At 72.9% G+C, this 57,671-nt stretch carries 25 protein-coding genes and 1 pseudogene (2 of these 26 running past the window's edge); 9 read left to right on the top strand and 17 right to left on the bottom strand.

Going from position 1 to position 57,671, the window contains the following annotated elements:
- Nucleotides 1-1,108 carry the 3' portion of an FAD-dependent oxidoreductase gene (locus OEIGOIKO_RS35975; RefSeq protein ID WP_125057548.1) on the top strand. The gene continues 71 nt to the left of window position 1, outside the view, so the window shows 1,108 of its 1,179 coding nt (coding positions 72-1,179); the start codon falls outside the window, past its left edge; its stop codon occupies nt 1,106-1,108.
- A gap of 13 nt (nt 1,109-1,121) precedes the next feature.
- Here OEIGOIKO_RS35975 and OEIGOIKO_RS35970 read toward each other — a convergent pair whose 3' ends face one another.
- Nucleotides 1,122-2,681, bottom strand: coding sequence for a phytoene desaturase family protein (locus OEIGOIKO_RS35970; protein WP_125057547.1), 1,560 nt, complete (start codon nt 2,679-2,681; stop codon nt 1,122-1,124).
- Between the two features lie 164 nt (nt 2,682-2,845).
- On the opposite strand from OEIGOIKO_RS35970, the gene OEIGOIKO_RS35965 reads away from it, so the two are divergent.
- On the top strand, nt 2,846-4,177 hold the full coding sequence (locus OEIGOIKO_RS35965) for a glycoside hydrolase family 27 protein (protein ID WP_125057546.1): 1,332 nt from the start codon (nt 2,846-2,848) through the stop codon (nt 4,175-4,177).
- A gap of 121 nt (nt 4,178-4,298) precedes the next feature.
- Here OEIGOIKO_RS35965 and OEIGOIKO_RS35960 read toward each other — a convergent pair whose 3' ends face one another.
- From OEIGOIKO_RS35960 to OEIGOIKO_RS35885, 16 genes and pseudogenes are all read right to left on the bottom strand, one after another.
- Nucleotides 4,299-6,542, bottom strand: coding sequence for a serine/threonine-protein kinase (locus OEIGOIKO_RS35960; RefSeq protein ID WP_125057545.1), 2,244 nt, complete (start codon nt 6,540-6,542; stop codon nt 4,299-4,301).
- Between the two features lie 220 nt (nt 6,543-6,762).
- Nucleotides 6,763-12,819 (bottom strand): hypothetical protein, encoded by a 6,057-nt coding sequence (locus OEIGOIKO_RS35955; protein ID WP_125057544.1) that lies wholly within the window; start codon nt 12,817-12,819, stop codon nt 6,763-6,765.
- A gap of 56 nt (nt 12,820-12,875) precedes the next feature.
- On the bottom strand, nt 12,876-15,239 hold the full coding sequence (locus OEIGOIKO_RS35950; RefSeq protein ID WP_246177759.1) for a hypothetical protein: 2,364 nt from the start codon (nt 15,237-15,239) through the stop codon (nt 12,876-12,878).
- Complete coding sequence (locus OEIGOIKO_RS35945) at nt 15,236-21,118, bottom strand: DEAD/DEAH box helicase (RefSeq protein ID WP_125057543.1); 5,883 nt, start codon at nt 21,116-21,118, stop codon at nt 15,236-15,238. The genes OEIGOIKO_RS35950 and OEIGOIKO_RS35945 overlap by 4 nt, the downstream gene beginning before the upstream one ends.
- 500 nt (nt 21,119-21,618) lie before the next feature.
- On the bottom strand, nt 21,619-22,836 hold the full coding sequence (locus OEIGOIKO_RS35940) for an acyl-CoA dehydrogenase family protein (protein WP_125057542.1): 1,218 nt from the start codon (nt 22,834-22,836) through the stop codon (nt 21,619-21,621).
- A 280-nt stretch (nt 22,837-23,116) separates the two neighbouring features.
- On the bottom strand, nt 23,117-23,461 hold the full coding sequence (locus OEIGOIKO_RS41940; RefSeq protein WP_170251957.1) for a hypothetical protein: 345 nt from the start codon (nt 23,459-23,461) through the stop codon (nt 23,117-23,119).
- Between the two features lie 143 nt (nt 23,462-23,604).
- Nucleotides 23,605-24,033 carry a MarR family winged helix-turn-helix transcriptional regulator gene (locus OEIGOIKO_RS35930; RefSeq protein WP_125057540.1) on the bottom strand — a complete coding sequence of 143 codons (429 nt, stop codon included), beginning with the start codon at nt 24,031-24,033 and terminating at the stop codon, nt 23,605-23,607.
- 29 nt (nt 24,034-24,062) lie between these two features.
- Nucleotides 24,063-25,907: an asparagine synthase (glutamine-hydrolyzing) gene (gene asnB / locus OEIGOIKO_RS35925; protein ID WP_125057539.1), complete on the bottom strand. Its 1,845-nt coding sequence runs from the start codon at nt 25,905-25,907 to the stop codon at nt 24,063-24,065.
- Between the two features lie 336 nt (nt 25,908-26,243).
- Nucleotides 26,244-26,573: pseudogene (locus tag OEIGOIKO_RS35920) on the bottom strand (lasso peptide biosynthesis B2 protein); the annotation flags it as partial.
- Entirely contained in the window at nt 26,545-27,300 is a 756-nt protein-coding gene (locus tag OEIGOIKO_RS35915) for a hypothetical protein (protein ID WP_125057537.1), read from the bottom strand. The pseudogene OEIGOIKO_RS35920 and the gene OEIGOIKO_RS35915, both read right to left, overlap by 29 nt.
- 303 nt (nt 27,301-27,603) lie before the next feature.
- Nucleotides 27,604-28,116, bottom strand: coding sequence for a DinB family protein (locus tag OEIGOIKO_RS35910; protein ID WP_170251956.1), 513 nt, complete (start codon nt 28,114-28,116; stop codon nt 27,604-27,606).
- Complete coding sequence (locus OEIGOIKO_RS35905) at nt 28,103-28,582, bottom strand: winged helix-turn-helix domain-containing protein (protein ID WP_125057536.1); 480 nt, start codon at nt 28,580-28,582, stop codon at nt 28,103-28,105. The genes OEIGOIKO_RS35910 and OEIGOIKO_RS35905 overlap by 14 nt, the downstream gene beginning before the upstream one ends.
- The gene (locus tag OEIGOIKO_RS35900) at nt 28,579-28,998 is read right to left on the bottom strand and encodes a hypothetical protein (RefSeq protein ID WP_125057535.1); all 420 of its coding nucleotides are present in this window, start codon (nt 28,996-28,998) and stop codon (nt 28,579-28,581) included. The genes OEIGOIKO_RS35905 and OEIGOIKO_RS35900 overlap by 4 nt, the downstream gene beginning before the upstream one ends.
- Nucleotides 28,999-29,127: 129 nt before the next feature.
- Nucleotides 29,128-31,569: a SpoIIE family protein phosphatase gene (locus OEIGOIKO_RS35895; protein WP_125057534.1), complete on the bottom strand. Its 2,442-nt coding sequence runs from the start codon at nt 31,567-31,569 to the stop codon at nt 29,128-29,130.
- 290 nt (nt 31,570-31,859) lie between these two features.
- A complete protein-coding gene (locus OEIGOIKO_RS35890; RefSeq protein WP_125057533.1) occupies nt 31,860-32,162 on the bottom strand; it encodes a DUF5133 domain-containing protein in 303 nt (100 codons plus the stop codon).
- 152 nt (nt 32,163-32,314) lie between these two features.
- The gene (locus OEIGOIKO_RS35885; RefSeq protein WP_125057532.1) at nt 32,315-33,172 is read right to left on the bottom strand and encodes an SMP-30/gluconolactonase/LRE family protein; all 858 of its coding nucleotides are present in this window, start codon (nt 33,170-33,172) and stop codon (nt 32,315-32,317) included.
- Between the two features lie 281 nt (nt 33,173-33,453).
- Here OEIGOIKO_RS35885 and OEIGOIKO_RS35880 point away from each other — a divergent pair, with 281 nt between their 5' ends.
- From OEIGOIKO_RS35880 to OEIGOIKO_RS35850, 7 genes are all read left to right on the top strand, one after another.
- Nucleotides 33,454-34,731, top strand: coding sequence for an NAD(P)/FAD-dependent oxidoreductase (locus OEIGOIKO_RS35880; protein ID WP_125057531.1), 1,278 nt, complete (start codon nt 33,454-33,456; stop codon nt 34,729-34,731).
- A gap of 39 nt (nt 34,732-34,770) precedes the next feature.
- Nucleotides 34,771-36,030, top strand: a complete 1,260-nt coding sequence (locus tag OEIGOIKO_RS35875; RefSeq protein ID WP_125057530.1) for a cation:proton antiporter domain-containing protein — start codon at nt 34,771-34,773, stop codon at nt 36,028-36,030.
- A gap of 123 nt (nt 36,031-36,153) precedes the next feature.
- Entirely contained in the window at nt 36,154-38,970 is a 2,817-nt protein-coding gene (locus OEIGOIKO_RS35870) for an AAA family ATPase (RefSeq protein WP_125057529.1), read from the top strand.
- Nucleotides 38,971-39,051: 81 nt separating this feature from the next.
- Nucleotides 39,052-40,713: an NAD(P)/FAD-dependent oxidoreductase gene (locus OEIGOIKO_RS35865; RefSeq protein ID WP_125057528.1), complete on the top strand. Its 1,662-nt coding sequence runs from the start codon at nt 39,052-39,054 to the stop codon at nt 40,711-40,713.
- A gap of 363 nt (nt 40,714-41,076) precedes the next feature.
- On the top strand, nt 41,077-47,451 hold the full coding sequence (locus tag OEIGOIKO_RS35860; RefSeq protein WP_125057527.1) for a type I polyketide synthase: 6,375 nt from the start codon (nt 41,077-41,079) through the stop codon (nt 47,449-47,451).
- Nucleotides 47,452-47,510: 59 nt separating this feature from the next.
- On the top strand, nt 47,511-56,912 hold the full coding sequence (locus OEIGOIKO_RS35855; RefSeq protein WP_125057526.1) for a type I polyketide synthase: 9,402 nt from the start codon (nt 47,511-47,513) through the stop codon (nt 56,910-56,912).
- An 11-nt stretch (nt 56,913-56,923) separates the two neighbouring features.
- Nucleotides 56,924-57,671: the beginning of a type I polyketide synthase gene (locus tag OEIGOIKO_RS35850; protein WP_125057525.1), read on the top strand. 1,718 nt of this gene lie beyond the right edge of the window; only the first 748 of its 2,466 coding nucleotides appear in the window; its start codon is at nt 56,924-56,926; its stop codon lies beyond the right edge, outside the window.

Here is a 57,671-nt window from a genome sequence, read left to right as displayed (position 1 = left end):
CGGAGCGGCCGTGACGCTCCACGAGGCGCACGGCTCACTGGGCGGGCGCGGGCGTGCCACGGCCGCGCCCTACGTCGCCCACGAGGGGCCGCACGTCTTCTACTGCGACGGCCCGCACTGGACCTGGCTCGCGGAGCGCGGGCTGACCGGTCGGCCGGTCCGCCCGTCCGCCCGCGATCTGCTGCGGGTCTCCTTCGTACGGGACGGGCGGCGCACCCTCCGGCCGCCGGCCGGGTTCCTGCGGATGATCACGGTGGGCCGGTCCCGTACCGCCCCCGTGGACGAGGACTTCCACGGCTGGGCGGCGCGGCACTTCGGTGAGGAGGCGGCGCGCGCGGCGGCCCACGCGATCGCCGTCGTGACGTACGACGCGGACACCGGGCGGCTCTCGGCGGCGTTCGTGTGGGAGCTGGTCCGCCGGGTGTTCGCGCCCGGTGTACCGACCGTGCGGTGGGTGGCCGGAGGCTGGCAGGCCGTCGTGGACCGGCTGGCGGCCCGCGCCCGGCAGCTCGGGGTGCGCATCGAGCTGAGCTCCCGGATCGCCGCGCTGCCGGACAGTCCCACCATCGTCGCCACGGAACTCCCCGCCGCCCGCGCTCTGTTGGGCGACGCCTCGCTGCGCTGGGAGAGCGGCCACTGCGTCCTGCTGGACCTCGCGGTGCCCCGCGGTGCGCGGGATCGTTTCCTCGCCTTCGACCTCGACGCGGGCGGCTTCCACGAGAGTTACTCGATGCAGGACCCGGCCATCGCGCCACCTGGCATGTCGCTGTTCCAGCTGGACATGCCGGTACGCGGCGGGGAGCGGCCGGCCGATGCGCGACAGCGGCTGGAACGTTTCGCCGAGCTGACCGTACCCGGGTGGCACGACCGCGCGGTGTGGCGCCGTAAGGGCACCGCGCGCGGCCGCACCGGCGCGCTTGACCTGCCGGGACTGACCTGGCGGGACCGTCCGGCGATCGGCCGCGGGGACGGGGTCTTCCTGGCCGGGGACATGGTCGCGGCGCCCGGGATGCGTGGCGAGATCGCGATCAACAGCGCCGTACGGGCCGCCGCGGGGGCGGTACGGGCGGCCGGGGTCACCGGCCGCGGGACGGTGGGCGCCGCCTGAGAACCCCCGGCCGTCACTCCCGCCCCAGAACGGCCATGGCGGCGTTGTGCCCCGGGATGCCGCTCACCCCGCCGCCCCGGACCGCGCCCGCGCCGCACAGCAGCACGTTGGCGTGCGCGGTCCGCACCCCCCATCGGGCGGCCGCGCTGCCCCCGGTTCCGTCCTCCGTGCCGTACGGAAAGGCCAGCTCGCGGTGGAAGATGTTGCCGCCCGGCAGGCACAGGTCGCGTTCCAGGTCGAGCGGGGTGCGGGCCTCGATGCACGGGCGGCCGTCCGCGTCGGTGGCCAGGCAGTCGGTGAGCGGTTCGGCCAGCACGGCGTCGAGCTGGGCGAGGGTCGCCGCGAGCAGGCGCTCCCGGGTGGCGTCGTGGTCGTCGGTGAAGAGGCGGGCGGGGGTGTGCAGGCCGAAGAGGGTCAGCGTCTGGTAGCCCTGGCGCACCAGGTCGGAGCCGAGGATGGAGGGGTCCGTCAGGGAGTGGCAGTACAGCTCCGAGGGCGGCGCGGCGGGGAGTTCGCCGGCGGCCGCCTGCCGGTAGGCGGTCTCCAGCTGCCGGTAGCCCTCGGCGACGTGGAAGGTCCCGGAGAAGGCCAGCCGCGGGTCGACGCCGGTGTCCCGCAGCCGGGGCAGCCGGGTGAGCAGCATGTTGACCTTGAGCTGGGCGCCCTCGGCGGGCTCCGGGGACGGTTCGCCGAGGAGCCCGGCGAGGACCTGCGGGGCGGCGTTGACCAGGACGTGCCGCGCGCCGGCCGTACCGTGCTCGCCGGTCACCTCGGCCGTGCCGCCGTCGGTGGCGATGCCGGTCACCGGGCAGTCGGTGACGATCTCCGCGCCGGCCTTGCGGGCGGCGTCGGCGAGCGCGTCGGTAAGGGCGCCCATACCGCCGATCGGCACGTCCCAGTCGCCGGTGCCGCCGCCGATGACGTGGTAGAGGAAGCAGCGGTTCGGCGCCAGCGCCGGGTCGTGGGCGTGCGCGAACGTACCGATCAGCCCGTCCGTGAGCACCACGCCCCGTACCAGGTCGTCGTCGAACACCGACTCGACCGTCTCGCCGAGCGGCCGCTCGAACAGCGCCTCCCAGGCCGCGTCGTCGCCGATCCGGGCGCGCAGCGCGGCGCGGTCCGGCAGCGGTTCGGTGAGGGTGGGGAAGACCCGTTCCGCGACCCGCCGGGTCATGCCGTAGAACCGCCGCCAGGCCGCGTACTCCCGGTCCGAGCCGGTGATCCGGGCGAACGAGTCGCGGGTCGCGGCCTCGTCGGTGCTCACGTACAGGCCGGTGGGGCGGCCGCCGCGGACCGCGGGGGTGTAGGAGGAGACCGAGCGCCGGCGGACCGCGAAGCGCAGGCCGAGGTCGTGCACGATCTTCGGCGGCAGCAGGCTGACGAGGTAGGAGTAGCGGGACAGCCGTGCGTCCACACCGCGGAAGGCACGCTCGGAGACCGCGGCGCCGCCGGTGTGGCCGAGCCGCTCCAGGACCAGCACCCGGCGCCCGGCGCGGGCGAGGTAGGCGGCGGCGACCAGGCCGTTGTGCCCGCCGCCGACGATGACCACGTCGTACGAAGTCCGTTCCGGCATGTCTCTTGGTAGCACGCGGTGATCGGTGCCGCCAGGTGCCGCCGGGTACGGAAGGCTGAATTCCGCGGCCCTCGCAGCGCGGCGCCTTGCCCGCCCTCCTCCTACGTTCCTAACGTCCGACGATGCGTTGTATCGGCCTGCTCCGTCCCCCTGTGAGGCGACCCGTGCACATTTCGTCGGCAACGCGTCCCCCGAGGCGCACCCTGACCCGCCTGAGCGCCGCCGCCCTGAGCGCGGCGGGTGTCCTGTCCGCGGCCGCCGCCCTCCCGGCGGCGGCCACCCCCACCGCTCCCGGCCCGGCCGGGCCCCCGGCCGGCGCGCGGGCCGCGGCGGCCTACCCGAACCTCACTCCCAGACCCCCGATGGGCTGGAACAACTGGTCGTACTACATGTGCGACATCGACGAGAAGGTGATCCTCGGCAACGCGCGGGCCCTGGTGAAGTCCGGACTCGCGGCCAAGGGCTACGACACGGTCACCGTCGACGACTGCTGGATGCTCAAGCAGCGCGACGCCAGAGGCAATCTCGTCCCGGACCCGGCCCGGTTCCCGCGCGGCATGGCGTACGTGGGGCGCGAACTGCACCGGATGGGCCTGAAGTTCGGCATCTACGAGGACGTCGGCAAGCTGACCTGCGAGAAGTACCCGGGCAGCTTCGGCCACTACCAGCAGGACGCCGACCTCTTCGCGAAGTGGAAGGTCGACTACCTGAAGATGGACGGGTGCAACCTGCCCACCGCCCCCGGCAGGACGAAGGAGCAGACCTACCAGGACGCCTACCGGGCGGTCAGCCGGGCCCTGCGGAAGACCGGCCGCGACATCGTCTTCTCGGTGTCGGCGCCCGCCTACTTCCAGTACGACGGCGACCGGGTCTGGCACCAGGTCATCCGCTGGTCGTCGCAGGTCGGCAATCTGTGGCGGGAGGGCCGCGACATCGCGGTGGAGAAGCACAGCGGTGCCCGGAAATGGTCGTCGATCAAGTACAACTACGCGTACAACGCCAAGCTGGCGTCCTTCCAGCGGCCGGGCCGCTGGAACGACCCCGACTTCCTGCTCGCCGGCGACTCCGGCCTGTCCACCCGGCAGATCCAGAGCCAGATGGCACTGTGGGCCATGATGGCCGCACCGCTGATCTCCAGCACGGACCTGACGAAGATCTCCCCGGCCGCGCTGCGGGTCCTCGGCAACCGGGACGTCATCGCCGTGGACCAGGACCCGAAGGGCGTGCAGGGGCGCGTGGTCCAACAGGGGCCCGGGTACGACGTGCTGTCCAAGCCGCTGCAGAACGGTGACCGGGCCGTCGCGCTCTTCAACTCGGGCGACACGCCGCGGACCCTGTCCACCACGGCGAGGACGGCCGGTCTGCCGAGGGCCGGGTCGGGCCGGTACGAGCTGCGCGACCTGGTCACCCGGCGCACCTCCCGCACCGACGGGAAGATCTCCGTACGGGTACCGGCGCACGCGACGGTGCTCTACCGGGTGCGTCCGGTGCGCTGAACGGCCGCCGGGCCGGTGCCTCAGGGCGCCGAGCGAGCCGGTGCCTCCGGGGCGCTGAGCCGATCGGTACCTCAGGGCATCGAGCCGGCCGCCGGGCCGGGACCGAAGGCGCAGCCCTCCTTCACCCCCGGCCCGGCGCGCGCCGCTGCCGCAGCGCGGCGACGCGGCGGTACAGCGCCACCGCCTCGGCGGAGCGCCCCAGCTGCTCCAGGCACTGCGCCTCGTCGCCGCGGCTCGCGAGGGCGTCGGGGTGGTCGGCGCCCAGCACCCGTTCGCGGGCCGCCGCGACCTGCCGGTAGACGGCCAGCGCGTCGGGCCAGCGGCCCAGCCACCCCAGGGCGACGGCGATCTCCCGGCGGCTGACGAGGGTGTCGGGATGGTCGGCGCCCAGCACCTGTTCGCGGAGCGCGGCCACCGAACGGGCCTCGGTCAGCGCCTCCTCCCAGCGTCCGAGGCGGCCGAGGTTGACGCCGAGGCCGTGCCGGGCGCGCAGCGTCTCGGGGTCGGCGGGCCCCTGCGCGCTCGTCCGGGCGTCGACGAGGTCGCGGTAGAGCTCCAGTGCCTCGGCGCTGCGCCCGAGACGTCCGAGGCTTATGCCGACCTCGTACCGGGCGGCGAGGGTGTCCGGGTGACCGGGCCCCAGCGCCTGCGCCCGGTCGGCGGCCACCTCCCGGTACGTCTGCAACGCCTCCGCCCAACGCCCCAACTGGCCCAGTAGGTAAGCCACTTCGTAGCGCGTCACCAGTGTGTCCGGATGCTGTACCCCCAGCACCCGGGCGCGGCCCGACGCCACGTCGCGCGCCATCCGGTAGGCGTCCTCCAGCCGGCCCAGACGGCTGAGGTTGAAGGCGAGGTTGTGCCGGCAGCGCAGCGCGTCCGGGTGCTCGGGGCCCATCGTGCGCTCCCGGGCCGCGAGGACGGACACGTACACCTGGTGCGCCTCGAAGTGCCGTCCGAGCCGGCCCAGCGCGTACGCCGTCTCCTGGCGGGCGGCCAGGGTGTCCACGTGGTCGGCGCCGAGGCTCCGTTCGCGCCCGGCGGCCACCCGCTCGTACTCGCGCAGCGCGTCGGCGGGCCGGCCGGACCGGGCGAGGGTGAAGGCCACCTCGAACCGGCTGGCGAGGGTGTCGGGGTGGTCGGGCCCGAGCGCGTGCTCCCGTTCGGCGGCGACCGCGCGGTGCACCTCCCCCGCCTCCGCCCACCGGCCGAGCCGCCCGAGACTGAGCCCGGCGTTGTGGCGGGCGGCCAGCGCGGCGAGGTGTTCGGGCGACGGCGCGGGGCGCTCGGGGACGTACGGTGCCGGGGTGTCGCGGCTGAGCGGCGGCAGACCGCTCGTCCACGAGCCGGTCAGCCCGGCGGCACCCTCGGCGCCGGACGCCCGCGGCAGACGGGAGCCCGCCTGGGACCCGCCGCGCATCCCCTGCGTCCAGGACGGCAGGCGGTACGCGGCGCGCGTCGGCGTACGCCCGTCCGGCCGCGCCGGGAGCGTCGCCTCCACCGTGGGGTACTCCGGCGGCCTGCGGGCCGAGACGAGCCGCTTCACCAGCTCCGAAGCGTCCCGGGGCCGGTCCTCCGGATCCTTCGCCAGCAGGTCCAGCACGATCCGCTCGTACGCCTCCGGCAGGTCGGGGCGCTGCCCGCGCGGCGGCTCCGGGGGCGTGTCACGGTGCCCGACGAGCACCGCCCAGGCGTCGTCGAGATCGAACGGCGGCACCCCCGTGGCCAGCTCGTACAGCACACACCCCAGCGAATACAGGTCACTGCGATGATCGACCGTTCCGGCACCGATCTGCTCGGGCGACATGTAGTGCGGCGTGCCCATCGCTATGCCGGTGCCGGTCAGCCGGGCGGTGAACCCGATGTCGTGCCCCAGCCGGGCGATGCCGAAATCGCAGATCTTCACCGTCCCGTCGGCGATCCGCACGATGTTCGCGGGCTTGAGGTCACGGTGCACGATGGACTGCTCGTGGGTGTACGCGAGGGCCGCCGCGACCTGCTCGGCGATGTCGGCGAAGTCCGGCACGGGCAGCGGGTCGTGCCGGTTGTCCTCCAGCAACTGGCTCAGGTTCCGCCCGTCGAGCAGCTCCATCACGAGGAACAGGATCCCGTCGTCCTCACCGAAGTCGTGGACGACCGTGATCCCGCGGTGCTGCAGAGCGGCCGCCACCCGCGCCTCCCGCCGGAAGCGCTCCCGCAGCACCCGCAGGAACGACGGATCGTGCTGCGGCCCGAGCGGCTTGAGGCACTTGACCGCGACCTGCCGCCCCAGCGACTCGTCCCGCGCCCGCCACACCTCGCCCATCCCGCCGCGCCCGATCAGGTCGAGCAACCGGTAACGCCCCTGGACCAGCCTGCTCTCCACCATCGCCGCCCGCGCCCCCGTCCCACCGCGTCCGCCGCGATCCCCCTCGGTGCCCCTGGGTGCCCCGCCCGTTCAGTATGGCGGCGCGGGGGCGCGGGGTGTAGGGCGCTGGGGAGGCACCGGGCGAAAGCCGCCCGCCCCACCTGCCACGACGGACGTGGTCGGCGATGCGCGTGTGGCCGCAGCGGCAGCGCTCACACGCGCATCACCTGGCGCCGGCGCGCTACGGCATGGTCCGCCAAGCCCGCGCCAGCACCCGTTCCAAGCGCCGCCTGCCGCCGTCGTCGTCGAACACCTGGAGAGCGTCCAGGCATGTGAGCAGCGGCCCTGCCCGTTCCGGTTCGATGTCGGCCACTGCGAGAGCAGTCAGGTGGTCCTCGTACTCGCTCCACTCGGTCCCGAACTCTGCGAGGAGCACCCCGTACGCGTGGCACAGGCCTTCGTCGTCCGGCAGACCGACGGCTTCCACGAACCGTTCGGCGCCTTCGGCGCTGTTCAACCACTCGTCGACAAGCCTCAACGCGCGGTCCTGATCACGGCAACGCTCGTGTTCTTCCGCTGCGCGGTCGAGCAGCAGTGGCCAGCCTCCGGTAGCGGCGGCCAGCATTTCGAGACGCTGCTCCGTTTCGAACAGGCTGTGGTCCTGCGCCCAGTCCCGCACGCCGTGGGCGTCCAGGCGCTTGAGCACGACCAATTCGCTGTGGCCAACCAGACTCGTCCCGGAGCTCGTGAAAAGCTCGTACCAGAAGTCGAGTTGGGTGGTATCGGACACCAGAGCGACGGTGCGGGTGCCGTTGTCATGCAGCAGGTCCCGCGCCTCCGTGAGGGACTCGAGACATCGGTTCACTTTCACCGGCTTGGCCCGCAGATCACTGACCACCAGCCGGTGCTCGTCCCGCACCGCTTCCTGCAACTCTTTGCGGTAGCCATGCGCGCTACACGTGACGACGGGTGACCAGCGAGGCGCCTGGAGGGTGGTGAGGTACAGCGTGTCGGCAACATTGCCGACGCCTACTGCCTCGGAGCCCAGCACGACACGCACGAGGTTGCGGCTGCCGTCGCCGCGCACATAGTCGATCTGGTTGACAGTGAGCGGGGCGGAGCGGTCGCCATTGAGAATCCGTGGGCGGCGTTCCAGTACGACGGTGTCCTGAAGACGGCAGTCTTCCTCGGCACGCAGCAGCCGTGACTCGATCTCATCGGCAGTGCCGATCATTCGCAGAGCGTTGGGGCCCCGCAGGTGCCAGCCGGCGCCGTCATGGTTGGGAGCGAGGATACCCAGGCCGACCATCTCCTCCAGGTACGCCCGGAAGCTCACGCTGTCCAGACGGTGGAAGCCCGCACGCCACCACGTCTCGCACTCCTCGCGCAGCTCCCGGTCACTGAGCCGGGTCTGCAGTCCCCTTTCGCGGGCGTGGCGGGCAAGCACGTCGGCCACGACGCGATAGCAGTCGTCCAGGTCGAGCGTGGCCTGGAACGCCTTGGTGATTTCCGCACGCAGGTCGGGGTCCTGCTCGACCATCGAGATGTCGTCACCGTCGATCTGGTAGGGCGGCTGGTTCCGCTCCCTCAGCCGCTTGTCCTGCATCGCACGCACCAGCCGGTGGCCGAATATCTGGAGCAGGAAAGGCTGGTACGAGCAGAAGCCGAGGACCCGGTTGACCAGGTCGGTGTCGGCGAACTCATAGCCGAGCGCCCGCATCGGATACAGCAACAAGTCAGCAGCGAACTGTGGCTTGAGCGGGCCGACCACGGTGGGATTCTGCGCCATCTGGTTGAACGGCGTGTTCTGCACGTGCCGGGTAAAGCGGTGAACCGAGTGCAGGCCCGCGAAGACGACCTTCGCCCGGTTCCGGGTCGCGTCGGAGAGCTCTGCCAGTGCCCGCAGCAGGCGGGTCTCGCTGCACTGCCGTACGGCGTCGGCCTCGAAGAATCCGTCGCACTCGTCCAGCAGGACCAGCAATCGTCGTTCGGGGTCTTCGCGCAGCCAGCACTCGATACCGTCCTGGACCCGACGCCACGGCGCCACCCGAGTGTCCTTGCCCTTCGGTTCGGCGAGGATTCCCTCTCCGACGAGCCGGCGCTCCAGCTCCGGCCAGACCGCTTCGGCTCCGGTGGATGTGGCACGGCTCATGCTCAGCGGGTCCAGATTGACGTAGAGCTTGCGGTACACCCCCGGACGCTGCTTCTCGAACCGCTCACCGGCGTCAGCGAGCAGTGCAGACTTGCCGAGCCCGCGACCGCCGTAGAGCACCTGCGTACCGTCGGGGTCCAGGATGCTTTTGCGCTCGGTGTCACGTCCGTAGAACATCTCCCAGCCGATACGGCCCCGCTTCTCCTTGATGTACGGGTTGACGGAAGAGAACGGCAACAAAATCTCGGTCGCCGCGTCGACACCTCTGCGCCCGTGCGCGGCGAGATACGCGAGTGCGGCGTCGTCGACAACCAGCAGCGGGCGGGCGCCCTGCGCGGCCAAGGCCAGGTCGGCGCGGACTCTGGCGCTCATGGTGCCGAAGTGCACCACCAACAGGCTGGACTGGTCCGGGTCGAGCTCGACAAGGTCCATCAGCCGCCGGGCCGAAGGCTGCCCCCACACCAGCAGCAAGCGCAGTTTGCGTCCGTTGTCGGCGATGTGCGAACCGAAGGCGGGCGCCCAGGCACGGCCGGTCACCGTGGTCTCGTACAGCTCGGCGAACCCGTAGTCGCGGCCGCGCTGCATCTTGTCGAGGCGACGGGCCCGTGCCTGGTAACCGAGCAGGGCTACGGCAGGGCTGAGGTCCTCACGCGGATTGATGTCGTGGCGTTGCCGGGTAGTGGCCAGCTTGGTCCAGCGTTGCAGGGCGTCCGTGGTGCGCTCCGCCTCTTCTGCGGAGAGCCCGGAGTAATCCAGGACTGCGCAGTCGGGGTGCCGGCCACGAGCGCGGACGGACTCGATCACCTCGGACGTCAGACCGTCCGAGAGCGCTGCGGGGACCTCCGGGAAGAACTCCTCGAAACGGGACTCCTGAAGCCGCATCTCGGGCATCTTCTCGTCGAGTTCGAGGAAATAGACCAGTTCGGCAGCGGTTCCCAGATTGCCGTACTCCAGAGCACGCTCGACCTGTTCGCGCTCCTCGGCGCTGGCACCGGGCAGGGTGTCGAGCCGTTTACGCAACTCCTGCGTGGCCTGGTTCCGGTACTGCGGGACGAGGTCGTCGACAAGGTCGAGGTTGCGCCGGATGTCGGCCAGTTCACGCGGCTGCCCCGACTCGGTGCACTCGGCCGCGTCGGCGAGGAGCTCTCGCAGGTGAATGCCTTGTTCCGGCGTGACGGCGTCCTCGGCCTCCGCCCGCCCGACTTCGGCGGTCAGCTCCGCCCGGCGTTCACTGAGTTGCCGCTTGCGCAGCTCTTCCTTCGCCAGCAGCTGATCGAGGCGGCTCTCGTCCAGTTCGAAGCTGTCGCCACCGGGCAGGACGCCCCGGGTGTGCAGGTGGGCGATGGTACGGACCGCCGAAAAGTGGTCATGTCCGATCTGACGGGCGAGCGCCCGCTCCCAGTCCGCGTCGACGGCCTGCAACAGGTCTTCCAAACGGAGTACGCCGTCGTGCGGCGCACCGACCTTCAGGAGTTCTACGTCGAGGATGCACCGGGGATCCTCAGTCACGGCAGACCGCGGAGCTTGTGCTTCTTCGCGCAACTCAGCCAAGAGCGCACTGAGTTCACCACGTGCAGTGAAGGCAGCCGCGGCGGCAAGCGGATCGGACTGCCGCTCCTCGGCCGCCAGCTCGTCGAGAGCGGCGTCACCGAGTGCGAGCAGTCGCGTGCGCAGCACAGAAACCGTCTCCACGGCCCAGCCCTGCTCGGCCGAGCGGGCCGTCACCGCCTCACGGCGGGCCAGCTGCCAGATGCGCACGCTCTCGCGGACCCGCTCGGCAAACTGCCGTACGTCGTTCCGCCCGGCGCCCTGCAGCGGCGCGCGGGAGCCGCGCAGCTTGGCGTCGAGGCGGTCGATCGCTGCTTCGATGTCCGAACGCCGTCCGATCTCCTGCAGCAGAGCCGTGGCCCGGTCGTCGGCGTCGGCAGCTCCCTCCGTGATGGCGTGCAGTGCAGGGCCGAGCACGCCGCCGCGCTCCAGCCAGCGCTCCACCAGCTTGGTCGCTCTGTAGTAGCGGATGTGCGGGGCTCTGAGCAGATCCCGGCAGGCGTCGGTCGCTTCCCGCAGCCGCTGTTCGGCACCCGGTGCACCAGTGAGAACAACGCTGAGGGGCGCGAGAACCAAGGCGCCTTCGAGTGTGCGCTGGGCGACGGCCCCGGCCATCTGCCCCATCGCGTCAGGCAACCGCGCAGGCAGTTCCTTGAGCGCTGCACCCACGATGTGCTCCCCCGTGACAAGCGCCGCCCTGAGCAGTGCCGGCAGCACCAGCAGGTGCGCCGCGCCCTCTCCGGCGAAGTCCGCATCGGAGTCGAAAAGCGTCTCGACGACCGCCGAGCAGGCCCGGTCGCCCCGCAGCCGCAGGGCCGTCGCGAGGCCCGCCAGGCTCAGGGCACGTTCCTCGGTGGCGGGCCGCTCAGCCGCGCGGGAAAGGTGGGCTGCCAGCCCGTACCTACGCTCGCGGACGAGCTGTGCCAGGACGGCGTCGAGGTTGAGCACGGCAGCAGGTACCGCGGTGCCGGACATGGAGAGAGACGGCACAGCGGTGGCCGCACGGGTCCTGTGCCCGGGCCGCTGCTGCGGCGCGACAGCACGGAGCTGAGCAGTCGGATCCGGCTCCACCGCCAGTCGCGGCGCCGACTCGGCCACCGAGGAGGTCTGCTCCGTCAGCCCGCTGGTGGGAGAGGCGGCGGAACGCGGTGCCACGTTCTCCAGCTCTGTCGACCGTTTCCCGTCGGGCGCCCCGGTAGTGGTCTGTTCAAGCGGGGCCCCGCCCTTATGGTCCGGTGTCGCGGCCTCGCCCCCGGCCTCACGGGCCGCTTCTTCCGGTATGGCAGGTCCGCTCTCCTCGGCCGCGGTGGTCACCGGCTGCGGTCCGGTACCGGCTTGTGTGCTCTCTCGGAGCTGTGTTCCGTCCGTCGGTGCCCTGTCGGGCAGCTGCACCTGGTCCGCAAAGAGCAGAAGCATGGAGTACTGGGGCGCAGCCTGAGCAACCTGCCGCTGGGCGGCGAGCAAGTCCGTGGTGGCGTCTGGCTGTGCACCGAGCAGCACCACGTGCACCAGTTGCTCCAGGGTGCCGGCCTCATCGCGGTGCGCGGCACTCCACGTCTGCTCGGCCAGCAGGGCGCTCGCCCGAGATCGGGCTTCGGCGAGCGGCTTGGCGATCGAACTGTCAGAAGCGCAGGTGGCGGCTGCCAACTGGGTCAGTGAGGTGCGGGCGGTGGCATCCCTGGTGCGCTCGGCGCGCAGCGCCTCCAGTGCGGCCGCGAGGTCGGCAAGGCGCAGGAGGGCCTCGTCGCCCACAGCGGGCAGCCCACGGCGGGCAGCGTGGAACGCCGGAGCCACGGCATTGAGGGTGGCAAGATCCGTGTCGGTGGGCGGTCGCCCGTCATTGAGGGCACGGTGGATCCGTTCCGCAGCTACACGTCCGGCAGCCACCGCTGCTTCTGCTTGAGCGTAGAGCGCGGCGGGGTCTGAGGACGCCACCTGAGCGGGTCCGACCAGCTCCCGGTCAGGTCGCTCGACAGGCGAGCCCTCGGTCGTGGGCGCTTGGCGACCGTGCGGGTCCTGCCGCAGGCCCTCTGCTTCCTCGATGACGGCCTCGGCGTTCCCGCACGCCGCCTCCAGCGCGGTGGGGTCGGCGACCTCGGCGGACCAGGGCTGCCGGGCCACCCACAGCAGCAGGTGGGCTCCTTCGACAGAAGCTGACATGCGGCAGAAGACCGTGAGCCGCAGCAGTGCCGCGCTCCAGCGCAAAGGGCGGACCGGTACGGCTTCCCGGCCCTCCGCGGTGATTCCGCTGTCCACCAGGTCCCCGTAGACCCGCTCCGTCAGGTGTTGGGTCAGGTGTGTCCGACCGCTCTCGTCCTGGAGTTGGCGGGCTCGTACGAGGACCTGCTCGCTGAGCGTTTTGCCGACCCGACGCGGGGCGATCTTGCGGATGCGGACCGATTGCAAGATGTACTGCTTGCCCTTGGGCGTGAGCGCGTTGAGCGCCACCTCCACATCATCGGCGGAGAGCTGTTCCAGGGCGTCACATACGGAATGCTCCAGTGTGTTCAGCGCGTCCGCGAAACTCTTCAGCCGTTGGCGTAACGGCCGGGGGGTTACGTGCAGCGACTCTGTCACGTCGTGGTAGTGCGGTGCCATCGGGCGGTCAGGTCTCCTCTGGGTGAGTGACGGATCCGGGTCCGGAACCGCCGGGGTCAGCGGCAGCGTGCGTGGCCCGTGACGTAGGTGTAGCCGGGCGGAAGCTCCCAGCCGTCCGCCTTGCCCAGCAGACGGGAGTGCTCCCGGTAAGCGATGCGCCGGTCCTCGCTGGCCTCCTGGCCGGCAGGGAGGCGCCGGAGGAATCCGTGTACGAAGTATTCCGGTCGCATGCTCTTGGCGGAGGCGCCGTGGTGGGAGGACCGGCGCGGTGTGGGCCTCGGCGCCGGGTCGTAGCCGACCAACGGGATACAGGTCTCGCCCTCGCGCGCCGGATGGTGCGGGACGCCCTGGGTGTCCCGGCTGCCGGTTGCCGCATACAGCCGCCGCTCCGCGATGAGTTCCTCCGCCGCCTGGTCCAGCGCGTCGGCCTGGGACTGGGGCGGAACGTCACCGTACACGGCCCGCGGCAGCGCGGCGCGATCGAGAAGGGCGTGACCGTCCAGGGTCAGCAGACCGCACCGGCGAACGGCGCGCAGCACCAGGTGGTGCGGGTCGAGCCCGGCCGGCGAATCGGCGCTGCGGTCGCTTCCGGGTGCGGAATCCCGGGTGAGAACTCGAGGATCAAACTCATGACCGATGTAGCAGCCATCGATCTCGACAGGCTGGTCCAGCTCGGTGGTGGAGACGCGGACGACGCGCCCTCCCCTGGGCCACTGGACGGTGAGGAACAGACCAGGGAAGAAGTCGAAGGGCCACTGGACGTCGGTAAGGTCGCCTCCTTCGTCGTCACCGACCAGGGTGACATCCTGTGTGGCCTCGTCCGGATCGAGCTCGCCACCGGGATGAAGCAGTTCCAGCCGTACTGTGCGGATGTCGCATCCATGATCGCGCAGGTGCATCAGTACGAGCGGCCGCAGCGGCAGGCGATCCTCCAGGAGATGGGCGAGCCGCAACGGCTGACGCCAGGTGATCTCGCTGTCGTCCACGCGCAGGCTGTCGGAGAAACCGAGCCCTTCCGCCTCAAGCAGTGGCGCGTCGATCGGTTCGAGCTCGGGCTCCGCCGCGGCGGAGCCCGACACGGTGCCCGGGGCCGCGGGCTCCTCCAGCCCAGTATGATCGGGTACGGTCCCTGCGACGGCATCCAGCCAGCCGCGCCCCGCAGGCGTCAACGGGTCTCCCGTTTCGTCCTCTCCGGAGCCAGGTCGGTGGGTGCGCCACACTCCACCCTGTTCGAAGCTGTCGTCCAAGCTGACGCGGATATCGGCCTCCGCGAAGAGTCCGTCCTCGGACTCGCTGTGCAGGCAGTCGGCGATCACCAGATTGGCCTGGCAGACCGAGACCGCATACCCCACTCCGGACAGCAGCGGCGCGGCACCACCGATCGCGCGCAAGGCCGGCCCTACGGACAGGTAGCGGGTGTGCGAGGTGGCGAGTCCGTGCCGACGGCGGCCGGTGTCGGGCGGATTGGTCACCGAACGGGACAGGGCGATCATGTCCTCGCGCCCCAGTGCTCCGGACGAGGCGAGCCGCTCGGCGAGCCGGGACCGCGTCACCGCGTATTCCTGCCACAACCGCAGCACGTCGCTCCCTCGCAGGGCGCGCCGGACCACTGCGAGCAGGTTGAGCAACGCGGCCCGCAGATCTTCTGTGCCGATGCCCGCCGCGAGGTGAGCGATCGAGACCGGCACGTTCGGGTGGAGCAACGATTCCCGCTGGACGGTGAGCAGATGCTCGACGAACTCCTCGGCCTCACCGGCCGGGGCGGTACCGCTGTAGCGCCCGTGGACGACCAGATGAGCGTCGGCGTTCAGCCACTTCCCCCGGTTGAGCAGCGCCCGCAGCTTCGCTTCGTCCAGGTGGAGGGCGGGGCCGAACGCCTCCAGATCCGGCACCAGCAACTCCCGGCGCAGGCATGTCCGGCCCTGTGCCACCTCGCCCGGTCCGGACGCACCGGCCGGAGCTCCGGAGACCCAGGCCGGGAACACCAGTCCGTCCTCGGTGACCTCCGGGTGCCGGCCCTCCTTGTAGACCACCTCCGCGTACAGCAGCTTGCTGGAACCGCCGGTGTCGACCCGGACCATGGCACCCACCGGAACCGCGGGGGTCTCCTCGCCCCAGGTCAAGACCGGGAACACATCCAGGTCGAAGGGGCCGTTGCCGTAGCCTTCACCTCCTGGTTCGTAACCGAAGTAGGCGGCGTTGAAGGCGACAGCGGTGTGCAGAGGGCCGGAGCGGTCGTGCGCCACGGTCTCCAGGTAGCGCCGCAGCCGTAGCAGGTCCGCCGGTGGGGTGGCCTCGGGAGAGCGCGCCATGACAGGGGTGAGCACCGGGTCGTGCTCGTAGGGGCGCCAGATGTCAGGAGCCGGCGGTGCGGGCCGGGGTGGCGGGACTGCGGACGGAGGGACGGCGAGCATGCTCATCGGGGCTCCCCCTGCTGGTTGATCTTGACGGGGTGAGACAGAACCGCGCGGTGGAACGCGGAGAGACTGCCGGACCGTGCGTGCCACAGTCCGCTGTCGTTCTGCTCAGCCCTGCCGGCTGCCGCGAGGCGTGTGAGGCTTTCGTCCACCTGCCCCTGGGTGATGCCGGCCCGGCCGCCGAAGTAGCGGCTGGCGCGCAGGCTTTCGGGCAGCGGCACCATGCGCCGTTCGCCCGCGTGGTACGCGCTCTCGTCACCGCGCAGTACGTGCAGCAGGCGCCTGGGGTGCATACCGCGCGGCTGGAGCTGGAGCAGCCGGTGGACCTGGCGGTCTACGTGGTGATGGCGCAGGGTGGCGTCGACGCCTCCGCCGTCGTGCGGGCGCAGGCCGGCGAACGCCTCGGCGACAGCGGGGCGGTGCTCACCTAGTGGCCAGTCCCCTCGGTTCCAGCAGGCCGAGCAGCGGCAGTCGGCCCGGGCACAGCTCCCTTCGGGCAGGTCACCGACACCGAAGTAGTCGGCGAGGACTCGCTGGGCGCAACGGCCCGGCGCGTCGAAGAAGGCGCGCAGCCGGTCGAGTTCCTCAGCGGCTCTGGCCGACCTCCGCGTCATGAGGGGGAGGTAGCCGGCGGGGACGGCTCGCCGGTGCACGCGCAGGCCGGTAACCAGGTGGTGGCTGGGCGCGGCCGAGACGTCGAGCAAACCGCGGTCGTGCAGGCCGATCAGGAGTTCCCAGGTGGCCGCGGGGCCGTCGGCCACGTCCCGGTAGCCGGGAAGGTCACGCGCCAGCTCCCGGTCGAGTGCCAGGACGTCGACGCGGTGCGGGGTGCGCCAGGTCAGCCCGGCCCGGACGACGGCATCTTCGATGTCCTGACCCTCCTGGGCAGGGGCCCCGGGCGACCGTTCGGGGTCGGCGATGTCGCCGGGCCTGACGGCGCACAGCGGCGGGTGATCGCCGAGATCGGTCACCGCGCCGAGGTCGGCGAGGACGCTGAACGCCCGCATGACCGCGGCTTGGTGGCGCTCGCGCTGGTGGCGGTCGGAGAGCTCGTTCTCGGGCAGCGCGCCTCGCGCCGCTTCCTCCCCCATCAGCCGCTCGGCAACATCGGCAGCGGCGAAGCTGCCGTCCTGGAGGGAGAGCAGCAGCTCGGCGGCGCGGCGCAGTGCGGACACCGGAAGATCCTGTCCGGCCATGAAGCGTGCGGTGCGCAGGCCCCGGCCGGTGGCGAGCGCGAGCCCCACGTTGGCGGGGCGGCCCGGGGCGCCGGCCCCGCCCACGCTGTCGCGTCCGGCGCGGCCGATCTGCTGGTACAGAGCCGACAGGTCGGTGGGCGGTGAGACACACAGCACGGTCCGCACGTCGGGGCGGTTGACGCCGAGGCCGAAAGCCGAGGTGGCGACGACGACAACAGGGACGAAACCGGCCTCGTCCTCGTGTGGCGCCTCGCGGAAGGCGGTCATGGTCGCGGCCTTCTCGACCTCGGTGAGCCGGCCGTGGAAGCGCATGACACGTACCGCTGCCTCCCCCAGGTACTCACGCAGGTGCGTGTAGAGACTGTTGACCTCCTTGACAGTGAGGCAGTAGAGAATGGCGTGCCCCTCAAGCGCATCGACCACCTGCTCCACCAGGCCCGTGATTCCGCTCGGGCCGAGTCGGCGCATGGTGCGGCGGTGCAGGGAGAGCTCGGGACGTATGGGGTTCTCTTGCACGGTCACCAGATCGCCGTCCGCACCCTCGCCTGCGGCCTCCCGGCCCTCCTGGGGAGAGCCGGGCTCCGGGATGTCACGGGCCACCCCGAACAGCTGGGTGCGCAGTGCTTCGTGGACCGAGCGGTTCGCGGTGGCGGTCACGGCGGTCACCGCCACACCGTCCCGATCGCGTAGGTCACCGAGGAACCGTCCGATGCGGCGCATGCTCGGCCGGAAGTCCTCCCACTGGACGAGGGTGTGCGCCTCGTCGATCGCGATGCGCCGTACGACCCCGGCCTCGACCGCCCGGCGTACGAGGGTCTGGAAACGGCTCTGGCACAGGCGTTCGGGGCTCACGTAGACGAGGCGGATGCCGTGATCGGCCCGGCCGAGGAGCTGATCGGCCACTTCGGTCTTGCCCGCGCGGCTGCTGGACTCGCGTAACGGTGAAATCAGAGCACGGACCGCGCCGCCGATGGACCGGTTCAGTTCCAGTGCCTGATCGTGCATGAGCGCGACGAGGGGGCTCACGACGATGGTCACGCCAGGCAGCAGGAGCGCGGGTAGCTGAAAGGTGAAGCTCTTGCCGAATCCGGTGGGCAGGAGGCCGAGTACGTTGCGGCCCTGGGTGACCGCCCTGATCGCGGCGAGCTGTGCGGGCTTCAGGGCGACCGGCTCGTCGGACAGCCCCAGCAGCCCGGCGACCTCGGATGCTCGGGTGCAGACCTCGTCGGCCAGCAAGCCCTTCTCCCTCAGGTCCGTCTCCTCCTGAGCGCTGAGCCGCAGGGCGTGGATGCGGCGCGTGTACGGCAGCAGTGTGTGCCGGGCAAGCGCCTCTTCGGTGCACAGCTGCGCCGCACGGGTGCGGTCGAGGAGCTCCGAGTCGGCGAGGAAGGTCCATATGCGCTGCCAGCCGTCCGCCATGGTCGTCACGTTGCCGCCCCCGGTCTCACCGGTCTGCGGGTCGGGACACTCCAGTCCGTCGTCGAGGCTGCCGAGGAAGGCGCGGCGGTAGAGGCGGCGCAAGGCGCTGTGTCCGCCCAGCTTGCGGTCGCTGATGACGATGACGCCGCGGTGGCGGGACGAGCGGATCAGCCGCCCGACCGCCTGCCGTAACTGGAGCGCTGCGAGGGGCAGGTAGTACTGCTCGGTGGCAGCACCCTCGGGATCCGGGTGCCCCGCCTCGGCGGCACGTTCGCGCACCGCGGCTCTGCGGGCCTCGATCACAGGCGCAGCGAACGGTGCGAACGGCAGCTTGTTGATCCACACCAGTCGCAGCCGTGCGGGGTCGGACACATCGACGCCCTGCCACAGCCCTCGGGTGCCGACGAGGAAGCCACCGCCGTTCTCCTGGTCCGTGAAGGTCTGGTACGCGCGGCCGTTGCCGAGCGTCAACGCCTCGGCCACCGGGGCCGTGATCCCGCGTGCCGCAAGCTGTTCGACGAGGTGGGCACCAATGCCCGCAGCCGTGGCCTTGGCTGTGGTGAGGACCATAGCGCCGCCGTCCCAGCCTCCGCCGTCCGGACGCTTGCCGATCACCTGCTCGGCGAATCCGGCGAGCTGGTGCGCGACGACACGAACGGCCCCTTCTTCCTGCTCCGCCCACGAAGGAAAGTCGGAGAAGCACACCAGCTCGGCCTGGCGACGCAGATCGAACGGTGACGGCAGGGCCAGCCGGGGCAGGGAGGGAGGCAGGCCGAGACGGCCACACAGAAATTCCCAGTCACCGCCAACTCGCAGCGTCGCGGAGACGTACTGAACGCGGTCGAAGGAGTCGAGGAAACGACGCCACTCAGGGGTCGCGGGCAGCTCGACGGGGCTGGCAGCGATGCGGAACCGGTAAGCCCGCAGGTGGCTGTCGGGCTCTGCCAGTTCTTCGACGTAGACAACGCGCGAGGGCAACGTGCCGGTCAGCGTCGGAGCAGGAGACAAGAACGCGTCGATGCACGTGGTGAGGCGGTTCAGCCGATCGGCGACATCTTCGGCGCGCCGGACGAGACGCTCCGCCCTCTCACGGGCGAGCACTTCCAAATGCACAGAGTTCTGTGCCAGGTACCGTTCTGCGGCGGCACGAGCGCGGTTGACGGCCCGGGCACAGCGTTCGAGGTGGCGGGAGAGGCGGCGGACCTGACGGCTGTGCGCGGTGCCGCTGTACGGACCGATCAAGGTGACCGAGCGGCTGCCGATGCGCACCCCGACACCCTTGATCTGAGCGTCCAGGACCTGAGCGACCTGCCGCGGCAGCTGCTCGTCGTCAAGCAGGCGATCGAGGTCTGCGACAGCCGCTCGGCCGTCGTCGCTGCTGACTTCGTCGGCCCACACGAGAAGGTCGGTCAGAAGAGCTTCGAGCTCCTGATAGTCGATCTGGTCGGTGAGGGCGGCGGTGGCCGCGTTCTCCAGCTCGTGAGCCTCGTCGAGGACGAGGAGGGTGTTGCGACCGAGGGACTGGAGGTCGTCCAGGTGGGCCAAGGCGAGAGCGTGGTTCGCGAGGACGAGGCGGTGGCCGGCCACTGCCTCGCGTACGGTGTCAGTATGGCAGGCCAGGCTGCTGCCGGATCCAGCGCTGAAGTCGCCGTCGCGCTGGGAAAGCGACTCCAGCCACAGCGGAAGCAGCGGGCCCAGGTAGTCGGAGAAGAAAGCGGGTACGTCGACCGGGTCCACGGAACGCGCTGTCCAGGTCAGTGGGGGCCTGGTGGCAGCGCGCAGCCGAAGCGCCAGAAAAACGGTGAGTTCACGGAAGCGCGGATGAGCGGTGAAGCCATCACGGCGACGCCGACCGGAACGAGTCCGGGTGGCGTCGGCGAGTGACTGGTTCAGTGCGGACAGCGACACGCGGTTGACGGCGCCCTTGACCAAGTCGGTGACGGCAAGCAGCCCGGGAACAGCCTGCTGCAGGTCCTCAATGTCGCGAGCGAGCTGGCTCTGGAGTTGCTTGGTGAAGGTCGCTATCACGGCGGTGCGGCGTGGATCAGCGGCCAGGAAGTCCAGAGCGGCTGCGAGGATGGCATAACTCTTGCCGGTTCCGGTGGGCGCTTCGAGCATGCCCCCCGTACCGTGTTCGGCCCACGTCTGCAGCGCAGCCGTCATGCGCTGCTGTGCGGGGCGTGGTTCGACCCTTGCACCGTGCACGATCCGAGCGAGTGCCGTCGGGTCCACCCGGCCGTCACTCCTGACCAGTTCCGGGGCAAGCTGCACAGGAACACGCCGTGTGCCTGCAGTGCGTACCGGCCGGTGCGCAGCAAAAGTGCCGGCCAGCAGATCGGCTACCTCCCGCCGGTCCCAGGCGCGCCGCTCCCGCTGCAACGTCTGCGTACCGTACGCAAGCTCGAACAGCAGGCGCCAGGCATCCGAATCATGGCACACATCAGCGATGAGTGATTGTGTCCCGGTGCCCAAGGCGACAAGTTCGTCGGCTGCCCGCTCCAGGAGCCGGCCGAGCAAACGCACGTCGTCGGACGCGGCGTGTGCTCGCAGATCTTCTGTGCTCAAACCGGTCTCGGCCGCGAGAAGGTGGAGACGGTGTGTGGGCGCAGTGGGCCACAGGGCAAGAGCCAGGTACAACGCATCCACCGTCCGCCGCCCTGCGAGGGGATCCTCGCATCCAGCCGCTTCAGCGGCTTCCCGGATCAGTGAGAAGTCGAGCCCCGTCCCGTTGTACGCGACGACGATGTCTGCGGCGGCTGTGTATACGGCCAGCTCCCGCCACACCTGCGAAGCAGGCACGCCCTCCTTCCTGACAGCGGTGCGTACGGCAGGCTCGACCACTTGGTCCGCCACAGCACCGAGGCTGACGTAACGGTGCCAGGCCGGTCGCTCGGACACCCAGCCCTGGTCCGCTCCGAACCGCCGGGCGGCCACCTCGTAGACGTCGCGCTGCACATATGGCTCGGCTGTGGTGGTGCGGACGATGCTCTCCACATCGATGAGCACGGCCTTCATCAGGTGCTGCCCCGCCGAAGCAGCAGAGTCCGGCTCCGGCGCACTCGCTGTCGTCGCCCCTGCGACGGAGGCCGCTTCGACGACGAAGAGCACGTCGGACTCCTCGCGCAGCAGTCCGGCCTGGACTGCCTCGCCGACCAGCCGGGCAAGCCGCTGCTCAGGCATTCCGCCGCGGCGCCGCGTCACGCGCATCAGCTCGCCCCGAGCGACACCGGCCGGGTACCCGGCCACGATCTCGATGACTTTGCGCACTGCGGCCGAAACCTGGCTGCCAGCCTTGCCCACGGGCTTGCCCCTCCACCCCACCGGACGGGCTCCGCGTACCGGGCCTGATACCCGCCGCACCGGAACCCGAGGAACTCCCCCCGGAGGTCCGCACCAGTAACTCTCGTTCTGCACCAACCGCTTCAGCCGGCTCTTCCTACGGGCAGTTCACCCACCCCACTCGCCCCCTCAGTCTCTGCGTGGGCGTGGCCGAGGCATCCACGCATCCCCGCCCACGATTCCTACACAACTGGAGGACCGGGATTCACCAGACCGTCACATCGTAGTGGAATCCTGTCTCATTTGCGGGACGTTCGGAGAAGGCCGAAACCCAACGTCCTCCGTTTTCGCAGAAAACGTCTGCCCCAGGCCGGCCGCACACGTCGCTTGCCCAGCGCCCCTCCCGCTCCTCAGGAACCTTCGCCCCGTCCCGGGGACAGGCACACCACTTTTAGAGGCGGCTTCAGCTAGGCACCTCCCGAGAACAGCTAACGCCGCACTCGCGGCATCCCCAGCCCGATCCACGCGATGATCTCGCGCTGGATCTCGTTGTTGCCGCCGCCGAAGGTGAAGATGACCGCGGAGCGGTAGCCGCGTTCCAGTTCGCCGTGGAGGACGGCGCCGGCCGAGCCGTCCTTCAGGGGGCCTGCGGCGCCGACGACCTCCATCAGCCAGGCGTACGCGTCGCGGCGGGCCTCCGAGCCGTGGACCTTGACCGCGGAGGCATCCTGCGGGGTGAGGGTGCCTTGCTGGAGGGCGTCCACCATCTGCCAGTTCAGCAGCTTCATGGCGTCCAGTCTGGTGTGGGTACGGGCCAGCCGGCCGCGTACCCAGCCCAGGTCGATGACGCGCCGTCCGTCGGCCAGCTTGGTCTCGGTGGCCCAGCGCTGTACGTCGTGCAGGGCGCGGACGGCCATCGTGCCGTGGGCGGCGAGGGTGACGCGTTCGTGATTGAGCTGGTTGGTGATGATGCGCCAGCCCTGGTTCTCCTCGCCGACGCGGCGGGTCAGGGGGACACGGATGTTCTCGTAGTAGCTGGCGGTGGTGTCGTGCGAGGCGAGGGTGTTGATGCGGGTGCAGGAGTAGCCGGGGTCGGAGGTGGGCACGAGGAGCAGGCTGATGCCCTTGTGGGGCGGTACGCCGTCCTCGACGGGGGCGGTGCGCACGGCGAGCCAGACCCAGTCGGCCGTGTCGCCGTTGGTGGTCCAGATCTTCTGCCCGTTGACGAGGTAGCCGTCACCGTCGCGTACGGCCCGGGTCTTCAGCGAGGCCAGGTCCGTGCCGGCTTCCGGTTCGCTGTAGCCGATCGCGAAGTCGATCTCCCCGGCCAGGATCCTGGGCAGGAAGTACGCCTTCTGCTCGTCGGTGCCGTACCGCATGATCGTCGGGCCGACGGTGTTCAGCGCCATCAGGGGCAGCGGCACGCCCGCCTGTGCGGCCTCGTCGAAGAAGATGAACTGCTCCATCGGCGTCAGGCCCCGGCCGCCGTACTCCTCGGGCCAGCCGACCCCGAGCCAGCCGTCCGTGCCGAGCTTCCGGACCGTCTCGCGGTAGAACCGTTTCTGCGGGCTGGGGCCCGTGGCGTCCCGCGCGCCGGTTCCGGTGCCGTGGAATCGCTCGTACGCGGTGTCGGGGGTCAAGGCGGCAAAGTATTCCCGCAGTTCGGACCGCAACCGCTGCTGTGCCGGTGTGTATTCGAGGTGCACGGCCCCTCCTGGTCTGACCGGCCCGGGTGACGGTGCGGTGACACATACGCCGCCCCGGCGCACGGCGGGTGCGGCACGGCGTGGCACGGCGCGGTGCGGGAGCAGTTTTCTGACGGGCCGTCGGGTTCTGGGTCGTGGGCACAGTAGAACGTGTTCCATTGATGGGGAAGGGGGTGAGCGGGGCGGAGGGCCGTCGCCGGGCCGCGGGGCCGCCCCGGGCGGTTCGGCGGTGGCCGCCCGGACCGTCGGCGGTGGCCGGCCTGCCTGCCTTCGGCAGTGACTATCTGAGCAGCTTGAGGAAGTCCGTCTGGCCCCCACCGGGGTACCTGGTGTCCGTCGGAGGCTGATTCGACATGTACTCGACCCCGGGGTCGTCGTCCGGCGCTTCGTTGCCCTGTTTGTTGCCGGGCAGGTCAGCGCCGCCGCAGTGGTTGAGCGGGCTGCGGAGAGAAGCCTGGCCGAGCAGGCCGGCGACGTTCCCGGTGGCGTGCGCGGCGGCGCCGCGCGCCCTGGTGAACCGGCCGTTGAGACAGGTGTTGTCGTGAGACGGAGACCCGATGACGATGATTCCGCCGGCCGACGCGGGCCCCGCACCGCCGAGTGATGCCGCGGAGACCGCGGCCATCACCGCGAAAGTAGCGCATGTTCTTTGAGTGGCCATGACACGTGAACGACCGTCGGCACGGTAAGTCATCGTCAGTACTCCGAAAGCCGTCGTCCGTCCGCCGGCCGGCCCACCCGGCAAGCCGGCCGGTCCGGACCGCTCCCTCAGTCCGCCGCCTCGGCCAGGCGCCGCAGCAGCGGTTCGATCTCGGCGAGCCGGCGGACCTCGTCGGGCCGCAGCGAGACGAGGCGCCCGGCCAGCACCTCGGCCTCGCCGCGGGCGACCTCGGCGAGCGCGGCCGTGCCGCGCTCGGTGGCCAGGACGCGGCTGGCCCGGCCGTCCGTGGGGTCCGGTTCGCGGCGGATCAGGCCGGCGGTCTCCAGGCCCAGCACGGCCGCGGTGGCGGTCGGCTGGGAGCAGGGGACCCAGGTCGCGATCTCGCCGATCCGGGAGGGGCCGCGCTGGGTCAGCATGGCGAGGACGGCGAGCTGGGTCGGCTGGATGCCGCCCGCGGCGGCGGCCCTGCGCAGGCTGCGGGTCAGCCGGTTCAGGGAGACCACCAGCTGGAGTGCCGCATCGTCACCGATTGTCATCGTTCAGCCCATCGCGCGCCCTGTCCGGGTCAGGAAAGGGTAAGCCGGGGCCGGTAGATGTCCAACCACTGGGCCAGGTCCAGCGTCTTTTCGAGGCCCTTGCGGGACGCCTGGGTGATCTGCGGGGCGGCGTGTTCGGCGGCGTGCTTGAGCCAGTTGCGGTCGACGATCTCGAAGACCGGGTGCGAAGAGCGGGCCAGCAGGTCCTTGGCGTGCTGCTGGAGGGCGACCGCGTACTTGGGGTCCTGCGTCGACGGGTAGGGGCTCTTGACCCGGTCGTACACCGACTTCGGCAGGACGTCGGCGGTGGCCTCGCGCAGCAGGCTCTTCTCGCGTCCGTCGAAGGACTTCAGCGCCCACGGCGTGTTGTAGACGTACTCGACCAGCCGGTGGTCGCAGAACGGCACCCGTACCTCCAGGCCCACGGCCATGCTCGCGCGGTCCTTGCGGTCGAGCAGGATGCGGACGAACCGGGTCAGGTGCAGGTAACTCATCTTGCGCATCCGGTACTCGAAGTCGCTCTCGCCGTCGAGCCGCTGGATGCCTTTGACCGCGGTCCGGTAACCGTCGCGTACGTACGCGGGCAGGTCGAGGGAGTCGGCGAGCGCGGGGACGAGGATGTCGCCGTCGTCGCCGAAGTGCTCGGCGACCCGGACGAGCCAGGGGAAGGTGTCGGCCTGGCGGGCCTGCTCGTCGAAGAACTGCTTGTAGCCGCCGAACACCTCGTCGGCGGACTCCCCGGAGAGGGCGACGGTCGAGTGCTGCCGGATCGCCTTGAAGAGGAGGTAGAGCGAGGAGTCCATGTCGCCGAAACCCACGGGTATGTCGCGCGCCCGTATCACTTTCGCGCGCACCTCGGGGTCGGCCAGCGCGTCCGAGTCCAGGACGATGTCCTGGTGGTCGGTGCCGGAGAGGCGGGCCACGTCGTGGACGTACGGCGTGTCCGGGGTGGCGCGGAGGTCGTCGGCCACGAAGTGTTCGGTCTGGCCGACGAAGTCGACGGCGAAGCTGCGTACGGTCTCCCCCGTCTCCGCCAGCTGGCGGGCCGCCAGCGCGGTCATGGCGGAGGAGTCGAGGCCGCCGGAGAGCAGGGTGCACCGCGGGACGTCGGAGACGAGCTGGCGGCGGACGATGTCGTCGAGCAGCGTACGGACGTGGGCCACGGAGGTGTCCCGGTCGTCCTCGTGGGCGCGGGTCTCCAGCGACCAGTACACGTGGCGGCGCAGGCCGCCGCGGTCGACGGTGACGACCGTGCCGGGCTCGACCTCGTACATGCCGTCCCACACGGCGTGGCCGGGCGTCTTGACGAAGGCGAACATCTCGCGGACGCCGTCGGGGCCGACGCGGGGCTCGGCGAGCGGATTGGCGAGGATCGCCTTGGGCTCGGAGCCGAACAGCACGCCGTCGGGGGTCTCGTAGTAGTAGAACGGCTTGATGCCCATGCGGTCGCGGACCATGACGAGCCGTCGGCGCCGCTCGTCCCAGACGGCGAACGCGTTCATGCCGTTGAGCCGCTCGGCGACCGCCTCGCCCCATTCGAGGTAGCCGCGCAGCACGACCTCGGTGTCGGACTCGGTGGTGAACCGGTGGCCCCGGGAGACGAGCTCTTCGCGCAGCTCGCGGTAGTTGTACGCCTCGCCCGAGTAGACGATGGCCACCGGGCTGCCGTCCGCCTGCTGCACGGTCATCGGCTGGCGGCCGCCCGGCAGGTCGATGATCGCGAGGCGGCGGTGCCCGAGGGCGGCCGGGCCCTGCACCCACGTTCCGCGGTCGTCGGGTCCGCGGCAGGACATCGTCTCCGTCATCGCGTCGACGGTCCCCTGCTCAGCCCGCAGGTCACGATCGAAGGAAATCCAGCCGGTGATGCCACACATGCCATGTCCTCCTGTGTCCGGTCCGGGGAGGCGGGCCGTCCGGCGGCGGTGCGCGGGCGCCGTGCGCGGGCAGGGCGCGGCCCGGCGGTCCGGCGCTCCCACGGATCAGTTGTATCGAGCACCTATGTAACGAGGGTGTTCCTCGCGGTGGCGCACCGTCAACCTGGCCGTAACACGGCAAGGCCCGCCCAACGACTCGCTCCACGGGCGGTTTTGCGGAACGGACAGGGGGATTGAGCTGCGGATTCGTCGGGTGGTGACAGGTGGGGAAGGGGGCGGCGGATGGGGCATCGCTTACGACAATGTGAGCAAGGCTTTACCTGGGTCCGGCCGGCGTCACGGTGGCCGGGCCGTCGCCTCCCCGCCCGCCGTATCCGCTTCGCCCGCCGTATCCGACTCGCCCGCCGTCGCCTCCTCGCCCGCCGACAGTGGCGGGCCGATGGTCAGCAACGGCCGGTAATGGCCCGCGGGGTACGGCTCGCCGATGAGTTGCCCGTCGGCTTCGCCCCAGGCGTGGGCGGAGAAGGGGTGGGTGCGCACGCCGGTACGCCAGGTGGGCCAGGTGCCACGGGCGCGGCAGAGCAGGCACACCTGTCGCCGAAGGTTCAACCGGCGGACAGCGCTCCAGGTCGCTCCCCTAGCGGCGGAAGATGTGCAGCGTGCGGCCCAGCGCGCTGCCCATCCGGCGGACGAGGCCGCGTCGGCGGCGGGGCGGGGTGACGGCGCCGGCGGCCCGCCAGTCGGCCGCCTGGGCCACCATCGCGGTCAGGCTCCGGTAGAAGGCCGAGGAGCGGTCGGCCCCGTCCAGGTCGGCCCACGTCAGGAGGTGCGAGAGGACGCCGTCGTACTCGTGGTACGGGCGGGCCCGCAGGTGGTCGGTGAGCTTGGTCCGGATCGCCCGCTGCCGCTCGGGCGGCAGCCGGGAGGAGGGCAGTTCGTCCAGCAGCTGCTGCACGTGGCCGACGACCAGGTCCACGAAGGCGTCGCGGCGCCGCGCGTCCACCCGCCCCAGGCGGGCGTTCTGGTGGTCCTCCTCCCGGTCGGGTGTCTCGTTCCGCACCCGCTCCTCCTCGGCCGCGGAGAGCCGGGGCACCGGGAAGTTCAGCATCCGGGAGTCGTACGCCTGGTCGACCGCGACGTGGGTCAGCTCGTGGACCAGCACCGCGAGGTGGTCGCCGCGCGACATGTCAGGGGTGTGGGCGTAGGAGACGGTGTACCGCCCCTGGCCGAGGTCGCGGGTGTTGCCGCCGCCCGCGCCCGCCGTCCGCTCGAACTCCGCCCGGTTGACGTGGCCGAGCAGTTCACCGAGCAGCCGCTGGACGTACGGGTCGCGGGTCTCCCTGGAGTAGTCGTGCAGCAGTTGCCGGTCCTGTGCCGTCGAGTCTTCCGCCACGATGCCCTCCGCTCGGTGTGGCCCGGGGTGCGGTGGGCGGCCGTGCCGGCGTGCGGTACCGCTGCCGTCGCACCGCACCGGTGGGGCGGTGTCCCGTGCTCGCGCGCCAGTCTGCTGAGACCCGGCCGCCGCGCGGTATACCTAATCCCGCCTCACCGCCCGCCTCTGCCCTCACCCCTGGCCCCGAAGCCTCAGCGTCCCGAAGCCTCAGCGTCCCGGCGCCTCGGCATCCCAGCGCCCCGGCATTCCGACGCCCCGGCGTCCCGGCATCCCGGCATCCCGGCGCACGGTGCCCCGCGGCCGTCAGACGCCCGTGCTGCCGTCGATGCGCTCCCGTATGAGGTCCGCGTGGCCGCAGTGGCGGGCATACTCGGCGATCATGTGGGAGTAGATCCAGCGCAGGCTGACCTGGTTGTCCCGCCACAGGCCGGTGTCCTCCAGCGCGTGGGCGGCGCAGTTCTTCCGGGCGTGCTCCACCTCGGCCTGCCAGAGGAGGCGGGACTTCGCGTAGGTGGCGTCCGCCTCCAGCCCGAACCCGCGGTCGGCGGGCTGGACGTCGGCGTCGGCACTGCTGACCGTCGGAACGTCCTCCCCGGTCAGCACCCTGCGGAACCAGGTCCGCTCGACCTCCGCCAGGTGCTGGACGAGACCGAGCAGGGTGAGCGAGGAGGGCTCCGCCGACGCGGTGCGGAGCTGCTCCTCCGTCAGGCCGTCGCACTTCTGGGCGAGGGTGGCACGGTAGAAGTCGAGCCAGGCTTCCAAGGTGGTCCGCTCGTCGGCGGTCATGGACGGGAACGTGCGTTCAGGTGTGGTCATGTCCGTCATCGTGACACGAGGGACTGACAACGCCGTCGAGCACGGTGTCTCCGCCCGGGGCGGCTCCGTCCGGTACGGCTCCGTCCGGTACGGCTCCGTCCGGTACGGCTCCGCCCGGGGCCGTAATGTGCCCCGCTCCGTCGCCTTCGGCGATCGCCCGCAGCGCCGCCACATGCCGCCGGTACACGGCGCGCCCCTCGGCGGTCAACGCCAGCCAGGTCAGGGGGCGGCGGCCGGACCGGCCCTTGGACACGGCCACCCAGCCCGCCGCCTCCAGCGCCGCGACCTGCTTGGAGAGGGCGGAGTCGGTGACCTCGACCAGATCGCGCACCACGGCGAACTCTGCCCGGTCCACCGGCGACAGCGCCGCCACCACGGACAGCCGGACGGGCGAGTTGAGCAGCGGCACGAGGGCGTGCCGGGGGTGGCTGCCGCCTGTACCGGCCTGGGGGCTCCCCTCCGTCACGACGACCGTCGCCTTTCGAGGACGGCGCCTGCGACGAGCGGCAGGGCACACGCCGACGCCGCCACGACCGCGAACGTACGGCTGTCCACGAACACGAGCTGCCCGAACAGGATCGAAGCGGAGTAGAGCGCGGCCCACATGCCGATCAGCACGCCGTGCCGGACCCCGAACCCGCGGCGCACGATCCGCTGCCGGGCGGCGTACAGCGAGATACCGGACACCAGGACGGTCGTGGCCAGCGTGAAGGTCAGCGCGGCGGCGAACCCGTGCCACAGCAGCGCCATCGGGACGAGCACCGACTGTCCCGCGGCGAAGACCCACAGATAGCGCGCGTACCACCCGCTTCGCGCCCGCGCGGCTCTCTCCATCGCGGCGGCCCGCTCCAAGGCGCCCATGCTGTCACCGGCTCCGTACACGCTTCCCCTCCGTCGCACACCGCGTCAGCCGGGCCTGCCGCCCGTACTTGCCATGCCGACAAACACTTTCCATCTCGGCAAGTACAAAGACGACCCTGCGCCCCGCCCGCCCGGAAGTACAGACGCTTTTCAGCCGTCCGCAGGCGACGGCAGCGGCAGTTCCGTCCACACCGTCTTCCCCTCACGGGTGTGGCGGGCGCCCCAGCGGTCCGTGAGCTGGGCGACCAGGAGGAGGCCGCGGCCGCCCTCGTCCGTGCTGTGGGCGCGCCGCAGGTGCGGAGCGGTGCTGCTGGGGTCGGAGACCTCGCAGATCAGGGAGCGGTCGCGGATGAGCCGCAGGGTGATGGGGGTGCCGCCGTACCGGTAGGCGTTGGTGACCAGTTCGCTCACCACCAGCTCGGCGGTGAACGCCAGCTCCTCCAGGCCCCACTCGGTCAGCTTGGCGGCCGTCGCTTCGCGCGCTTCCGCCGCGGCGGTCGGCTCGGCGGGCAGGTCCCACGAGGCGACACTCTCCGGGGGCAGCGCACGCGTACGGGCTACGAGCAGCGCGACGTCGTCCCGGGGATGGTCGGGCAGCAGCGCGTCGACCGCCGCCTTGCAACATTCCTCCAGGCCGCGTGCGGGCCGCTCCAGTGCTTCGCGGAGCAGTTCCAGCCCTGCGTCGAGGTCCCGGCCGCGTACCTCCAGCAGCCCGTCGGTGTAGAGGGCCAGCAGGCTGCCCTCGGCGATGTCGATTTCGGCGGACTCGAACGGCAGGCCGCCCAGCCCGAGGGGCGGCCCCGCGGGCAGGTCGGGCAGGGTCATCCGGCCGTCGGGGCCGACCACGGCGGGCGGCAGGTGGCCCGCGCGGGCGATGTTGCAGCGGCGGGAGACCGGGTCGTACACCGCGTACAGGCAGGTCGCGCCGATGACCTGCGGGCTCTGCGGGCCGCCGTCGGCCGACTCCTGCTCCTCGGCCAGCCGGTTGACGAGGTCGTCCAGGTGGGAGAGGACTTCGTCGGGTGCGAGGTCGAGGTTGGCCAGGGTGTGCACCGCCGTACGCAGCCGGCCCATCGTGGCCGCGGCGTGCAGCCCGTGCCCGACGACGTCACCGACGACCAGGGCGACCCGGGCGCTGGAGACCGGGATGACGTCGAACCAGTCGCCGCCGACGCCCGCCGCTGGGTCGGCGGGCAGGTAGCGGTGGGCGACCTCGACGGCCAGCTGTTCGGGCAGTTCGCGCGGCAGCAGGCTGCGTTGCAGGGTCAGCGCCCCGTAGTGCTCCTGGGTGTAGCGGCGTGCGTTGTCGATGCAGATGGCGGCGCGGGAGACGAACTCCTGGGCCAGTACGAGGTCGTCCTGCTCGAACGCCTGCGGCCGTTCCGCACGCCACAGGCTCACCAGGCCCAGCACCAGGCCGCGCGCCGCCAGCGGCACCACGATCAGCGAGTGGGCGCCCAGGCGCAGCGCCCGCTCCGAGCGTTCGGGGTCCTGGATGTACCAGCCGGGGCTGGCGGCCAGTTCCGGTTCGAGGATCGGCTGCCGCGCGGTCAGGCACCGGGCCTGCGGCGTCCCCGGGGCGAAGCGGAACACCTCGCCCACCGGGTACATCACGTCCAGCCCTTCCGGCACGACGGACCGTACGGCCGTACGGTGCACCGGCACGTACGACCCCCGGGTGGGGTCCTGGCCGCGGGTGACCGGTTCCAGCAGGTCCACGGAGACCGCGTCGGCGAGGTCGGGGACCGCGACCTCGGCGAGTTCCCGGGCGGTCTGGGACACGTCCAGCGTGGTGCCGATGCGGGCGCTCGCCCGGTTGAGCACGGCGAGCCGGTGCTGGGCCCGGTGCCGGTCGGTGACGTCTTCGACCATCTGGGTGACGCCGAGCACCGCGCCGGAGGCGTCCCGCATCCGGAAGGCGGACACCGACACCACCCGTTCGTGGCCGGGATCGGCGCGCAGGCGGCAGGACTGCTCGGTGAAGATCAGCGGCTCGCCCGTCTCCAGCACCCTGCGCAGCCGCTCCTCGATGGTGGCCACGTCCTGGCCGATCAGGAAGTCCTCCATGCGCAGGCCCCGGTGCGCCGCGGCCGGCCGCCGGCTGATGCCCGCGATGGCCCGGTTGATGCGGAGGATGCTCAGGTCGGGGGCGTGCACGGCCAGGCCGATCGGGGAGCGCCGGAACAAGCCGTCCAGGACCGAGCGGTCGATCTCCCACTGGACGACCTCCGCGGCGGGCGCGGCGACGACGTACCACTCGTGCCGGGAGCCGCCCCGCTCGACGGGGCGGACCCGAAGGCCCAGCTCGACGCGCTGCCCGTCGTGGTGCCGGACGGGCAGGAGGCCGGACCAGCCCGCCTCGCGCCGGGCCGCCGCGACGGCTGCCGCGGCGGCGGCCCGGCCGTCCGCGGCGAGCAGGAACGTGTCCGCCCGCTGCCCGAGCACCTCGCGCGCCGGATGGCCGAGCAGGGCCTCGGCGCGTTCGCTCCAGCCCACCACGGTGCCCTCGTCGTCGAGCACCGCCGAAGCGGCCCGGCGCAGCGCGAACGGGTCCTCCGGCCGCTCGGTGAACTCCGGCACCGGTGCGTCCATCGCTTCGCCCCTTCGACTCGCCGACCGGGCCCTGCGCCGTCACCATCCCTACGGCGACTCCCCGGCGTGACCCCGAGATCATGGTGTGAGCAACTGTGCCCAGTATCGTTTCGGGCCGCCCGCACCGCGCCCCGGGCGGGCGGCCGGACGCCGGCCGGCTGGGCCGAGTGGGTGGCACGGCGACGGCAACGTGCCGGGGCCCCGCCGTTCGACGGCGGGGCCCCGGTGTGTCGGGTGGTGCGACGCGCACGGCGGGCGATCCGGCCCGGCGCTGCGCGCCCGTGGCGCGGTCACGCGGCGGGAAGCGCTTCCCCGCTGCCGGCCTCGGCGGCACCGATGGGCGCCACCGCGTCCCCCGGGGCCGGTGACGCGGAGAGCACGGAGTCGTCCTCCACCCGGGCTCCCGGCAGCCGGTGCCGGGCCGCGATCAGGGCCGTGTCGACGTCGCGGGTGCCGGTGGAGACGCACAGGGTGTAGGCGACGTCGTCCATCCGCTGCCGGACCTCCGGGCTCCCGTCCGCCGCGTTCAGTACGCGCAGCGTCTCGTACTGCTCGACCAGGTCACGCAGTACAGCAGGGTGCGCCAGCAACATCAGGGGCCTCCTCGTTCGCCACCGTCCAGGAACAACTGCGCTCCGTGTACCCGGCCGCCCCACCCGTACGCCCCTCACTTTCCTCCGCTCGCACAGCCGCTCTCGCGGTGGTTCGAACAGCCGCTCGCGCAGCCGCCTCCGGAGCACCCGTGTCACCCTGCGAACTCGGGCTGTACCAGCCCCCGCCCGGCGTCCGGCACCACCAGCAACGAGCCGCCGAGCGGCGACCTGCCCGGCCCGCCGCGCGCCGTGGTGACGTACAGGTCGGTGAGCGCCGTGCCGCCGAACGCGCAGGCCGTCGGGCGGCCGGCCGGCATCGGTACGATCCGTTCCAGTACGCCGTCGGCGCCGTAGTGCCGCACCTGCGCGCCCTTGAACATCGCCACCCACACGCCGCCGTCGGCGTCCACCGTCAGTCCGTCCGGGTAGCCCGCCGTGTCCGCCGGGTCCGCGATCTCCACGAAGGGACGGCGGCCGGTGACCAGCCCGTCGTCCGTGACGTCGAAGACGTCGACCCGCCGGGTGGGCGTGTCGATGTAGTACATCCGCCGGCCGTCCGGGCTCCACCCGGTGCCGTTGCTCACCGTGACGTCCGACAGGACGCGGGTGGCGCGGCCGTCCGGCGCGATCCGGGTCAGCGTGCCGCGGCCCGGCTCCTGGTCGTACGCCATCGTGCCCGCCCACAGCGCCCCGTCGGGCGCCACGGCCGCGTCGTTGCCCCGGCATCCCGCCACGGGTTCGCGGCACAGCCAGGCGAAGGCGCCCGCCGCGTCGTACGCGCCCACGCCGTCCCGCAGGTTGACCACCAGTCCGCCTCCGGTGCGGGGCTTGGCGGCGCCGACGTGCTGCTCGGTGGCCAGCACGGTACGGCGGCCGGCGGCCGGGTCGAAGGTGTGGACGCGGGCGGAGAGGATGTCCACCCAGATCAGCCGCCCGGCACGGGCGTCCCAGGTGGGCCCTTCACCGAGCCGGGCGGGCGCGGCGACGGCGACTTCCCAGGCCCTGGTCACGGCTGCTCCATGCGCTGACGCCCTTCGTCCGTCCGGACCGCCCGGTCCCGCCGGGGATTCGGCACACCGGTCACTCACCGATATCACGGGCCGGGCCCGGGCAGCAGCCGCAGTTACGGCAACGGGCGGCACCGGTCCCTCCCCCGCCCCAGAAAGGCTCCAGACAACATGTAGACCCCTTGCAGATCGGTTCCTGCACACTGGCTGCGCGTTCCGGCCGGACACGACGGTTCCCTTTCCGGCTTCTGGACGCGACCACAAAGCCAATTGGGAGGTCCTCAATGCCGTCCGCTCTTTTCGGGGTCCCTGACGAATACGACGTGATCGTCATCGGCGGCGGGCCGGCCGGGGCGACCACCGCCGGGCTTCTCGCGCAGCGCGGCCGGCGGGTGCTCGTGCTGGACCGGGAACGCTTTCCCCGTTATCACGTCGGGGAATCGCTCATCCCGGCCTTCATGCGGCCCATGCAGGAGATGGGCATCACCGAGCGCATGGACGCGCGGGGATTCGAGCGGAAATACGGCGGCACGCTGGTCTGGGGAAACAAGCAGGTGCCGTGGAATTTCTCGTTCATCGAGGGCGGCGGGCACGAGTACGCCTTCCACACCCGGCGGGCCGACCTGGACTCGCTGATCCTGGACCGGGCCAGGGAGCTGGGCGCGGTCGTCATCGAGGACGCCACCGTCAAGGAGCCCGTCCTGGTGGACGGCCGGGTCAGCGGGGTGCGCTTCGCGCTGCGCGGGCTGGACGGGCTGCACGAGGTGCGGGCGCAGCTGGTCGTCGACGCCTCGGGGCAGGCGCGGGTGCTCGGGCGCCGGCTCACCGAGGTGGAGTGGCACGACGAACTGCGCAACGTCGCGGTGTGGACGTACTTCGACAACTGCGAGCGGCTGCCCGGCGACGAGTACACCAACATCCTCATCGAGGGGCTGGACGGCGGCTGGTTCTGGGCCATCCCCATCGACAAGGGCACGATCAGCGTCGGCTATGTGACGCGCTCGGCCACCGCCGGTGAGAACGGCCAGTCGCTGGAGGACCTGTTCCACGCCGAGCGGCAGCGCACCACCAAGCTCGCGAAGATGCTGGCCGGTGCCCAGCAGTCGGCCGGGTTCCGTACGGCGCGCGACTGGTCGTACCACAGCAACCGCTTCTACGGCGACGGCTGGGTGCTGGTCGGGGACTCGGCGGCCTTCGTGGACCCGCTGTTCTCCACCGGGGTCGCCCTCGCCACCCTCGCCGGCAGCACCCTGGCCAAGATCGTGGACCGGATCGTCGAGCACCCGCAGATCGAGGAGAAGGCGCTGGACCGGTACGCCACCGCGTACTCCGGGTTCTTCGACGAGATCCGGACCTTCGTGGAGCGCTTCTACGACCAGTCGAAGTACAAGGAGTTCTACTACAGCCTCGCCCAGGAGATGGTCGACCCCGAGCGCAAGAACGAGCCGTCGGCGGACTTCGTGACCCTGATCTCCGGGCTCAGCGGCCGGCACCCGCTGTTCCAGATCAGCCTCGACGACCTGATAGCCGACGCCACGGCGCCCGGCGCCGCCGGCGTCTGAGCAGCGGCCGCGGGCGACGGTGAGTGGGGGAAACCGAAGGTGACCAGCCAACAGGTGCAACTGCTGTTCGTGGATCTCGCCCTGATCCTGTTACTGGCCCGCGGCCTGGGCTGGCTGCTCGCCCGGGTGGGCCAGCCGCCGGTCGTCGGCGAGATCCTCGCGGGCATCCTGCTCGGGCCCACGCTGTTCGACGGGGCGGTCGCCGGAGCCCTGTTCCCCGCCGACGTCCGCGCTCCGCTGACCGGCCTGGCCGACGTGGGGGTCGCCCTCTTCATGTTCATCGTGGGGCTGGAGATCGACACCACGTCCCTGCGGGGCCGGGGACGGGTCACGGCCGTGTCGGCCTTCGGGTCGACGGCCGTGCCCTTCCTGCTGGGCACGGTGCTGGCCCTGTGGCTGCTGCACGAGCATCCGAGCGAAGCACCGATGGCGTTCATCGTGTTCGTCGGGCTGTCGCTGTCGGTGACCGCCTTCCCCGTGCTGGCCCGCATCCTGGCCGACCGGGGACTGACCACCACGGAACTGGGCGGGATCGCGCTGGCCACGGCCGCCGTCGTGGACGTGGTGGCCTGGGCCGCGCTGGCCGCGGTGCAGGCCACCGTCGGGGGCGGTGGCAACCACTGGCTGGTGGCGCTGGTCCTGCCGTACGCGGTGCTGATGTTCACGGTGGTGCGGCCCCTGCTGAGCCGGGCGCTGCTGCGCGGCGGGACGGCCGCCCGGCTGACCGCTCCGGCCGCCGCGGTCGTACTGGTCGGTGCGCTGCTGTCGGCGACGGCGACCGAGGCGATGGGGATGCACTTCATCTTCGGCGCCTTCGTGTTCGGCCTGCTGATCCCCCGGCACGGCGCGGCCGAGCTGCGGGCCGACCTGCTCGACCACACGGGGCGGATCACGTCCCTGCTACTGCCGGTCTACTTCGTGGTGGCCGGGTTGCAGGTCGACCTGGGGCGGCTGCGCGGAGCGGAGCTGTTGCAGCTCGGCGCGATCCTGCTGGTGGCCGTGGCGGGGAAGTTCGGCGGCACCTTCGTCGCCGCGCGTACCCAGGGCCTGCCGGCGCGGCCCGCCACGGCACTCGGCGCGCTGATGAACACCCGCGGCCTGACGGAGCTGGTGATCCTCGGCATCGGGCTGGAGCTGGGACTGCTGGACGGCACGCTGTACTCCCTCATGGTCGTGATGGCCGTCCTCACCACCGCCATGACGGGCCCGCTGCTGTCCCGTGTGTACGCCAGACCCGTGGACCTGGGATGCCCCGCGGGCCATCGCGAGCCGGACCCCGTGAAGGCGTCCTCCGTCTGAGGGTCCGCCATCGGGCCGGCCGCGGCGCGCACCGTCGCCCGGGTCCGGCCCCGGTCCCGCGGCCACCGCCGGCGGGAGAAGCGCAGGACGCGCGCATCGCGCAGGAAGTGAGCCGAGAGGGACATGCGGTTGGTGGAGCGGGCGACGGAGCTCGCTCAGATGCTGGAGCTGCTCGGGGAGTGCGCGCCGGACCGCGGCGGGGCCGCCGTGATCAGCGGGGGCATCGGCTGCGGCAAGACCGAGCTGCTGTCGGCCGTACGGGACGTGGCGGCGCGGGAAGGGTTCCTGGTGCTGAGCGCGATCGGCTCGTGGGCCGAGCGCGAGTCGCCCGGCAGCGTCATGTTCCAGCTGCTGCGCGGCGCCGAGGGGCCGCTGGGCGCCTGCGCGGAACTCGCGGTGCTGCTGGACCGCGTCACCCGCAGACACGAGCGGCCCGGCGCCGTGGACGGCCACGGGGCGTCGGGATTCGCCCAGCAGACCCTGGACGCGGACACCACGGGCGCCCTGCACCGGCTGTGTCTGGCGGTCATCGGCGCGGCCGCGCGCACGCCGGTGCTGCTGTGCATCGACGACGTGCAGTTCACCGACTCCCTGTCGCTGTACTGGCTGCTGCGGCTGCTGCGCCGGGCGCCGTCCGCGCCGATCGTCGTCGTGGTGGCGGAGTGCACGCTGTCCAAGCCCGCGCATCCGCAGTTGCACGCCGCGCTGCTCGCCCGGCCCGGATACCGCCGTGTCCCGCTGGCCCGGCTGACCGTGGCGGGCGTCGCCGAACTGATCAGCGACCACCTGGGGGCCCACGCCGAACGGATGCCGGCCGCCGCCTGCCACGCGGTCAGCGGCGGCAACCCGCTGCTCGTACGGGCGCTGGTGGAGGACTGCCGGCAGGCGGGCGAGCCGACCGCGGGCGCCGTACCGCAGCTCGTGGTCGGTGACGCCTACGCCGAGACCGTGCTGAGCTGCATCCACCGCGGCCGCCCCGTACTGATGCGGCTGGCCCAGGCATTGGCCGTGCTCGACACGGACTCCGAATCCTCCCGGCTGGCCCGGCTGCTGGAGGAGGACGAGGCCACCATGAGCCGGGGCGCCTGTGCCCTGGAGGCCGCCGGGCTGCTGGATTGCGGACGGCTGCACCCGGTCGCGCGTACGGCCGTACTGGAGAGCCTGGCGCCGCAGCAGCGGTCCGCGCTGCACGCGCGCGCGGCCGTACTGCTGTACCAGGACGGCGCTCCGGCGACGACGGTGGCCCGGCTGCTGATCGCCTCGGAGGACCGGGGGCAGCCGTGGGCGATGGACGTACTGTGCGAGGCGGCCGAACGGCATCTGGCGGGCAACCGTGTGTCGGACGCGCACGCCTGTCTGGAGGCCGCGCTGCGGGTGTGCCAGGACGACGAGGCCCGGGTGGGCATCAAGGCGCTGTACGCCGGTACGGCCTGGATGCTCAACCCGTCCATCAGCGCCCGCCACCTGGGCGAGCTGGCCACCGCGCTGCACGACGGGCGGCTGCCGGACCGGCACGCGCTCACGCTGGCCAAGTTCCTGCTGTGGCACGGCCGCTTCGACGAGGCGCTGGAGGCCGTGGACCGCATCGGCGAGGGGCAGCCGGGGTGCGATCCGGCGGCCGCCGCGGAGATCCGGGCGACGCGGGAACTGCTGGCGACGACCTACCCGGGCTCGGTACGCCGGCCGCCCGGTCCGCCCGGCGGCCGGCGGTGGGCTGCCGGGCGGGCGCAGGACGATCCGCGGGTGCTGGGTGCGGCGGCCCTGGCGCAGGTTCTGGCGCACGGGCCGGACGACGAGGCGGTCGCCGACGCGGAGGCCGCGATGCGGGCGATGCGGCTGAGCAAGAGCACCCAGGAGTGGATCGTGTGCGCCACCTCGGTGCTGGAGTTCGCCGACCGGCTGGAGGCGGTCGCCAACTGGTGCGACCACTGGCTGGAGCAGGCCCGTACCCGGCGGGTGCCGCTGTGGGAGGCGGAGTTCGCGTCCCTGCGCGCGCGGGTGGCGCTGCGGCAAGGTGATCCGTTGCAGGCCCGGCGGCTGGCGCAGGCCGCGCTGGCGCAGGTGCCGGCCGAGAGCTGGGGTGTGTGCATCGGAGGGCCGTTGTCCAACCTGGTGCAGGCGGCCACCCGGACCGGGGACTACGACGCGGCGTCCGAGTACCTGGAGGTCCCGGTGCCCGCGGGGCTGTTCCGCAGCCGCTTCGGCCTGTACTTCCTGCACGCGCGGGGCCGCTACCACCTGGAGACCGGACGCCCGTACGCGGCGCTGGACGACTTCGCCACCTGCGGGGCCCTGATGCAGGCCTGGCGGTTCGACCAGCCGACGCTGGTGCCCTGGCGCTCGGAGGCGGCCCGCGCGCACCTGGCCGTGGGTGACCGGGAGCGGGCGTACGAGCTGGCGCGGCAGGAGCTGGCGCTGGCCGGGGAACGGCCGTCGCGGGCGCGCGGGATCGCGCTGCGGACGGTGGCCGCCTGCGGGCCGGACGACGGGCGCCTGGAGCCGCTCACCGAGGCGGTCGCGCTGCTGCGCGGCTGTGGTGACCGGCTCGAACTGGCCGGGGCACTCGGGGAATTGGCGCACGCGCGCACGGCTGCGGGGAACACCGGGCAGGCCCGGCAGGAACTGCGCAGCGCGCTGCGGCTGGCCGAGGCGGCCGGGGCGGTTCCCTTGGCGCGGGCGCTGGCCGCCCAGGCCGAAGGGGTGCCGCGCGGCGGTTCCGGGGGCCGCGCGCACCCGGCGGACCTGTACCTGCTCAGCGGGGCCGAACGCCGGGTCGCGGTGCTCGCCGCCCTGGGTCAGACCAACCGGGAGATCGCCCGCCGGCTGGCCGTGACCCCGAGCACGGTCGAGCAGCACCTGACACGCGTGTTCCGCAAGCTCGGGGTCCGTACCCGGCAGGAGCTGCCGACCCACGGCATCCCGCTGGACGGGGCGGACTGACCCACCGCCCGCCACTCATCGGCTCATTCGACGGCTCACTCATCGGCACGGACTCATCGGCACAGCAGAAAGGCGAGGGCCATGCAGAACAGTCGCGGCGCGCAGGGACGCGCGGACACCTACGACGTGGCGATACTGGGGGCCGGCATGGCCGGCGGCATGTTGGGCGCGGTGCTCGCCCGCAACGGTGTCCGCGTGCTGCTGCTGGACGCCGGCACCCATCCGCGGTTCGCGGTGGGCGAGTCGACCATCCCGTACACCTCGGGGATGACCCGGCTCATCGCGGACCGCTACCGGGTCCCCGAACTCAAGCCGCTCTCCAGCCACAAGGGCATCAGCCGGCAGGTGTCGCGCTACTGCGGCCAGAAGCAGAACTTCGGCTTCGTGTACCACCGCGAGGGCAGCGCGCAGCACCCGCAGGAGATCAACCAGCTGGTGGTCCCCCAGGCCATCCGCACCGAGACCCACCTCTTCCGGCAGGACGTCGACGCGTACCTGTTCCACACGGCGGTCAAGTACGGTGCCGAGCCGCTGCTGAACACCCGGGTCACGGACGTGGACATCGACCCGGAGTCGGGGGCGGTGCTGCGCACCGAGCACGGCCGGGAGTTCCGGGCCAGCTACATCGTGGACGGCAGCGGGTTCCGGTCGCCGCTGGCGGAGAAGTTCGCGCTGCGGGAGACACCGACCCGGGCCCGTACGCACTCCCGGTCGCTGTTCACCCACATGATCGGGGTACGGCCCTTCGACCGGGCGCCGGCCGCGGCCCGCCACGACCAGCCCAACCCCTGGCACCACGGCACCCTGCACCACGTCTTCGACGGCGGCTGGCTGTGGGTGATCCCGTTCGACAACCACGCCGATTCCCTCAACCCGCTGTGCAGTGTGGGGCTCACCCTGGACCCGCGGGCCTTCCCGAAGGACGACACGCCCCCGCAGGCCGAGTTCGACGCGTTCCTGGGCCGGTTCCCGGAGATCGCCTGGCAGTTCCAGGACGCCCGTACGGTACGGCCCTGGGTGTCCACCGGGCGGCTGCAGTACTCGGCCAAGCAGGTGGTCGGCGACCGGTTCTGCCTCACCTCGCACGCGGCCGGGTTCATCGACGCGCTGTACTCCCGCGGTCTGACCAACACCATGGAGATCGTCAACGCGCTGGCCTGGCGCCTGATCGCGGCCGCCCGCGACGGCGACTGGTCGACCGAGCGCTTCGCGTACCTGGAGACCCTGCAGCAAGGCCTGTTCGACTTCCACGACGACCTCGTCTTCAGCTCGTTCGTGGGCTTTCGTGACTACGAGCTGTGGAACGCGGTGAACCGCACCTGGATGCTCGGCACGATGCTGGGCAACGTCATGCTGGAGGACGCCTACTACCGCTTCACGCGCAGCGGTGACCGGAGCGTCTTACGGGACCTGGAGGACTCCGCGCACCCCGGTTCCCCGCTTCCGGTGAGTCCGGGCTTCAACGCGATGAGCGCGCTCACCCGCGATCTGTGCGTCCAGGTCGACGAGGGCTCGCTCGCCCCCAGGGAAGCGGCCCGGCGCATTCTGGAGTGCGTCCGGCAGGCGGACTTCATCGCCCCGTCGTTCCGGCTCGGACTGCGCGACACCCGGTGTTTCAACATGTCCCCCGGGAAAATGGCGAAGAACGCGGTCTGGTGCCGCAGGGACGCCCCCGAGGAAATCGGCGGGCGGATGATAAACGCGAGCAAGGGACTGGTCCGGATGCGGCTCATGGGCGGATAGCAGAACCCCGTGAGGGGGGTGTCCGCAGCGCCTCGGCCGCACTTCGGCCGGCACCCCCTACTGCGCCCCTAGGGGTTTGTGATGCGGCCCGGAGAAGAAAAAAGGGGGCTGTGTCGGGGGGTCGGGTTCGCCTAGGTTTCCGACGGTGCGGCAGGTAGTTCCGGACTGCAGGAAGTGACTCGGACAATGACTGCGAATATCTCTCGGAATCCCTCTGACTTCCGGGGTCCCGCCGACTCCCGGGTTTTCTCCGGCTCCCGGGACTTCTCCGGCTCCCGGGATTCCGCCGGCTCCCCGGACCTCTCGGACTTCCGGGGCCCCTACGACTCCCGGGACCCCTCCGATCTCCTTGCCGTCGTCGGAATGGCCGGGCGTTTCCCCGGCGCCCCGGACACGGCGGGTCTGTGGGAGCTGCTCCGGTCCGGCGGCCAGGCGATCGGCCCGGTCCCGGCGGACCGCTGGGACGCCGGCGAGCAGCTCGACCCGGAGCGGCGGATCCAGGGGGTCGGCGGGTTCCTGGACGGGGTGGACCGGTTCGACGCCGCGTTCTTCGGCATCTCGCCGCGCGAGGCGGCCGCCATCGACCCGCAGCAGCGCCTGCTGCTGGAGGTCGGCTGGCGGGCCCTGGAGGACGCCGGGCAGCGCGCCTCGCTCCTGGCCGGCTCCCGCACCGGCGTGTACGTCGGCGCCTCCTGGCACGACTACGAGCTGCTGCGCGAAGACCGGGGCGCCCGCCCCACCCCGCACAGCCTGGTGGGCAACGCCCTCGACGTCATCGCCGCCCGCTTCTCCTACGTCTTCGGCCTGCGCGGGCCCAGCATGGCGGTCGAGACCGGCTGCTCGTCCTCGCTGGTCGCGCTGCACCTGGCCGCGCAGGCCCTTCGGCAGGGCGAGATCGACGCCGCCGTGGTCGGGGCGACCAACCTCATGCTGGACCCGCACGTGACGGTGGGGCTGACCCACTTCGGTGCCCTGTCCCCGGACGGCCGCTGCAAGACGTTCTCCGCGTCGGCCGACGGCTTCGTGCGCGGGGAGACGGTCGCCGCGCTGTACGTGAAGACGCTGCGGCGGGCGCTGGCCGACGGCGACCGCATCCACGGCGTCGTGCTCCGCACGGTCGTCAACAACGACGGGGGCGGCGACAGCCTCGTGACGCCCAGCCCCGAGGGCCAGGAGGACCTGCTGCGCCAGGCGTACGGCGGCGGGCTGCTGCCGCCGGGGGCGCCGACGTACGTCGAGGCGCACGGCACCGGCACCGGACGCGGCGACCCGGTCGAGGTGGGCGCGCTCGGCCGGGTCCTGGGCCACGACCGGGGTGACCAGCCGCTGCTGGTGGGCTCCGTCAAGACCAACATCGGTCACCTGGAGGCGGGCGCCGGCATGGCCGGCCTGTTCAAGCTGCTGCTGGCGCTGCGCCACCGCACCCTGCCGCCGAGCCTGCACGCCGAGCAGCTCAACCCGGACATCCCCTTCGACGAGCTGGGAGTGCGGGTGGTGCGCGAGCCGGTGCGGCTCCCCGCCTCCGGCCCGCTGTACATGGGCGTCAACTCCTTCGGATGGGGCGGCACCAACGCCCATGTCGTGGTGGCGAGCCCGCCCGAGGGCCGACCGGTCCGCGCGGTGGCCGTGCCCCGGGGGCGCCCGGCCCCGCGAGATCCGGAGCTGGCCGAACCTGGCGGCACAGGCACGCCGTTGCGGGCCGAGGCGGCGGAGAGCGCGGAGCTCCCGGTGTTCGTACCGCTGTCGGCCAAGGACCGCACGGCGCTGGCCGAGCGGGCCCGGCAGCTGACCGACTGCGTCCCGAAGACCCCCGGCGAAGTCGACGGCCTGGCCGGGACGCTCGCCTGGCGCCGCGACCACTTCCCGCTGCGCGCCGCGCTGACGGTCACCGAGCCGGACCGGCTGCGCGCCGCCCTGGACGCCGTCGCAGCGGCGGCCGACGGCGGCGAACTCACCGACAAGGCGGCCGGCATACCGGGCGCCGTGCTGGGCCGGGCCCGGCCGCACGGCCGTACCGCCTTCGTCTTCCCCGGTCAGGGCTCGCAGTGGAAGGGCATGGGCCGCGAACTCTTCCGCGACGTGCCGCTGTTCGCGGACGTGATCCGCCGCTGCGCCAAGGCCCTGTCGCCGCACGTCGACTGGGACCTCACCGCCGTCTTCGAGGACGGCACCGACGACACCTGGACCACCCGCATCGACATGCTCCAGCCCACGCTGTGGGCGATGTCCCTGGGACTGGCCGAGCTGTGGCGGGCCGCCGGCGTCGAGCCCGACGTCGTCCTCGGCCACAGCCAGGGGGAGATCACCGCCGCCACTCTCGCCGGAATCCTGTCGTACGAGGACGCCGCGCTCGTGATGGCCCGCCGCAGCGCGATCGCGCGACGCACCTCGGGCCGGGGCCGGATGCTCGCGGTCGACCTGGACCGGGAAGCCGCGCTTGCCGCGCTGGAGGGCTTCGAGGACAGTGTGGCCCTCGCCGTGCACAACGGGCCCCGGGCCTGTGTGCTCTCCGGGGACGAGGACTCGGTGCTCATGCTCAAGGAGCTGCTGGAGGCCGAGGGCACGTACTGCCGCCTCGTCAACGTCGACTACGCCTCGCACAGCCCGCAGATGGACGAGCTGCGCACCGACCTGCTGGCGGCCCTCGAACCCGCCCGGCCGCGCGCCGGGGCCGTCGCCCTGATGTCGACGGTCCGCGGCCGGCTGCTCGACGGCCCCGAGCTGGACGCCGCGTACTGGGTCGAGAACCTGCGCCGTCCGGTCCTGTTCGCCGACGCCATGAGCGCCCTGCTCGACGACGGCGTCACCCACGTCGTGGAGATCAGCCCGCACCCGGTGCTGGCCCCGGCCGTCGAACAGCTCGCCGCGCCGCGCCCCGAGCCCGCGGCCGTACTGACCACGATCCGCCGCGACCAGGGCGACCGGGCGGCCGTCGCGTCGGCCCTCGCCCTCGGTTACGTCGCCGGCCTGGAGCCGTTCGGCGCGCTGCCCCGGCACGCGGACGTGCCCGTGCCGGGCTACCCGCTGCGGCCGGAGAGCCACTGGGTGCCGCGCCGCCCCCGCAGCTCCGGCGCCACCCGCGGCTTCGCCGCGCACCTGTCCCCGGCGCCCGGCGCGGCGGGCACCTGGCACGGGCCGCTGGAGCTGTCGGTGACGGACCAGGCCTGGCTGGGCGACCACCGGGTGCACGGCACGGCGGTGCTGCCGGGCACGGCGATGCTGGCCATCGCCGTCAACACGGCGCGCGCCCGCTGCGGTGCGGGGCCGCTGCGGCTGACGGACGTCGCCTTCGTGAAGGAGGTCGCGCTGTCCGAGCAGCCCGCCCGGCTCACCGCCGAGTGGCACGCGGACCTCGCCGACGGCGGACGCTTCCGGCTGCTGGCGCTTCCCGAGGGCGGCGGCCCGTGGCAGGTCACCGCCGAGGCACGGGCGTACGGGTGGGACGACGCGGCCGATGCACCCCCGTTCCCCGAGTGGGGGCCGCAGGGGTCAGCGGGGCCGGACGACGGGGCCACGGGCGGCGCCGAGGAGTTCTACCGCCGGTGGAGCGCGCGCGGCCTCGATTACGGCCCGGCTTTCCAGAGCGTACAAAAGCTGTGCCCCGGCCCTGAGGGGGAGGTACTGGGCGAGGTCGTCCTGGCCGACGCGCTGCGGGAGACCGGCCGGCCGGGCGAACTGCACCCGGCGCTGTGGGACGGTGCGTTGCAGGTGGCTCTCACCCTGTGCGAGGACAGGGGCGGGAAGGGCGCGCTGGTGCCCACGGCGGTGCGTCGTGTGCGCCTGCTGCGGGAGCCGGACGAGCCGGTGGCGGCGCTGTGGTCGCACGCGGTGCGCCGTGCGGACGGCAGCGTGGACGTGCGCCTCTTCGACGCCGCCCGGACGCCGTTGATGGTGCTCGACGGGCTGCGTCTCGAACCGCTGCCGGGCGCCGACGACACGGACGAGTCCGCCGGGCGGCTGCATCACCTCGCGTGGCTGGATCTGGCCGGGGCCGCCGACAGCTCCACCGACAGCTCGACCGGCGGCTGCGCCGATTCCGGACAGTCCGGTGACCAGGGCCCGGTGGCGTCCCGGTGGCTCGTGTGCGGTGCCGACGCGGAGGCGCGGGAACTGGCCGGCGCGCTGTCCGCGGCAGGAGTCGAGGCAACGGTCAGCGGCGGGACCGGGGCATTCGACGGTGCCCAAGTGCCCAACGGCGTCGCCTTCCTGACCCCACGCGCCGAGTCCGGACCGCGGGAACAGGAACGCGCCCTGGGCCGGCTCGCCGACGTCGTGCGGGCCTGCGCGGAGCTGGGTGAGCCGCCCCGGCTGGCCGTCGTGACCACAGGCGCCCAGGCGGTGTCCGACGGCGATCTGCCCGACCCCGGTGGCGCCCTGTTCTGGGGCTGGTCCCGGGTCCTGCGGCGCGAGCACGGCGAACTGACGCCCCAGGTGGTCGATGTCGCCGCCGACGACACCGGCTGGGCGGAGCGGTGCGCCGCGGAACTGCTCACCGACGACGGCGAGGACCAGGTGGCCCTGCGCCACGGGCGGCGCTTCGGCGCGCGGCTGGCGCGCGGCGCGGCGTCGGAGGAACGTCTCGCCGCCCTGCCCGCGCAGCACACCCGGCCGCAGCCGTTCCGGCACGGCGGTGTCGGGGCGGACGGCCGCGCCCGCTACGTACCGTTGACGCGGCGCGCCCCGGGAGCCGGCGAGGTGGAGATCGAGGTGACCGCCGCAGCGGTGGAGCCCGGTGCGGCCGCGGGTGCCCCGCTGGGGCGCGGGACCGGTGTCCCCCCGCTCGGCCACGCGTGCGCGGGCCGGGTCGTGGCCGTCGGCCCGGACGTCGTGAGTCCCGTACCGGGAGACCGCGTGGTCGCCGTCGGGACCGGAACAGTGGCGACCCACGTCACCGTACGGGCCGGCCACACGCGTCCGGTGCCGGCCGGGTGGACGGACGCGGACGCCACAGCCCTGCCGATGGCCCTGGTCACCGCCTGGTACGGCCTGTCCCGCCTGGCGCGCCTGGAAGCTTCGGAGACGGTGCTGATCCGAGGTGCGGGCGGCACGTCCGGGCCGGTGGCCGCACAGGTGGCCGGTGCGCTCGGCGCCCGGGTCCTGGCCACCGCGCGGGACGCGGACGAGCGGGCAGCCCTGCGCGAACTGGGCGCCGACGCCGTGTACGACGCACGGGACCTGTCCTGGATCGACGCCGTGCGCACGGCCACCGGGGGCCGGGGCGTGGACGTCGTCCTGGGCCCGGCGGACGGGCCCGGACTGGAACACGGGCTCGCGGCGCTGGCGGAGGACGGGCGGCTGATCGCGGCGGAGACGTCGGCGAACGGCGGTCGCGGCACGGCCGACGGCGGACGGCTCGACGCGGCCGCCCTCGCCCGGGGCGTCACCGTCGCCGGGGTGGACGCGGCGGGACTGCTCGACCGTGCGCCCGACCGCGTGGCCCGGGCCCTGCACGCGGCCTGGGACCTGCTGGAGACCGGCGGGGTGCGGCCCGTCCCGTACCGTACCGCCGAGTTCGCCGGAGCCGGGGAAGCGCTGCGGGAAGCGCTACAGGGAACGACCACGGACCGCGCTGCGCAGACCTGCGTCCTGACGCGCCCCGGGAGCGTCGAGCGGGTGGAACCGCTGGTCCTGCCGGACGGCGACCTGCGCCGTGACGGCACCTACCTGATCAGCGGCGGACTGGGCGCGCTCGGACTGTCGCTGGCGGAGTTCCTCGCCGCGCACGGAGCCGGCGCGCTCGTCCTGCTGGGCCGCTCGGCGCCGGGCCCGGAGGCCGTGGACCGGCTGACGGCACTGCGCGCCGGGGGCACCGCCGTGGAGACCGCCCGCTGCGACGTGGCCGACCTGCCCGCGCTGCGCGCCGCCCTGGACGCGCTCCCCTCGCACCTTCCTCCCGTCCGCGGCGTCTTCCACGCGGCCGGTGTGCTCGACGACGCCACGATCCGCACCGTGACACCGGACCAGATCGCGACCGTCGTACGGCCCAAGGCCGACGGTGCCCGCAACCTGGAGGCCGTCACGGCCGACGAGCCGCTGGACTGCTTCGTGCTGTTCTCCTCGGCCGCGGCCCTGTTCGGCAACGCCGGGCAGGCGGCGTACGCGGCGGCCAACGCCGCCCTCGACGCCTTCGCCGAGTCCCGGCGGCTGCGCGGCCTGCCCGCCCTGAGCGTGCAGTGGGGGCCGTTCACCGACACCGGGCTCGCCGCCGAGGACGCCCGGCGCGGCGCGCGGCTGGCGGAGCGCGGCATGGGCGGCTTCACCACGGCGGAGGCCTGGCCCGCGCTGCTGCGGATGCTTGAGCGGGGCGACGTGGTGACCGGGTACGTACCGCTCGACCTCCGGCAGTGGTTCGACGCGTACCCCGAGACGGCCGCGTGCGGCAGCTGGCAGTGGCTGCGGGAAGCGGCGCGGCAGGGCGACGGACCGGGCGCGCACGCCGCGGAATTCCGTGACCTGCTGGAACGCGTACCGGCGGCGGAACGGTCCGGGCTAGTCGAGAGCCGCGTCCGCGAACTGGCGGGCCGGGTGCTGCGCCTGGAACCGGACGCCATCGGCCACGAGACCCCGTTCAAGACCCTCGGACTGGACTCCCTGATGAGCCTCGAACTCCGCAACCGCCTGGAGGGGGCGTTCGGCCTCCGGCTCTCCCCCACCCTGCTGTGGGCCTACGGCACGCCCAAGGCGCTGGCCGCGGCCCTGGCCGGGCAACTGTCCACGACCGCCGAGGAGGCGGACTGAGCCGGGCCGAGCAGCCCCCGGCCCCACTCCATCGGATCCGACCGCAAGGAAACCGGTTCATGGCTCAGAACACCAGCACCAGCACATCCGGCGGGCCGGCCGAGTCCGGCAGCGGAAAGCAGACGCCCCTCACCCGCGCCCTGGGCACCATCAGGACGCTGCGCAGGCGGCTGGCGGAGCAGGAGGGCACCCAGCCGGTCGCCGTGGTCGGCGTCGGGCTGCGGCTGCCCGGCGGCATCGCCACCCTCGACAGCTACTGGGAGGCGCTGGCAGCCGGGCGTGACCTCGTCGGCCCGCTGCCCGAGGAACGCAAGGGCCCGTTCGCCGAAGCCTGGAAGGGCCTGCCGCAGCGCGGCGGCTTCCTCGACGGCGACGTGCTCGACTTCGACGCCGGGTTCTTCGGCATCAGTCCGCGCGAGGCCCGCCATCTCGACCCCCAGCACCGGCTGCTGCTGGAGGTGACCTGGGAGGCCCTGGAGAACGCGGGCATCCCCGCGACCTCGCTCGGCGGCACCTCGGCCGGGGTGTACCTCGGCATCATGTGGCAGGACTACCGGGAATGGCTGGAGGCGGCCCCCGACGCGTACGCCACCACGGGCAACGGCCACAACTTCGCGGCCGGCCGCATCGCCTACGCCCTCGGCCTCCAGGGCCCCGCCGTCGCGGTGGACACGGCCTGCTCCTCCTCGCTGGTCGCGGTGCACCTCGCGGCACAGGCGCTGCGCCGCGGCGAGTGCGGGATCGCCTTCGCCGCGGGCGCCAACCTCATCATGTCGGCGCGGTCGATGCGCCTGGTGCACGAGACCCGTTCGCTCTCCCCCGACGGCCTGTGCCGGACGTTCGACGCCCGCGCCAACGGATTCGTCCGCGGCGAGGGATGCGGCGCCCTCGTCCTCAAGCGGCTGGACCACGCCCTGCGGGACGGTGACCGGGTGCACGCCGTCCTGCACGGCACGGCCGTCAACCAGGACGGCCGCTCCGGCGGGTTCACCGCCCCCAACGTGCTCGCGCAGGTCTCGCTGACCGAGACGGCCCTCGAACGGTCCGGGCTGGAGCCGCGGGACATCGGGTACGTGGAGGCGCACGGCACCGGCACCTCGCTGGGCGACCCGATCGAGATGGAGGCGCTGGCCACCGCGCTGGGCCGGCAGAACGGCGGCGCTCCGCTGCCGGTGGGCGCGGTCAAGACCAACTTCGGGCACCTGGAGAGCGCCGCCGGGGTGGCGGGCCTGGTGAAGGCCGTCCTGTGCCTGCGCCACCGCCAGGTGCCGCCGCTGGTCCACTTCCGTACCCTCAATCCGCGCATCGACCTGTCGGGGACCGGGATCACGGTGCCCGAGCGGCTGCTGGACTGGCCGGAGCGGGCCGGCCGGTACGCGGCCGTCAGCTCGTTCGGGATGAGCGGCACCAACGCCCAGGTGGTGCTGGGCCCGGCGCCGGAGCCGGTGGTGGCGGACGCCGCCCCGGTCACCGGCTTCGGCGTCTCGGCGCGGAACACCACCGCGCTGCGCGAGCTGGCCGCCCGGTACGCCGGTCACCTCGCGTCCGACGGCCGGCCCACCGGAGCGGACACGTACGCGGCGTTCGCCCGCACGGCCACGTACGGGCGGGCGCAACTGCCGGTGCGGGCCCGGATCACGGCGGCGGATGCGGAGGCCGCGCAGGCCGCCTTGCGGGCCCTGGCTGCCGGTGAGGCGCATCCGGATGTCGAACTCGGTGCGGTCGGTGCCGGTCCCGTCGAGGCCGTTGCGCCGTCCAGCGAGTCCGGTGCGTCGGACGACGCCGATACGGCCGTCACCGCTCGCTCCCGCCAGGTGGTGGACCTGCCGACGTATCCCTGGCAGCGCGAGCGGTACGCGCCGGAACAGGTGCCCCTGACGACTGACGGCCCGGCCGCCGACGGCCGGGAGGAGTCCGGGCTGCCCGTGCGGCACGAGGTCGTCTGGGAGACGGCCGGGCCGGTGGATCCGGCGGCTTCGGGGGATCCGGTGGATGCCCGCCACGGGGCCGGGGTCGTGGTGGCGGGCGACGACGAAGAGCTGCGGAGCCTGCTGGTGGCCGAGGCCACCGTAAGCGGCATGCGGGGCACGGTCCTCGCCCCGGCGCCGGTGGCCGTTCCGGAGGGCTGGACCTGGGCACGGCTGCCCGGCGATGCCGAGGGGTGGGACCGGTTCTGGGCCACGGCGGAGGTGGGCCCGGCGCCAGTCTCCCTGCTCCTGGTGCCGGCCGCCCCCGCCGTACCGAGGACCCTTGCCGAGGCCATCGACGCTCCCGATCCCGTCGCCGCCACGGCACGGCTGTGCGCAGGGGTGACCGGTGCGGTCGCCGCGCTCGCGCGGGCCGGCGGGGCGCACCGCGCCTACGTCCTGACCCGAGGGGTGCTGCGTGCCGGGGAGGCGGACCGGACGGCGCTGACCGGCCACGGCCCGCTGCACGGCCTCGCACCGGTCCTCGGGCTGGAGCTGGGCGCCGCGTGGGGCGGTGTCGTGGACCTCCCGGCCGGTCCCGCGCCGCAGGACGCCCGGGCGGTCCTGGACTTCGCCGTGTCGCAGACCCGTTCGGCCGCGCTCGGGGGTGCGGTCGCCGAGGACACGGCGGCGGTACGCGCGGGTACGGTGCTCGTGGCCCGGCTGCGCACCGTGCCCGGCCCGCGCACCCGGCTGCCGGTCCGCGGTGACGCCACCTATCTCGTCACCGGCGGACTCGGCGCCGTAGGACGGGAGTTGACTGCCGAACTGGCCGACCGCGGCGCGCGGCACCTGCTGCTCGTCGGCAGGCGGGCGGAGGAGGAACTTCCGGCGGAAGCCCGCTCGTTGCTTGCCGCGTTGCGCGGTGACGGTGTCGATGTCGTCTACCGGGGCGGCGGCTGCGACACGCCCGAGGCGCTGACGGCGATCGAGGCGGCCCTCGCCGCGCTGCCGCCGGTGGCGGGCGTCGTCCACGCCGCCGGCACCCTTCACAAGAGCCCGGCCGCCGGACTGACGGCCGAGGACTTCGCGGCCGCGCTGACTGCGAAGGCCGGAGCCGCCTGGTGGCTTCATCTCGCCTTCGCAGGGCGCCCGTTGGACTTCTTCGTCCTGGCCTCGTCGGTGTCCGCACTGTGGGGCACCGAGCACTGCGCTGCTTACTCCGCGGCCAACGGCGCCCTCGACGCGCTCGCGGCCCACCGCGCCGGGCTCGGCCTGCCCGCGGTCAGCCTGGCGTACGGACCCTGGGCACTGGCCGGGGCGGGAATGGCCGACACCGCCTCGCTGGAACGGTTCGCCCGCATGGGCGTCGGAGCGCTCACGCCCGCGGCCGGCCGGGCCGCGCTGACCGGCGCGGCGACGGGCTCGCCCGCCGCACACGTCGTGGCGTGTCCGCTCGACCTGCCGCGGCTGGCCGGTGTGCTGTCGGGGCTGCGGCCGCGCGGGCTGTTCGCCGGGGCACGGGCGGCAGGCGACTCGGCACGAGGATCCGAGGGCGAAGCGCCCCAGGGGGCCGGGGGCGACTCGGCGCGGGAGGCCGTCCCCGAGAGCGAGCCGTCCGTCGTGGCCGAGCTGGCCGCGTTGCCGCCCAAGGCCCTGCCGGAGGCCGTACGCTCCCACGTACTGCGGCTGCTCGCCGCCCAGTTGGGCCACGCGGACCCCGGCGCGCTCCGCCTCGACGTCGGCTTCCTGGACCTGGGGCTGGACTCGATCATGGCCGTGGACCTGGCTGTCCGGCTCTCCGCCGCCTTCGGCACCCAGGTGCCGGCGGCGGACGTCTTCGACCACCCGACGGCGGCCGAACTCTCCGGGCTCCTCCTGGAGCGCTTCCGAGGGGAACGGCCAGCGGGCCCCGGGGCCACACCTTCTGCATCGTCCGGCGCGGCGCCGACCCCCACCGCCCCGGCCCCGGTTCCGTTCTCCACCATCCCGGCCCCGGCCACCCCCGCCCGACCCCCCTCCCCCGAAACCACCCCCCACCCCATCGCCATCGTCGGCATGGCGGGCCGTTTCCCGCAGGCCGACTCGGTGGAGGAGCTGTGGGACCTGCTGCGCGAGGGCCGCGACGGCGTCGGTACGGTCCCCGAGGGCCGCTGGGACCGTACCGTCTTCCATACGGACACAGGTGACGAGGCCGATGCGGCCGGCAGCGCCCGGATCACCACGGACCAGGGCGGCTTCCTGCGGGACGTCGACCGGTTCGACGCCTCGTTCTTCGACATCCCGGCCCGCGAGGCGGAGCACCTCGACCCCCAGCAGCGGCTGCTGCTGGAGTCGGTCTGGCACGCGCTGGAGGACGCCCGGATCGACCCCCGGGGCCTCAAGGGCTCCCGTACCGGTGTCTTCGTCGGCATCAGTTACGCCGACTACGCCCGCCTGCTGGCGCGCGGCGGGCCCGAGCGGGTCGACGCGTACTACAGCACGGGCACCGCGCTGAACGCGGCCGCCGGGCGCATCGCGTTCACACTGGGGCTGCGCGGCCCGGCGATGGCGGTGGACACCGCCTGCTCGTCCTCCCTGGTGGCACTGCATCTGGCGGTCCGCTCGCTGCGCGCGGGCGAGTCCGACGCCGTGCTCGCCGGAGGCGTCAACCTCCTGCTCGACCCGGTCTCGTCGGTGGCGGTCAGCCGCGCCCACATGCTCTCGCCGGACGGCCGCTGCCGCACCTTCGCCGCGGGCGCGAACGGGTTCGTCCGCTCGGAGGGCTGCGGGGTACTGGTCCTGAAGCGGCTGGCCGACGCCCGCCGCGACGGGGACCGCGTCCTGGCGCTGATCCGGGGCACCGCCGTCAACCAGGACGGCATGTCCTCGGGACTGACCGCGCCCAACGGCCGCGCCCAGGAGGAGATGCTCACCGCCGCCCTGGCCGACGCGGGTGTCGCCGGATCTCGCGTGTCCTACCTGGAGGCGCACGGCACCGGCACCGCGTTGGGCGACCCCATCGAACTGCGCGCCGCCTGGCGGGTCCTGGGGCCGGGGCGCCGCCCCGGTGAGCCGCTGCACGTGGGGTCGGTGAAGTCGAACGTCGGGCACTGCGAGTCGGCGGCGGGCGTCGTCGGGGTCGTCAAGACGGTGCAGGCGCTGCGGCACGGCGTGCTGCCGGCCAACCTCCACTTCGACACGCCGAACCCGCAGGTGCCCTGGGCCGACATGAACGTACGGGTGGTGGACGCCCCGCTGGCCTGGCGGGCCGGCGACGGGCCCCGGATCGCCGGGATCTCCGGCTTCGGCTTCACCGGGACCAACGCCCACGTCATCCTGTCCGAGGCGCCCGAGGACGACCGGCCCGCCCGGGACGTGCCCGCGGACGGCCGTCCCGAGCCGCTGCTGGTGCCGCTGTCCGCACCGGACGCGGCGGGGCTGGAACGCCTCGCCGACTCCTGGGAACGGTGGCTCACCCAGGCACCGCAGGACGCCCCGGCCCCCGGCACGAAAGCCCCGGACACGGCCCCCGCAGCGGCCACCGCAGGCGCCGGCCGCGCCCACTTCCCGTACCGGCGCGCGCTGTTCGGACGCGACCGGGAGCAGCTGCTGACCGCGCTGCGCAGCGACCAGCCCCCGGCGCGGCCGGTGCGCGCGCCCCGGATCGCCTTCCTCTTCTCCGGCCAGGGCAGCCAGTACTACGGCATGGGCCGTGAGCTGTACGAGACGGAGCCGGTCTTCCGGGACGTCTTCGACGCCTGCGACCGGGACCTGGCCCCGGTGCTCGGCGCCTCGCTGGCGGACCTGACGCTGTACGGCGCGGACCGTGCGGCGATCGGCGAGACCCGGGTGACCCAGCCCGCCCTGGTCACCCTCGGGCTCGCGCTCACCGCCCTGTGGGAGTCCTGGGGCGTGACACCGGCGGTGGTCATGGGCCACAGCGTCGGCGAGATCACCGCGGCCGTGTGCGCCGGGGTGACGGACCGGGCGACCGGGCTGGAACTGATCGCGCACCGCGCCGGGCTGATGCAGGACACCGAGCGGGGCGCCATGCTCGCCGTGGCCGCGTCCGAGGAGCGGGTACGGGAGTGGACCGAGGGCCGGGATCTGGACGTCGCCGCGGTCAACGGCCCGGAGGCGACCGTGGTGTCGGGTCCGCCCGAGCCGGTCTCGGCGCTCGCCGCCGAGCTGAAGGCGCGGGGTGTGCGGGTGCGCGCGCTGACGGTGTCGCACGCGTTCCACTCCCGGCTGCTGGACCCGGCGCTCCCCGTGCTCGACGAGCGGGTGCGCGCGCTGCGGTTCGGCCCGGCGCAGCTTCCGATCGTGTCGAACGTGACGGGCCGGCTCGCCGAGGCGGACACGTACGGCGCGGAGTACTGGTCCCGGCACGCCCGCAGTGCGGTGCGCTTCCACGACGGCGTACGGGAGGTGGCCGGGCTCGGCGTGGACCTCTGCCTGGAGATCGGGCCGGACCGTACCCTGGTCAACCTCGTCCGGGCGGGCGGCCTGCTGCCCGACGACCGGCTCACGTCCTCGCTGCGGCGCGGCGCGGCCGACCGGGCGTCCCTCCTCGCCGCCGCCAAGGTGCTGTACGAGCACGGCCAGGACCTCGCCTGGGACCGGGTGTACCCGCGCGCCACCCGACCGCGCGGTGACGCGCCGCGCTACCCCTTCGCCCGGACCCGCCACTGGACGCCGCTCGCGGCTGCCCCGGCAGGGCCCGCGCAGGGGCCCGCGTCCGTACCGGCGCCCGGGGGGCCCGCCTGGGGTACCGAGTTGCGCTCCCCCGCCCTGCGGGGCCGGGTGTTCAGCACCGAGCGCAGCACGGTGTACCCGCCGCACCTGACCGATCACCGGCTCTTCGGCACGGTCTCGGTACCCGGCGCTTCCCAGACGGCCACGGCCCTGTCCGCGCTGGGCGCCGGAGGTGTTCCTGTCGCGCTGGAGGATCTGCACTTCCCGCGCGCGCTGGTGCTGCACGACGGTGAGCGCTACGAGCTTCAGATCATCGAGGCCCAGGAGCCGCACGGGTCGCGCACGGTGAGCGTCCAGAGCCTGGTCGACCCCGAACAGGGGCGTTGGCAAGAGCATTTGGCGGCCCGGGTCGTACCGGGTGTTCAAGGCGGGCGACGGCCGGCACCCGACCGCGACGCGTTCACCGCGGCCGCCGAACGGCGGCTGACCGGCGCCGAGTTCTACGCCCATCTGCGCTCCCTCGGTTATCACCTGGGCCCGTCCTTCCGCTGGATCGCGGAAGCCTGGCTCCGCGGCGACGAGGCCCTGGTCCGGTTCGCCGAACCGCCGGAGATGAACGAGGACCCCGCCGGTTACGAGATCTACCCCGGGCTGCTGGACTCCTGCCTCCAGAGCACGGTGGTCTTCGCCGTCGGCGGGGACGTGGCGGAGGCCGCGGAGCTGTCCATCCCGTTCGCCGCCGCCCGGCTGGAATTCCCCGGACGGCCCGGGAGGGCGGCGGAGTTGTGGGGGCACGTACGCGCGGTACGGCGGCGGCGCAGCGGTGACTTCCAGCAGGTGGAGTCGGCCGACCTGCACCTGTTCGACGCGGTCGGCACGACCGTACTGGCCGTGGACGGATTCCGCTTCCGCTCCGCGCCGCGCGCCCTGCTGGAGCGCTCGCTGCGTCAGGGCGTACGGCACGCCTACGAACTCACCTGGGCGGCGGCGGAGGCCGGCGAGACGGAGGAGGCCGCAGCCGGGCTCACGGTGGGCGTGCTCGGCGCCGGAGAGGACGCCGGGGGCGCACTGTGCGCCGCGCTCACCGGACTGGGGCACCACGTGGTGGCGGTGACCGGACCGGAACCCGCTGGGCCGGACACCGACCTCCTGGTCGACGCCCGCTTCTGCGCCCCGCCGGACACCGACGACGGCTTTGCCGGGTCGCTCGCCGACACGGCCCTCGCGGCGTCCTGGCGGCTGGCCGCGTCGCTGCGGTCCGCGCCCGCGCAGGTCCCGTACGTCGTGCTCGGCACGGAAACGCCGGACGGCACACCGGACGTGGAAGCCGCTGCGGTGCGCGACGCCCTGTTCGGACTGGTCGCCTCGCTCGCGGCCGAGCAGCCCGGCCGCCCGCTGCTGCGGATCACCCTCGCCGACGGCTGGACCGCCCCGGAACTGGCCCGCGTCCTCACCCGCGCGACGGCCTCCGGAACGTCCGGCGCCGTACTGCGGGTAGGCGCCGGCACCGTGCACCTCGCCCGGCTCACACCCTGCCGCGCCGACGACGGCACCACCGGGCCCGACGGCACGGCGGACAGCACGGCGGACGGCGCGGCGCTGATCACCGGCGGGCTCGGCGCGCTCGGCCTGAGCTGCGCCGTCTTCCTGGCCCGTCGCGGGGTGCGGGTGATCACGCTCATGGGCCGGTCAGCGCCGGACGCCGCGGCACAGGCGGTCATCGACGAGCTGACCGCCGGTGGCACCCTCGTCGAGGTGGTCAGCGGCGATGTCACCGACCCCGGCGCCTGCCGGGCGGCGGTGGCGGCCGCGTCCCGGCACCTCCCCCTGCGTACCGTGCTGCACCTCGCGGGAACCAACGCCGACCATGCCTTCGAACGGCAGACCCCCGCTTCCTTCGAGGCGGTGTTCGCGGCGAAGGCGCGGGGCGCGGTGACGCTGGCCCGGGCGCTGCGCGACCACCGGCTGGACGCCTTCCTGCTCGGCTCGTCGGCGTCGGCCGTGCTGGGCTCGGCAGGCCAGGCCAACTACGCGGCGGCCAACGGTTTCCTCGCCGGGCTGGCCGAGTGGCTGCGCGCCCGGGGAGTGCCCGCGACCAGCGTCGACTGGGGCCCGTGGTCACCGCGCGCCAAGGGCGGTCTCGCCGCCACCGAAGCGACCGCGCGGGCCATCGACCGGCTGGGCATCCGCCCGCTGTCCGACGCGGAGGCCGAGGAACTGCTCGGTCTGGCCCTCGGCGGGCGGCGCTCGCGGCTCGTCGCGGTCGCGGTCGCCCCGGACGCCGGTGCCGCCGCGCCTGCGGGCCACCCCATGGCGGCACTGCTCGCCGCACCGGCCCGGCAGCGTACGGCGGCGGCAGCGGGAGAGCAGGGCGGCCGGCGGCGGGGGTGGCTGCGGGCAGCACTCGACGGCCTGGCCGCCGGGGACCGGGAGACGCATCTGCTGCGCACGCTGCGGTCGATGACCGGCGAGGTGCTCGGCGACGCCACACAGGTGGACGACGACGCGGGCTTCGGCGACATGGGGGTCGACTCGATCATGGCCATCGACCTCAGGGGGCGGCTGGCGGCGGCCCTGGACCACGAGCTGCCCGCCACGGTCGCCTTCGACCACCCCAGCATCGCCCGGCTCACCGCCCACGTCCTGGGCCTGCTCCACGCGGAACCCGCGAACACCCCGGGCCCAGGTCCGGAACCGGCCGCGCCCCCGCAGACGCAGACGCAGACGCAGCCCGCTCCCCCCGAACCCGACGACGCACTGGAGGAGCTGTCGTTCGACGAGCTCCTGGCCGCGGTCCAGGCGGACGTCGCGGACGTGGCCGAGGACATCACCGGCGTCCGGACGGACCTGCCGGCAGACGCAGCAGCAGAGAAATGAGGCCGGACGCCATGGACCCCGCACAGATCCGCGCACTGATGGCGGACCAGCTCACACTCTCCCGTCGGCTGCGCGCCCGCATCAGCGAGCTGGAGGAGGAGCGCCACGCGCCCGTCGCCGTGGTCGGCATGGGCCTGCGGCTGCCTTCCGGCAGGCCCGACGGCGATCTCGACTCGCCCTCGGCGTACTGGGACTTCCTGAACTCCGAGGGCACGGCCCTCTCCGGGCTGCCCGAGGAACGGCCGGGGCTGCGCGCCGTGTACGACCCGACGCCGGGCAGGCCGGGCCGCTCGTACGTCGACCGGGCCGGGTTCCTGTCGGACATCGCGGGCTTCGACGCCGAGTTCTTCGGCATCTCCACCCGCGAGGCGCGGCTGCTGGACCCGCAGCAGCGCCTGCTGCTGGAGACGTCCTGGGAGGCGCTGGAGCGCGCGGGCATCGCGGTGCGCCGCTCCGACCGTCTGAACGTCGGCGTGTACCTCGGCATGATGGCGTCCGAGTACACCGAGCGCATGGAGGACCGCGCGGACACCACGCGCATCGATCCCTACTACACGACCGGTGGCGGTCTGTGCTTCGGCGCCGGCCGGATCGCGTTCGTGATGGGCTTCTCAGGGCCCGTCGTCAGCATGGACACCGCCTGTTCCTCCTCCCTGTCCGCCCTGCACCTGGCGGTGCGCGGGCTGCGCGCCGGTGAGTGCAGGTACGCCCTGGCGTGCGGCTCCAACCTGCTGCTGTCGGCCAACTTGATGGTGTCGC

The organism is Streptomyces paromomycinus (assembly GCF_003865155.1).
GTDB classification, from domain to species: Bacteria; Actinomycetota; Actinomycetes; order Streptomycetales; family Streptomycetaceae; genus Streptomyces; species Streptomyces chrestomyceticus.
This window is presented reverse-complemented; position numbering and strand designations above follow the sequence as displayed.

Bases quoted from the DNA above. Each gene is read 5' to 3' on its own strand.
- OEIGOIKO_RS35890 (WP_125057533.1), bottom strand. From the start codon at position 32,162: ATGTTGCTGGCGCACCCTGCTGTACTGCGTGACCTGGTCGAGCAGTAC.
- OEIGOIKO_RS35870 (WP_125057529.1), top strand. From the start codon at position 36,154: ATGCGGTTGGTGGAGCGGGCGACGGAGCTCGCTCAGATGCTGGAGCTG.
- OEIGOIKO_RS35880 (WP_125057531.1), top strand. From the start codon at position 33,454: ATGCCGTCCGCTCTTTTCGGGGTCCCTGACGAATACGACGTGATCGTC.
- OEIGOIKO_RS35955 (WP_125057544.1), bottom strand. From the start codon at position 12,819: ATGGCACCGCACTACCACGACGTGACAGAGTCGCTGCACGTAACCCCC.
- OEIGOIKO_RS35865 (WP_125057528.1), top strand. From the start codon at position 39,052: ATGCAGAACAGTCGCGGCGCGCAGGGACGCGCGGACACCTACGACGTG.
- OEIGOIKO_RS35930 (WP_125057540.1), bottom strand. From the start codon at position 24,033: ATGACAATCGGTGACGATGCGGCACTCCAGCTGGTGGTCTCCCTGAAC.
- OEIGOIKO_RS41940 (WP_170251957.1), bottom strand. From the start codon at position 23,461: ATGGCCGCGGTCTCCGCGGCATCACTCGGCGGTGCGGGGCCCGCGTCG.
- OEIGOIKO_RS35950 (WP_246177759.1), bottom strand. From the start codon at position 15,239: ATGAGCATGCTCGCCGTCCCTCCGTCCGCAGTCCCGCCACCCCGGCCC.
- OEIGOIKO_RS35895 (WP_125057534.1), bottom strand. From the start codon at position 31,569: ATGGACGCACCGGTGCCGGAGTTCACCGAGCGGCCGGAGGACCCGTTC.
- OEIGOIKO_RS35855 (WP_125057526.1), top strand. From the start codon at position 47,511: ATGGCTCAGAACACCAGCACCAGCACATCCGGCGGGCCGGCCGAGTCC.
- asnB (WP_125057539.1), bottom strand. From the start codon at position 25,907: ATGTGTGGCATCACCGGCTGGATTTCCTTCGATCGTGACCTGCGGGCT.
- OEIGOIKO_RS35910 (WP_170251956.1), bottom strand. From the start codon at position 28,116: ATGACCACACCTGAACGCACGTTCCCGTCCATGACCGCCGACGAGCGG.
- OEIGOIKO_RS35970 (WP_125057547.1), bottom strand. From the start codon at position 2,681: ATGCCGGAACGGACTTCGTACGACGTGGTCATCGTCGGCGGCGGGCAC.
- OEIGOIKO_RS35860 (WP_125057527.1), top strand. From the start codon at position 41,077: ATGGCCGGGCGTTTCCCCGGCGCCCCGGACACGGCGGGTCTGTGGGAG.
- OEIGOIKO_RS35960 (WP_125057545.1), bottom strand. From the start codon at position 6,542: ATGGTGGAGAGCAGGCTGGTCCAGGGGCGTTACCGGTTGCTCGACCTG.